The sequence below is a fragment of the Martinezella multihospitum genome (genome assembly GCF_900094585.1).
In the GTDB taxonomy this organism is placed as follows: Bacteria; Pseudomonadota; Alphaproteobacteria; order Rhizobiales; family Rhizobiaceae; genus Rhizobium; species Rhizobium multihospitium.
Window position 1 is genome coordinate 476233 of the sequence record NZ_FMAG01000002.1, and the last position, 55055, is coordinate 531287.

General features: G+C 61.3%; 52 protein-coding genes (1 of these 52 running past the window's edge). 29 read left to right on the plus strand and 23 right to left on the minus strand.

Annotated features, from left to right (window positions below):
* Nucleotides 1-4 precede the first annotated feature (4 nt).
* Nucleotides 5-352, minus strand: coding sequence for a hypothetical protein (locus GA0061103_RS09155; RefSeq protein WP_092711208.1), 348 nt, complete (start codon nt 350-352; stop codon nt 5-7).
* Between the two features lie 239 nt (nt 353-591).
* On the minus strand, nt 592-2154 hold the full coding sequence (locus tag GA0061103_RS09160) for an MFS transporter (protein ID WP_092709899.1): 1563 nt from the start codon (nt 2152-2154) through the stop codon (nt 592-594).
* A gap of 178 nt (nt 2155-2332) precedes the next feature.
* Between GA0061103_RS09160 and GA0061103_RS09165 the strand changes: the two genes are divergently transcribed.
* Nucleotides 2333-3256, plus strand: a complete 924-nt coding sequence (locus GA0061103_RS09165; protein ID WP_092709901.1) for a LysR family transcriptional regulator — start codon at nt 2333-2335, stop codon at nt 3254-3256.
* Nucleotides 3257-3303: 47 nt separating this feature from the next.
* Here the strand turns inward: GA0061103_RS09165 and GA0061103_RS09170 are convergent, their stop codons facing one another.
* A complete protein-coding gene (locus GA0061103_RS09170; RefSeq protein ID WP_245304713.1) occupies nt 3304-3699 on the minus strand; it encodes a nuclear transport factor 2 family protein in 396 nt (131 codons plus the stop codon).
* A 111-nt stretch (nt 3700-3810) separates the two neighbouring features.
* Between GA0061103_RS09170 and GA0061103_RS09175 the strand changes: the two genes are divergently transcribed.
* Nucleotides 3811-4791 carry a LysR family transcriptional regulator gene (locus GA0061103_RS09175; RefSeq protein WP_092709904.1) on the plus strand — a complete coding sequence of 327 codons (981 nt, stop codon included), beginning with the start codon at nt 3811-3813 and terminating at the stop codon, nt 4789-4791.
* A gap of 270 nt (nt 4792-5061) precedes the next feature.
* Nucleotides 5062-6120 (plus strand): histidinol-phosphate transaminase, encoded by a 1059-nt coding sequence (hisC, locus tag GA0061103_RS09180; protein ID WP_092709907.1) that lies wholly within the window; start codon nt 5062-5064, stop codon nt 6118-6120.
* 54 nt (nt 6121-6174) lie between these two features.
* On the opposite strand, the gene GA0061103_RS09185 is transcribed toward hisC, so the two are convergent.
* On the minus strand, nt 6175-7119 hold the full coding sequence (locus GA0061103_RS09185) for a threonine/serine dehydratase (RefSeq protein ID WP_208603502.1): 945 nt from the start codon (nt 7117-7119) through the stop codon (nt 6175-6177).
* A 55-nt stretch (nt 7120-7174) separates the two neighbouring features.
* Here GA0061103_RS09185 and GA0061103_RS09190 point away from each other — a divergent pair, with 55 nt between their 5' ends.
* On the plus strand, nt 7175-7474 hold the full coding sequence (locus tag GA0061103_RS09190) for an ArsR/SmtB family transcription factor (RefSeq protein ID WP_092709913.1): 300 nt from the start codon (nt 7175-7177) through the stop codon (nt 7472-7474).
* 216 nt (nt 7475-7690) lie between these two features.
* Here the strand turns inward: GA0061103_RS09190 and GA0061103_RS09195 are convergent, their stop codons facing one another.
* From GA0061103_RS09195 to GA0061103_RS09210, 4 genes are all read right to left on the minus strand, one after another.
* Complete coding sequence (locus tag GA0061103_RS09195) at nt 7691-8545, minus strand: alpha/beta fold hydrolase (protein ID WP_092709916.1); 855 nt, start codon at nt 8543-8545, stop codon at nt 7691-7693.
* An 83-nt stretch (nt 8546-8628) separates the two neighbouring features.
* Entirely contained in the window at nt 8629-10119 is a 1491-nt protein-coding gene (gene cysN / locus GA0061103_RS09200) for a sulfate adenylyltransferase subunit CysN (protein WP_092709919.1), read from the minus strand.
* Nucleotide 10120: 1 nt separating this feature from the next.
* Complete coding sequence (cysD, locus tag GA0061103_RS09205; RefSeq protein ID WP_092709922.1) at nt 10121-11074, minus strand: sulfate adenylyltransferase subunit CysD; 954 nt, start codon at nt 11072-11074, stop codon at nt 10121-10123.
* A gap of 126 nt (nt 11075-11200) precedes the next feature.
* Nucleotides 11201-11941, minus strand: a complete 741-nt coding sequence (locus tag GA0061103_RS09210) for a phosphoadenylyl-sulfate reductase (RefSeq protein ID WP_092709924.1) — start codon at nt 11939-11941, stop codon at nt 11201-11203.
* A 490-nt stretch (nt 11942-12431) separates the two neighbouring features.
* On the opposite strand from GA0061103_RS09210, the gene GA0061103_RS09215 reads away from it, so the two are divergent.
* Complete coding sequence (locus tag GA0061103_RS09215) at nt 12432-12878, plus strand: RrF2 family transcriptional regulator (protein ID WP_092709926.1); 447 nt, start codon at nt 12432-12434, stop codon at nt 12876-12878.
* A gap of 54 nt (nt 12879-12932) precedes the next feature.
* Here GA0061103_RS09215 and GA0061103_RS09220 read toward each other — a convergent pair whose 3' ends face one another.
* Nucleotides 12933-14294, minus strand: coding sequence for a chloride channel protein (locus tag GA0061103_RS09220; protein WP_092709929.1), 1362 nt, complete (start codon nt 14292-14294; stop codon nt 12933-12935).
* Nucleotides 14295-14484: 190 nt separating this feature from the next.
* Between GA0061103_RS09220 and GA0061103_RS09225 the strand changes: the two genes are divergently transcribed.
* Nucleotides 14485-14757: a YlcI/YnfO family protein gene (locus GA0061103_RS09225; protein WP_092709932.1), complete on the plus strand. Its 273-nt coding sequence runs from the start codon at nt 14485-14487 to the stop codon at nt 14755-14757.
* On the plus strand, nt 14754-15053 hold the full coding sequence (locus tag GA0061103_RS09230) for a type II toxin-antitoxin system RelE/ParE family toxin (protein WP_092709935.1): 300 nt from the start codon (nt 14754-14756) through the stop codon (nt 15051-15053). The genes GA0061103_RS09225 and GA0061103_RS09230 overlap by 4 nt, the downstream gene beginning before the upstream one ends.
* Before the next feature lie 16 nt (nt 15054-15069).
* On the opposite strand, the gene betA is transcribed toward GA0061103_RS09230, so the two are convergent.
* The 4 genes from betA to betI form a co-directional block, all read right to left on the minus strand.
* Nucleotides 15070-16719, minus strand: a complete 1650-nt coding sequence (betA, locus tag GA0061103_RS09235) for a choline dehydrogenase (protein WP_092711212.1) — start codon at nt 16717-16719, stop codon at nt 15070-15072.
* Nucleotides 16720-16891: 172 nt separating this feature from the next.
* Nucleotides 16892-18355: a betaine-aldehyde dehydrogenase gene (gene betB / locus GA0061103_RS09240; RefSeq protein ID WP_092709938.1), complete on the minus strand. Its 1464-nt coding sequence runs from the start codon at nt 18353-18355 to the stop codon at nt 16892-16894.
* Nucleotides 18355-18996: a glutathione S-transferase family protein gene (locus GA0061103_RS09245; RefSeq protein WP_092709941.1), complete on the minus strand. Its 642-nt coding sequence runs from the start codon at nt 18994-18996 to the stop codon at nt 18355-18357. Before GA0061103_RS09245 ends, betB begins: the two co-directional genes overlap by 1 nt.
* A 4-nt stretch (nt 18997-19000) precedes the next feature.
* Complete coding sequence (betI, locus tag GA0061103_RS09250; protein ID WP_092709944.1) at nt 19001-19588, minus strand: transcriptional regulator BetI; 588 nt, start codon at nt 19586-19588, stop codon at nt 19001-19003.
* 151 nt (nt 19589-19739) lie between these two features.
* Between betI and GA0061103_RS09255 the strand changes: the two genes are divergently transcribed.
* From GA0061103_RS09255 to GA0061103_RS09270, 4 genes are all read left to right on the plus strand, one after another.
* Nucleotides 19740-20288 carry an HdeD family acid-resistance protein gene (locus GA0061103_RS09255; RefSeq protein WP_092709946.1) on the plus strand — a complete coding sequence of 183 codons (549 nt, stop codon included), beginning with the start codon at nt 19740-19742 and terminating at the stop codon, nt 20286-20288.
* A 227-nt stretch (nt 20289-20515) separates the two neighbouring features.
* Nucleotides 20516-20767, plus strand: coding sequence for a ribbon-helix-helix domain-containing protein (locus GA0061103_RS09260; protein ID WP_075851962.1), 252 nt, complete (start codon nt 20516-20518; stop codon nt 20765-20767).
* Between the two features lie 209 nt (nt 20768-20976).
* Nucleotides 20977-22782 (plus strand): GGDEF domain-containing protein, encoded by a 1806-nt coding sequence (locus GA0061103_RS09265; RefSeq protein ID WP_092709948.1) that lies wholly within the window; start codon nt 20977-20979, stop codon nt 22780-22782.
* A 79-nt stretch (nt 22783-22861) separates the two neighbouring features.
* On the plus strand, nt 22862-23860 hold the full coding sequence (locus GA0061103_RS09270; RefSeq protein WP_092709950.1) for an NAD(P)H-quinone oxidoreductase: 999 nt from the start codon (nt 22862-22864) through the stop codon (nt 23858-23860).
* On the opposite strand, the gene GA0061103_RS09275 is transcribed toward GA0061103_RS09270, so the two are convergent.
* Nucleotides 23841-25265, minus strand: a complete 1425-nt coding sequence (locus GA0061103_RS09275) for an MFS transporter (RefSeq protein WP_092709952.1) — start codon at nt 25263-25265, stop codon at nt 23841-23843. The two genes, GA0061103_RS09270 and GA0061103_RS09275, sit on opposite strands and share 20 nt — an antisense overlap.
* Nucleotides 25266-25366: 101 nt before the next feature.
* Between GA0061103_RS09275 and GA0061103_RS09280 the strand changes: the two genes are divergently transcribed.
* Nucleotides 25367-25993 carry a helix-turn-helix transcriptional regulator gene (locus tag GA0061103_RS09280; protein WP_092709954.1) on the plus strand — a complete coding sequence of 209 codons (627 nt, stop codon included), beginning with the start codon at nt 25367-25369 and terminating at the stop codon, nt 25991-25993.
* Nucleotides 25994-26093: 100 nt separating this feature from the next.
* A complete protein-coding gene (locus tag GA0061103_RS09285; RefSeq protein ID WP_092709956.1) occupies nt 26094-27101 on the plus strand; it encodes an asparaginase in 1008 nt (335 codons plus the stop codon).
* Nucleotides 27102-27116: 15 nt separating this feature from the next.
* Here the strand turns inward: GA0061103_RS09285 and GA0061103_RS09290 are convergent, their stop codons facing one another.
* Both GA0061103_RS09290 and GA0061103_RS09295 read right to left on the minus strand, forming a co-directional pair.
* Nucleotides 27117-27605 carry a DUF2127 domain-containing protein gene (locus GA0061103_RS09290; protein WP_092709959.1) on the minus strand — a complete coding sequence of 163 codons (489 nt, stop codon included), beginning with the start codon at nt 27603-27605 and terminating at the stop codon, nt 27117-27119.
* A gap of 78 nt (nt 27606-27683) precedes the next feature.
* Nucleotides 27684-28436, minus strand: a complete 753-nt coding sequence (locus GA0061103_RS09295) for a DeoR/GlpR family DNA-binding transcription regulator (RefSeq protein ID WP_092711214.1) — start codon at nt 28434-28436, stop codon at nt 27684-27686.
* 127 nt (nt 28437-28563) lie between these two features.
* Here GA0061103_RS09295 and GA0061103_RS09300 point away from each other — a divergent pair, with 127 nt between their 5' ends.
* Nucleotides 28564-28920 (plus strand): DUF4406 domain-containing protein, encoded by a 357-nt coding sequence (locus GA0061103_RS09300; protein ID WP_092709962.1) that lies wholly within the window; start codon nt 28564-28566, stop codon nt 28918-28920.
* Between the two features lie 155 nt (nt 28921-29075).
* Nucleotides 29076-29696 carry a glutathione S-transferase family protein gene (locus GA0061103_RS09305; protein WP_092709965.1) on the plus strand — a complete coding sequence of 207 codons (621 nt, stop codon included), beginning with the start codon at nt 29076-29078 and terminating at the stop codon, nt 29694-29696.
* Between the two features lie 4 nt (nt 29697-29700).
* On the opposite strand, the gene GA0061103_RS09310 is transcribed toward GA0061103_RS09305, so the two are convergent.
* Nucleotides 29701-30057 (minus strand): MmcQ/YjbR family DNA-binding protein, encoded by a 357-nt coding sequence (locus tag GA0061103_RS09310; protein WP_092709968.1) that lies wholly within the window; start codon nt 30055-30057, stop codon nt 29701-29703.
* A gap of 27 nt (nt 30058-30084) precedes the next feature.
* Nucleotides 30085-30270: a hypothetical protein gene (locus tag GA0061103_RS09315; RefSeq protein ID WP_092709971.1), complete on the minus strand. Its 186-nt coding sequence runs from the start codon at nt 30268-30270 to the stop codon at nt 30085-30087.
* 150 nt (nt 30271-30420) lie between these two features.
* On the opposite strand from GA0061103_RS09315, the gene GA0061103_RS09320 reads away from it, so the two are divergent.
* Nucleotides 30421-31317 carry a LysR substrate-binding domain-containing protein gene (locus tag GA0061103_RS09320; protein WP_092709974.1) on the plus strand — a complete coding sequence of 299 codons (897 nt, stop codon included), beginning with the start codon at nt 30421-30423 and terminating at the stop codon, nt 31315-31317.
* 6 nt (nt 31318-31323) lie between these two features.
* Here the strand turns inward: GA0061103_RS09320 and GA0061103_RS09325 are convergent, their stop codons facing one another.
* Nucleotides 31324-31983, minus strand: coding sequence for a glutathione S-transferase family protein (locus GA0061103_RS09325; protein ID WP_092709976.1), 660 nt, complete (start codon nt 31981-31983; stop codon nt 31324-31326).
* A 487-nt stretch (nt 31984-32470) separates the two neighbouring features.
* Here GA0061103_RS09325 and GA0061103_RS09330 point away from each other — a divergent pair, with 487 nt between their 5' ends.
* From GA0061103_RS09330 to GA0061103_RS09360, 7 genes are all read left to right on the plus strand, one after another.
* Nucleotides 32471-35944, plus strand: coding sequence for an indolepyruvate ferredoxin oxidoreductase family protein (locus tag GA0061103_RS09330; RefSeq protein WP_092709979.1), 3474 nt, complete (start codon nt 32471-32473; stop codon nt 35942-35944).
* Between the two features lie 86 nt (nt 35945-36030).
* Nucleotides 36031-37194 (plus strand): isovaleryl-CoA dehydrogenase, encoded by a 1164-nt coding sequence (locus GA0061103_RS09335; RefSeq protein ID WP_092709982.1) that lies wholly within the window; start codon nt 36031-36033, stop codon nt 37192-37194.
* 36 nt (nt 37195-37230) lie between these two features.
* Complete coding sequence (locus GA0061103_RS09340; RefSeq protein ID WP_092709985.1) at nt 37231-38838, plus strand: carboxyl transferase domain-containing protein; 1608 nt, start codon at nt 37231-37233, stop codon at nt 38836-38838.
* 10 nt (nt 38839-38848) lie between these two features.
* Nucleotides 38849-39232, plus strand: coding sequence for a RidA family protein (locus tag GA0061103_RS09345; RefSeq protein ID WP_092709987.1), 384 nt, complete (start codon nt 38849-38851; stop codon nt 39230-39232).
* A 9-nt stretch (nt 39233-39241) separates the two neighbouring features.
* Nucleotides 39242-41230 carry an acetyl/propionyl/methylcrotonyl-CoA carboxylase subunit alpha gene (locus GA0061103_RS09350; RefSeq protein ID WP_092709989.1) on the plus strand — a complete coding sequence of 663 codons (1989 nt, stop codon included), beginning with the start codon at nt 39242-39244 and terminating at the stop codon, nt 41228-41230.
* A complete protein-coding gene (locus tag GA0061103_RS09355; protein WP_092709992.1) occupies nt 41227-42096 on the plus strand; it encodes a hydroxymethylglutaryl-CoA lyase in 870 nt (289 codons plus the stop codon). Before GA0061103_RS09350 ends, GA0061103_RS09355 begins: the two co-directional genes overlap by 4 nt.
* Nucleotides 42093-42881 carry a crotonase/enoyl-CoA hydratase family protein gene (locus GA0061103_RS09360; RefSeq protein WP_092709995.1) on the plus strand — a complete coding sequence of 263 codons (789 nt, stop codon included), beginning with the start codon at nt 42093-42095 and terminating at the stop codon, nt 42879-42881. The genes GA0061103_RS09355 and GA0061103_RS09360 overlap by 4 nt, the downstream gene beginning before the upstream one ends.
* On the opposite strand, the gene GA0061103_RS09365 is transcribed toward GA0061103_RS09360, so the two are convergent.
* Entirely contained in the window at nt 42878-44248 is a 1371-nt protein-coding gene (locus GA0061103_RS09365; RefSeq protein WP_092709998.1) for a TIGR03808 family TAT-translocated repetitive protein, read from the minus strand. The two genes, GA0061103_RS09360 and GA0061103_RS09365, sit on opposite strands and share 4 nt — an antisense overlap.
* Nucleotides 44249-44455: 207 nt before the next feature.
* Here GA0061103_RS09365 and GA0061103_RS09370 point away from each other — a divergent pair, with 207 nt between their 5' ends.
* The 4 genes from GA0061103_RS09370 to GA0061103_RS09385 all read left to right on the plus strand — a co-directional run bounded on the left by GA0061103_RS09370 (nt 44456) and on the right by GA0061103_RS09385 (nt 48979).
* Nucleotides 44456-45226 (plus strand): carbon-nitrogen hydrolase family protein, encoded by a 771-nt coding sequence (locus GA0061103_RS09370; RefSeq protein ID WP_092710002.1) that lies wholly within the window; start codon nt 44456-44458, stop codon nt 45224-45226.
* Between the two features lie 29 nt (nt 45227-45255).
* Complete coding sequence (locus GA0061103_RS09375; protein WP_092710005.1) at nt 45256-46266, plus strand: ligase-associated DNA damage response exonuclease; 1011 nt, start codon at nt 45256-45258, stop codon at nt 46264-46266.
* Nucleotides 46266-47903 (plus strand): cisplatin damage response ATP-dependent DNA ligase, encoded by a 1638-nt coding sequence (locus GA0061103_RS09380; RefSeq protein WP_092710008.1) that lies wholly within the window; start codon nt 46266-46268, stop codon nt 47901-47903. The genes GA0061103_RS09375 and GA0061103_RS09380 overlap by 1 nt, the downstream gene beginning before the upstream one ends.
* An 89-nt stretch (nt 47904-47992) precedes the next feature.
* Entirely contained in the window at nt 47993-48979 is a 987-nt protein-coding gene (locus GA0061103_RS09385; RefSeq protein ID WP_092710011.1) for an alpha/beta hydrolase family protein, read from the plus strand.
* Nucleotides 48980-48990: 11 nt separating this feature from the next.
* On the opposite strand, the gene scpA is transcribed toward GA0061103_RS09385, so the two are convergent.
* Complete coding sequence (gene scpA / locus GA0061103_RS09390) at nt 48991-51123, minus strand: methylmalonyl-CoA mutase (protein WP_092710014.1); 2133 nt, start codon at nt 51121-51123, stop codon at nt 48991-48993.
* A gap of 253 nt (nt 51124-51376) precedes the next feature.
* On the minus strand, nt 51377-52723 hold the full coding sequence (locus GA0061103_RS09395; protein ID WP_092710017.1) for a methylmalonyl-CoA mutase family protein: 1347 nt from the start codon (nt 52721-52723) through the stop codon (nt 51377-51379).
* A gap of 171 nt (nt 52724-52894) precedes the next feature.
* Here GA0061103_RS09395 and GA0061103_RS09400 point away from each other — a divergent pair, with 171 nt between their 5' ends.
* Both GA0061103_RS09400 and GA0061103_RS09405 read left to right on the plus strand, forming a co-directional pair.
* Complete coding sequence (locus GA0061103_RS09400; protein WP_425349488.1) at nt 52895-53698, plus strand: L,D-transpeptidase; 804 nt, start codon at nt 52895-52897, stop codon at nt 53696-53698.
* Nucleotides 53699-53859: 161 nt separating this feature from the next.
* Nucleotides 53860-54591, plus strand: coding sequence for a L,D-transpeptidase family protein (locus tag GA0061103_RS09405; RefSeq protein ID WP_092710027.1), 732 nt, complete (start codon nt 53860-53862; stop codon nt 54589-54591).
* A gap of 82 nt (nt 54592-54673) precedes the next feature.
* Here GA0061103_RS09405 and GA0061103_RS09410 read toward each other — a convergent pair whose 3' ends face one another.
* Nucleotides 54674-55055 carry the 3' portion of a MarR family winged helix-turn-helix transcriptional regulator gene (locus GA0061103_RS09410; RefSeq protein ID WP_092710032.1) on the minus strand. The gene runs 68 nt beyond the window's last position, so 382 of the gene's 450 nt are visible here — the last part of the coding sequence; the start codon falls outside the window, past its right edge; its stop codon occupies nt 54674-54676.

The following is a 55055-nucleotide window of genomic DNA, read 5'->3' on the forward strand; positions in this document are numbered from 1 at the left end:
GAGGTTAGTATGAGGCCGGTCGCTTCGAGGCTGAAACGATGAGTTTGCTCAATATAGAGCCGATCATGATGCCCCAGAGCCCGCTGGCCATGCCGACGATGATGTCGAGCGGTGAACCATAATTGCCACTTGCCAGCAGGTGCGAAACGGAAAGCGCCAACACGCTGCCAATCATCAGGAGGCAAGTGAAGGACGGAGACTGCGGGTAGGCGAGGCGGGCAAGCATGCCTGCTACGCAGAGCGCAACGGCGCGAAAGATATCGAACGGATTGCCGAATGTGGCCTGCCAATTGAGATGCGCAAGCGTTACGCCGATAAGCGCCGCAATATAGGTCCAGGCAATAATCTTCAAAAACCGGTCTGATATCATGGAGATATGATATAGCAGCGGCGAATACAAACGCCAGCCTGACGCCGCTGCGAAGATCGTTGGCGCACGGATCTAGCGCGCACATTTTATGTGGTTTCGAAATATTCTGTTGCGGCGCGGTAAGATTTTCGGCGGTGTTCGGCCTTCGATTCGCCTTCTTGCTATGCCGCGGGCAGCGGGCGGACTGGCCGCGTTACTTTCCGGCCAGTCATCAATGCTGCTTAAGCTTTCGATACGCGAAGCGCATCCTCATCATCGTCCAGTTGCTCCGCATCTTCTGCGGCGGCGGGCGATGATGAGCGGCCGAGGAAGGAAAAGACGACGACGGCCGTCAGGACCGTGATGGCGGTCAGAAGCCAGAGGAGCGCGCTGAAGGCGTTACCATAACCCTGAATGAGGGCGTCATGTCCGATCGCCGGCGCATTCGATACCGCGGCCGCCAGATTGCCTGTCACGAGCTGCTGCGCGGCCATCGCGGCGTGCTCGCCGGCGGATGCGCCGAGGTTCGACTGGATGAAGGCGGAGAGGATGGCACTGACGATGGCAAGCGCGACACCTTCGCCGGCGACGCGAGTGGTGCTGAAGATGCCGGTCGCCATGCCGGCCCGCTCCTTGGGGACGACACTGACGGCAAGCCCGTCCATCAGGCCCCAGGGCAAGCTGATGCCGACGCCAATCGTCAGCAGCGGACCGATGAGAGCGGATGGGGCCGAGCCGGTGGTAAAATGACTAAGCCAGAAAAGGCCCGTCGCCGAGATGATGAGGCCGGTGCCGCAGATCGTTGCGGGGCTGAACCAGCGGGTGAGGAGCCCCGCGACGATCGGCAGGATGAGCAGCGGCGCCGAAAGCGCGACCATCATCCGCCCGGCAGCGATCTCGCTCATGCCTTCGATGCCGACGAAACGCACGGGCAGCAGGATCAGCAAAACGACGAAGGCATAGGCGGGTGCTGCCGCCAGAAGCTGCACGCCGACGAAACGCGGATAGCGAAACAGGCCGAGATCCAGCATAGGTCGCTTCACGACACGCTCGATGATGCCGAAGGCGAAAAAGAACAGTGCGGCACCGACCAGCAGGGCGATGACGAGCGGGTCGCTCCAGCCGGTTTCCGGCGCGCGCAGCACGCCATAGGTGAAGAGCGTCAGGGCAAGCGTGAAGCTCAGTGCGCCCGGCCAATCCAACCCCGTCGCATCGGGATCTTTGGATTCACGCAGAAAACAGGCGCCGAGGCCAAGTGCGAGCAATGCCAGCGCAACCACGAGGATGAAGATGGACGGCCAGCCGAAGGCATCGATCATCAGCCCGGATGCGATCGGCCCGAGGGCGAGACCGACGCCGAAGCTGGAACCGACGATGCTAAAGGCACGCATCCGCGCCGAGCCGTCGAATTCCTGGGCAAGCGATGCCATGCCGCCGGAAAAAGCGGCGGCTGCGCCAAGGCCCTGCAGCGCGCGCAATATATCGAACCAGACGATGTTGTTGGCAACCGCCAATCCGGCCGAGAATAGCGCGAAGCAGCCGACGCCGGTCAGAAAGATGCGCCGCCGGCCAAAGCTGTCCGCCAGGGCGCCGGATGCCATCAGGCAACTGCCGAAGGTCAGCATGAAGGCGTTGGTGACCCAGTTGAGCGCGATCGGGCTGCCGCCGAGCGTGCGGCTGATGGCCGGCAAGGCAACGGCCGGGCCGGTGAATGTCAGCGGCATCGCCGCTGCAGCGCAGCAGACGGCGACGAGGACGAAGAATTTCTCGGTCGGACTTGCGACCTTTGTCTGGGGTGAGGTCATCGGATTACCGTTGAGTTCGAGCAAGGGGAAAGCGGCGGGCAACTTTGGGAGTGATGCAGACCAGGATGGCCACCCCGCGCTTCAAATGACCTAAGCAAGATATATTTGCTGTAATCCGGTGATAATTGCCCTATTATTCCATATATACCGGAATAAAACTCTCGAATGGAATGCACCCATGGATCGTTTGAGCGGCTTGACGGCCTTTGTTCGCACGGCGGATCTCGGCAGCTTTGCTGCTGCCGGACGCGTGCTTGGCCTTTCGGCCTCCGCTGTCGGCAAGGCGGTCAGCAATCTGGAACATCAGCTTGGCGTCCGGCTGCTGCAGCGCTCCACGCGCAGCATTCGGCTGACCGAGGAGGGGCGCCTCTTTCACGAGCGTTGCCGGCGCGTGCTCGACGATCTCGACGATGCGCAAGCCTCGCTTGCGCAGGCGGTCGCCGTACCGCGCGGACGGTTGCGTGTCAGTGTGCCCATCGTCAGCTACCACTTCCTCTTGCCCGTCGTGCCGGAATTCGTGTCCCGCTATCCCGAGGTCGAGCTCGACATCGATTTCAACGACCGTATCGTCGATATGATCGAGGAGGGGGTCGATGTCGCGATCCGCAGCGGCGATCTGCCGGATTCGCGGCTGATATCGCGCACCTTGCGCCCGTTTCAGATGCTGCTCTGCGCCGCGCCCAGCTATCTCGAACGCTTTGGTCTTCCCGATTGCCCGCGTGATCTCAACCAGCATCTCGCCATCAGATTTCGCTTCCCTAATAGTGGCAAGCTGCAGGACTGGCCGCTGACGATGCCCGAAGATGAGTCGGAGCTGCGCATGCGAACGGCCTTTTCCTGCAACAATATGGAGGCTGTGCGCGGCGCGACGGTTGCCGGCCTCGGCATCGGCTGCATGCCCGATTTCCTCGTGCGCAGCACGCTTGCGGAAGGAAAGCTGCGAACGGTTCTCGACGATTTCATCGACGAACCCGGCCATTTCCATCTGATCTGGCCGTCCAATCGCCATATGTCGCCCAAGGTTCGGGTTTTCGTCGATTTTCTGAGCGAGAGACTTTTCGCGAAAAGCTGTGATGTTTTGCCTGGTATTTCCAGAACTTGAATCAAGCTCTGCGTTGGCTGACGGAACAAGGGTCGATGGCAGCTCTTTCAGGTTAGGATCTCGGCGGCGAACACCTTCTGAACGATCTGCCAGCGCCCGTCGAGGTGAAAGCACGACAGCAGATCGGTCACCTCGCGGGGCGGGATCCGCAGGCGAAGCTTGAGCAGCGCCATGTCGCGGGTAATGGCGATGGAGAGGATCTGGTCGGTGCGTAGGCTGCCGGCATCCTGTGGCGAGGTCAGCTTCCGGACCGCATCGAGCCAGGCGGCAATGGGGGTAACCACGACGCTATTGCCATCGCCACGCCTGGTGACCAGGGCCGCAGGGTCGAAGATGGTCGCGAATTTGTCGGCGTCCATCGTATAGGCGGCATCGAAGTAGGTTTTTGCCAAGGCGACCAAATTATCTATGTTTCCCATCGGGAGCGTGTCCTGCTGTGTCATGGTGGTTCCCTTCAACTCTAGTGTCCGGCAAAGTATATGGGCGGAGCGGCACTGATTAGTCAGTGCGCACTAACCGGCCTTGTAAGCTGAGCTAAGTAATTGAGGGCGATTATGAAACCTTCCCTTCTGTCTGCCGGAGACTTCAACCAGCTCCGTGCCTTCGTGGCCGTCGCCGGCTCATTGAATTTCAGCCGGGCGGCCGAGAATCTCGGCGTGTCATCCTCAGCGCTCAGCCAGATGGTCCGAGGACTCGAGGAGCGGGTTGGGGTCAGCTTGTTCAACCGCACCACCCGCAGCGTCTCCCTGACGGAAGCGGGGGCCAAGCTGTTCGAACGAGTACAGCCAGCCGTCGAGGAACTGGCGGAGGCGATGGGCGAGACCCGCGAGCGCCGCGCCCATCCCGCCGGGACCGTGCGGGTACACTGCTTCCGGGCGGCCGCGGACCTCCACCTGACGCCGATCCTTCGGGGGTTCAGCGACGCCTATCCGCAGGTGGTGCTCGACGTCACGCTCGACGATGCTGTCGTAGACATCGTGTCCGAGGGCTATGATGTCGCCATCCGCCTGGGGGAGGTGATCGACAAGGACCTCATTGCAGTGAAACTTGGCCCGGATCTGCGTCAGACTGCGGTCGCCTCACCCGATTATCTCGCCCGACACGGGACGCCGGCTCATCCGCGCGACCTTCCTGCCCATCGCTGCATCGGCTGGCGCTGGCCAGGGCAGAAAACGCCATATAAATGGGAGTTCATGGAAAACGGTAAGTGGTTCGAGGTCACGATCGACGGCCCGCTGATCTCCAACACGAAGGACTTCGGGGTGCAGGCGGCGGTCGACGGAGTCGGTATTGCCTTCGCCAGCCAGCAGCTGATCGCACCCCACATCGCCGAGGGCCGCCTTGTCGCGCTGCTCGAGACCTGGTCCGCCCCCTTTCCAGGTTATTATCTCTGCTATCCGGCCCAACGGCAGATGGCACCGGCACTTCGGGCCGTGATCGACACAATCCGCGGCGGCCCGGTTAAGAGTAACGGCGTCGAAACGGCCACGGCGATCCGCGCGGCTGTTCCTCAAGGTTTACGCCTACACCGATAGTGCGCGGCGCACCGTCGCCAAGTGCATCCGTAAGAATTTTCCGAAACGGCGCCATTACCAATTGCTTTTCTCGAGCATGATCACCAGCAGGTTTTCAACCGCTGACGGTTGGCGCCTCGTGTGTCCGACAAAGCCTGTAGTGACGAATGAATCGCTATGCCCCCATTGGGTCGAAAGCTGCCGTCCGATGCTGGCTTTTGCCATGTTGACTGCAAATCGAGCCAGGGGCCATAAAAGCCTGCCTGCAACTCCCAAGATTTGGAAATCCCGATGAGCCGCTTCTGGAGCCCGATTGTTCATTCCCTGATCCCCTATGTCGCCGGCGAGCAGCCGACCACGGGCGGGATAACCAAGCTCAATACCAATGAGAGCCCCTACGGTCCTTCGCCATCGGCGCTGGAGGCGATCTCGAAGGCCACGTCAGACACGCTCCGGCTCTATCCCGATCCGACGGCGCGGGAACTGCGCGTCGCAATTGCCGAAAGCTTCGGGCTCGACAGCGGCGAAGTCTTCGTCGGCAACGGATCGGACGAGGTTCTGGCCCATACGTTCCAGGCGCTGCTCAATCATGAAGAGCCTCTGCTTTTCCCCGACATCAGCTACAGCTTCTATCCGACCTATTGCCGCCTCTATGGTGTCACGTTTCGGCAGGTTCCGGTCGATGCCGAGATGCGGGTCCGGCTTGACGATTATCGTCAGCCCTGCGGTGCAATCATCCTGCCCAATCCCAACGCGCCGACAGGCATCGGCCTGCCTTTGGCTGATATCGAAACCCTTCTCCGCGAACATCCCGATCAGGTTGTCGTCATCGATGAAGCCTATGTCGATTTCGGCGGCGAGAGCGCCGTTCCGCTTGTCCGGACATATCCGAACCTCTTGGTGATCCAGACCCTGTCGAAGTCGCGCGGGCTTGCCGGTCTGCGCGTTGGCTTCGCCGTAGGGCAACGGCCGCTGATCGAGGCTCTGGAAAGGGTCAAGGACAGCTTCAATTCCTATCCTCTCGACCGGCTTGCGCAGGCGGGTGCCGTGGCGGCCTGGAAGGACCGGGACTGGTTCGAGCGTCATCGCGCCATGATCATCGCCAGCCGGGAACGTCTGGCCGCCGCGCTCGAGGGGCTGGGCTTTGACGTCCTCCCGTCATCCACCAATTTTGTGTTCGCGCGGTATCCGGGCCGACCAGGTGCGGAGCTGGCGGCGGAGCTGCGCAGCAGGAACATTCTGGTAAGGCGGTTTTCTGCCGAGCGCATCAGTGATTTCCTGCGCATCACGATTGGAACGGATGAGGAGTGTGACCGCCTGGTGGCGGCGCTCGGCGAGATATTGCAGTGAGCTGACGGCCTCCGACGGTCGCTGCAAGATAGAATGCCAGAAGGCCCGATTGACTCAGTCAAACCGAACCGCAGTGGTGTTGGCGCCGCAAAGCAGCACGGCCACCCGCTCGTCCGGTGCGGGGACATATTTGCCGGCAAGGAGTGCGGCAAAGGCCGCTGCGCCGCCGGGTTCGGCGACAATCCGCAGCCGATCCCACAAGGCCTGCTGTGCGAGGCGGATTTCATCGTCGGATACCAGCACAGGGCGCTGCACATAGGCCTGGGCAATCGGGAACATGATGTCTCCGACACGCTTCGGCGCAAGTGAATCCGCGGCAATGCTGCCTGCCGGCGCATCGACGGGTTTACCGGCCTCGAAGGCCTTCCAGAGTGTCGGCGCTCCGTCCGGCTCGACAGCGACGACACGGACGCGACCCCGGAACCAGGCGGCAATGCCGCCGATCAGTCCGCCGCCGCCGACCGCAACCAGCAGCGTGTCGATATCGGGAATATCCGCCTCGATCTCGAGCCCGACGGTTCCTTGTCCCAGCAGGGTCTCGGTCTGGTCAAAGGCATGGATCGCCATGGCACCCTTTTCCGCGACCCATTTCTGGCTGGCCGCCAGCGCATCGGCATAGCGCTCGCCGCCGATCACGAGGTCGGCTCCGTAGCCACGGATGCGCTCGGCCTTGGCTGGCGATGTCACGCTCGGCACGAAGATCGTCGCCGGAATTCCGAGCCGCATCGCCGTATAGGCGACCGCCGCACCGTGATTGCCGCCGGATGCCGCAACGACGCCCGCCTTCGGCACATCTCTGCCGAGCAGGCTGGAAAAGGCACCTCGCACCTTGAAGGTGCCGGAATGCTGCAGGAACTCGAGCTTGAAATCCACAGAACCGGGAGCGAGGCCGAAGTCCGCCAAATCCGCTCGCAGAACCGGCGTATGACGGACATGCGGACGAATCCGCTTTTCGGTTTCTGTAATGCGTTCCGGGGTGATCATCGTATCGGCAAGCATCGGCATCTCGCGGGCAGAGGTTGACAGGAACTTTGTTACTTAGCAAACTGACGAAATGCAAGAGGTCGATTTCATCAAAGCTTTGGCCAACGAACGCCGCATCAGGATTCTCAGGTGGTTGAGGGATCCCCGCGCTCATTTCCCGCCCCAGATCGATGGCGATCTGGTCGAGGATGGCGTCTGCGCGCTCCTCATCGCCGAGAAGCTGGAGATCTCCCAGGCGACGCTCAGCGAGCACATGCGCATCTTGGTGCAAGCCGGCCTCGTCAGGCCCAAGCGCATCAAGCAATGGATATTCTACAAGCGCGATGAAACCCGCATGGCGACGCTGGCTGCGCTGGTTGCGGACCTCTAGGTGCATCACCGTACTGCTGGCCTAGCAGGCATCTCTAAATGAAGAAGGCGACGGAACTGTGCAGCAGGGTTGTTCTGGTCAGGCGCCCTTTCGCCGAGCGCATCAGCGACTTCCTGTACATCAGTGTTAGAATGGATGAGGAGTGCGATAGGCTGGTGGCAGTGCGCGAAGAAATAGTGAGCTAGAACCGGCTCGTGGACAAGAAATCGGGGGGACCTATTGCAGGGTCAAACCTCGTTTTATCGCTGCCGCTAGGGTCTGAGGGTTTTCCCAGGCCATGGAATGTCCCGCTTGATCGACCATCTCCACATTGATTCCGTGCTTTGGCAGGGTTTCCCAATCCGGATCGGGCAAGGAGTTTTCGCCGAAGATCACCGTTGTTGGCATGGGCAATTGATATAATTGTTCGCGCCAGGTTGGGAAATCGCCCAGAACCAGGGAAGATGCGGAACGATGAACCGCGTAAGGCGATGATATCGATAGAGATGCACCCCAGATGTCGTTTCCGTCCGTCAGGCAGGTCCGAATGAGGTCGGCATGGCCATGTGCGAGATAATCGGCTTCGCTCATCTCGGCGATCTTGCGGCTGAAAAAGCCGCCTCCCGAATCGAGATTTGGTTCGCTCAACACAAGGTGTCGCACGCGATCGGCCAGAAGATGAGCAACCTTGATGGCGACGGCGCCGCCCATGCTGTGGCCGAAAAGATCGACGGACTCCAGCTTCGAGCCGCGGATGAATTCGACGATCGTTTGAGCGTGGTCGGTGATGCCGTATCCGAAATCGGCAGGATGGTCGCTGAAACCTGATCCCGGCAAATCGATCAGTAACAATCTCCGTCCTGACAGGGCCGGGTTTGCCGCGACGGTAGGATAGTCGCACGAAGATGCACATCCGAGACCGTGGACGAAGAGCAACGGCGGCTCATCCTCCGGTCCCGGTATGTCATGAAATCTTATGGCACCTTGCGCCGTTTTTGATTGGAAGGTTTTCACGCTACGACCCGATATTAGTTGTCTTGCACAATCGAGTTGCGGCTCATCCGGACATGGGCACAGCCTTGCCGCCGGCATGTGCGCTCGGAGTCGCAGGCAAGTTCTGACCGGCGGCAAATCTTTTGACAGAGCCGCCGATCAGTGAGCCGGACGTCGAGCGATCAGATATCGCTTGCCGCATTCGCCCAGATTTCCGCGGCCTGAGCGGCGGTGACGCGGCGCACATCCGTTTCATCGCGGCGGCTGGCGAAGAGCTCGCTTGCCATGATCTGCTCGGCGAGATCGGCCGGCAGCGACAGGAGAACACGCTGGCCATCCTTGTGGATGCCGCCGACGTCGGAGCGCTTGCCCGTGATCATGCCGCCGGCGACCGTGTTGTTGCTTTCAGGGTCGATCAGGATGAAGGAGCCGGTCGAGCGGTTCTGTTCGTAGGGGTCGAAGATGGCGCTCTCGTCGAAGGTCAGGCGAACCTTGCCGATGGCGTTCATCCAGAGCGCCTGCGCCGGTGCCCATGCGCCGGTCTTCAGTTCAAGCTGGGCGATCGGCTGCACCTGCACGCGCTGGCGGCGGCTGCCGCTCTTCAGCCAGTAGCGCTTGCCCGGCTCGATACCTTCCGGCTGCAGCGCAACAATCTGGGCATCGAAGGACAGGCCCGTCTGCGGCTGGCTGTCGATCGCGACGATCATGTCGCCGCGCGACACGTCGACCTGGCGATCGAGAACGAGGGTGATGGCATCGCCCGCAACGGCCGCGTTGCGCACGAGATCGAAGGTGACGATCTTCGAGACATTGGCGACCATGCCCGACGGCAGGATCATGACGCTGTCGCCCGGCTTCACCGAGCCGCCGGCAACCGTGCCCTGATAGCCACGGAAGCTTTCGCCGGGGCGGGAAACGCGCTGCACGGAAAGGCGGAAGCCGACCGTCTGGGCCGAGCGTACGGTCGCCAGTTCCAGCGTTTCGACCAGCGTTGGGCCGCTGTACCAGGGCATGGCGGCCTGGCCGGAATAAACGACATTTTCGCCCTTCAGCGCCGACATCGGGATGGCCGTGATCTGCTTGACGCCGAGCGACAGCGCGAATTCGCGAAAATCGCTGGAAATCTTCTCGAAGCCGGCGCGGTCGTAGTTCGTCAAGTCGATCTTGTTGACGGCGAGCACGAACTGCTTGATGCCGAGCAGCGAGGCGATCGTCGCATGGCGGCGGGTCTGTTCCAAGATGCCCATGCGCGCATCGACCAGCAGCACGGCGAGGTCGGCAGTGGAGGCACCGGTTGCCATGTTGCGGGTATACTGCTCGTGGCCGGGCGTATCGGCGACGATGAAGGAGCGCTTGTCGGTCGAGAAATAGCGATAGGCGACATCGATGGTGATGCCCTGTTCGCGCTCGGCCTGCAGGCCGTCGAGCAGCAGTGCGAAGTCGGGCAGGCCGAGATCGTTCTGCTTGCCGGTGGAATCGCGCTGCAGCGTGGCGGCCTGGTCTTCCTTGACTGCCTTGGTATCCCAAAGGAGACGGCCGATCAGCGTTGATTTGCCGTCATCGACGCTGCCGCAGGTAATCAGGCGAAGCGGGCGCGAGTCGCGAAGAGCTTTGGCCGGTTCGGCGGCAGGCCCAACAACAGGCATCGTGACGACGTTTGCGTTTGCGGTCATCTCAGAAATATCCTTCGCGCTTCTTCTTTTCCATGGAGCCGGATTGATCGCGGTCGATGGCGCGTCCCTGCCGTTCGGAAACCGTGGCGATTTCCAGCTCTGCAATGATGTCTTCAAGGGTCGTGGCGGTAGAGCGGATGGCCCCGGTCAACGGGAAGCAGCCGAGCGTGCGGAAGCGGATCACTTCCTCGCGCTTGGCCTCGCCGGGCAGCAGTTCAAGCCGCGGGTCGGCGGCCATGATCATCATGCCATCGCGCTCGACGATCGGGCGCTTAGCAGCGAAATAAAGCGGCACGATCGGGATTTCTTCGGCCTGGATGTAGCGCCAGATATCGACTTCGGTCCAGTTGGACAGCGGGAAGACGCGAACGCTTTCTCCCTTGCGGATCTGGCCGTTGTAAATATTCCAGAGTTCCGGGCGCTGGTTGCGCGGATCCCAGCGATGGTCCGGTGTGCGGAAGGAATAGATACGCTCCTTGGCGCGCGAAGCCTCTTCGTCTCGGCGCGCACCGCCGAAAGCGGCGTCGAACTGGCCGGCATCGAGTGCGTGGCGCAGCGCTTCCGTCTTCATGATGTCGGTGTAGCGGGCCGAGCCATAGGTGAAGGGCGTGATGTTCTCCGCCTTGCCGCGCGGATTGATATGCTCGATCAAGTCGAGATCGTATTTCTTAACGATCTCGTCGCGGAAGGTGATCATCTCGGCGAATTTCCAGCCGGTGTTCACATGCAGGAGCGGGAAGGGGATGCGGCCGGGATAGAAGGCCTTTCGCGCCAGATGCAGCAGCACCGACGAATCCTTGCCGATCGAATAGAGCATGACCGGACGCTCGAATTCCGCCGCAACCTCGCGGAAGATATGGATCGCTTCGTTTTCGAGCGCCTTCAGATGTGGATCGAGGGGCGGCTTGACGCTTTGCGGATTGGAGATTTCCGTATCCGGACGGCTATCGGGCATTGATGACTCCAGAACTTTCAAATGTCCCGACCGAAACTTGGCCGGAAAGAATGGATGCGTTGGTTCCCTGGATATCGGTGGCGCAGGAAGCGCGCTTCGGATCGATGCCGGGAACCGGCGGGTGTATTATTGTGCTGTTGCGGCAGCGCCTTCTTCGTGGACATGCAGGCCGCATTCGCGCTTTTCGTCGTTTTCCCACCACCAGCGGCCGGCCCGCTCGGGCTCGCCCGGCTTGATGGCGCGAGTGCAGGGCTCGCAGCCGATCGAGGGATAGCCGCGCGCATGCAGCGGGTTCACCGGAACGCTGTTATCGGCGACATAGGCGCGGATGACATCGATGTCCCAATCGGCAAGCGGGTTGATCTTGATCAGGTTGCGCTCGGGGTCGAATTCGGCAAAGGGCGTATCGGCACGGTTGGCGGACTGGCCGCGGCGCAGTCCGGTGATCCAGATGGTGGCGCCCGAAAGTGCACGCGCAAGCGGCTTCAGCTTGCGCACGCCACAACAGGCATGCCTGGCTTCGATGCTCTCATAGAAACCGTTCAGACCGTATTTTTCCGCATAGGCGTCGATATCGGCCTGTTCCGGCTCGTAGCGGACGATGTGGATATCGTACTGACTTTCCGTCTCGTCGATCAGAGCGAGCGTTTCGGGAAAGAGGCGGCCGGTCTGGAGGGTTGCCACTTCGATCGGCAGGCGGTGATTGCCGATCTCTGCCGTAATCACCTGATCTTCGATCCCGAGCGAGGTCGTGAACACGGCGCGGCCACCGAGGCCGGCCACGAGCGACAGACGGCCGGCAAGATCGAGCGATGCAAGCTGGCTGTTGAGCGTCGCGGCATCTTCAATAAGGGTAATGGCAGTCATGGGGGATCCTGTCCTGATGTTGCCGGGAGTATCGCAGTTCGCAACGGCAGCGGACAGAAAAATAGATTTCGAAAGGGAGCGGCTGGAGAGTAAATATCTCCATGAAGCGGCAGTCATAAGGAAAAGCGACCGCCTCGGCTGTTAACCAAGGCGTTTTGCCGCCGGAAGCGGCCCTTCGGAAGCACCAGATATGGCTCGCCATGTTTAAGTGCTTGCTTTAATGTCTATAGAAATAGTAGAGTTACACATAGCTTGTCAAACGGAAATCGGAAGTGATGCCCAAAATGATGCGCTGCGGTGGATTTTGCGCTAAACTATGGGCATAGCGACGAAGAATGATAACAAGTCTGGGTTGCTAGCGTTTCCTGGCCGTGCGCCAAGGGTGTGAGTGCTTCGAAATTGCCCCGGGGACGAGGGCTGAGGAGTTCTATAGCGGACCGGCCGAATCGCTCGACCGGGCGTGTCGCATGTGTGTGTGAAGCGGTTCGAAATGATTACTCAGAAAGCAAAATATGCGCTGCGGGCGCTGTCTGCCTTGGCCCAATCCGAGGCGGGCGAGCCGGTGATGATTTCCGACATTGCCGCCCAGCAGAAGATTCCGAAGAAATTCCTGGAACAGATCCTTCTCGACCTGAAGCATCAGGGTATCGTCATCAGCCGTCGCGGCAAGCAGGGCGGCTATCTCCTGCGCAAGCCGGCGGATGAGATCACCTTCGGCGAGATCCTGCGTGTCATCGACGGACCGCTGGCGCCGCTGCCCTGTCTCTCGCTCACCGCCTATCGTCGCTGCGACGATTGCGACGGTGAGCAGACCTGCGAAATCCGTCACGTCTTTGCCCGTGTGGCGGATGCGACCCGCAAGGTGCTGTTCTCGACGACCATCGCCGACGCAATCGCTCAGCCTGATGGCGCGGAAGTCGCCAGGCTGATGGCTTAGGCGAGTCGGGAGGCCATACGGCGCCTTCCTTCGGGAACCGCAGAGCTTCGGTATTCAGTGGGCGGCGTGTTCCTCGCCGCCTTCCTTTTCCATGGCACGCCGGGCGCGGATCGCTGCGGCGATGAAGACGCGGGACAGGCCATGATAGAGCGGCTCGCGCGATAGTAGCCGCGAGGTGACGTAACCGATCATCGATACCGCCATGATCGGGATGACGGCCTGATGATCGCCGGTCATTTCCAGGATGATGACGAAGGCGGTCATCGGTGCTTGGACGACACCAGCAAAGTAGCCGGCCATGCCGAGGATTGCCGCAAGCGCCACGCCGCCGCCGACCAGCGTGCCGACCGTGCTGCCGAAACCGGCGCCGACGGCAAGTGAGGGGGCGAAGATCCCGCCCGGAATGCCTGAGATCATCGACAGGAAGCTTGCCAGCAGTTTTTCGACGAAGAAGAGCAGGGGCAGGGCATGTCCTTCCACCGCGCCGCGGGCTTGCTCGTAACCGGTGCCGAAGGTTTGGCCGCCGGAGAGCACGCCGACGGCGGCAACGATAAAACCACAGAGGACGGCGAGAATCAGCATGCGTTTCAACGGCTGCGGTTGTGCCCAGCGGCGGATGCGGATGCCGGCATAGAGCGCCAGCCCGCTGAAGGTGGCGCCGAGCGCGCCACCGCCGACACCGCAGATCAGCATGACTATCCAGTCGCGAAGCATCGTCGGCGCAGCGTCGGCCGTGCCGAAATAATTGTAGCTGCCGGAAAGGCCGAGTGCGGCAAGACCGGAAAGAATGACGGCCGTCAGGACCAGGCCGTTGGCCCGGGATTCATAGGTCCGGCTCATCTCCTCGATGGCAAAGACGATACCCGCAAGCGGCGTATTGAAGGCGGCGGCGATGCCCGCGGCGGAACCGGCAAGGATCAGCCCCTTGGCCTGCGCCATGCCGCCGAAGCGGGCAACCGCCAGCATGAAGGACGCGCCCACCTGCACCGTCGGCCCCTCGCGGCCGATCGAAGCGCCGCTCAAAAGGCCTAATATGGTCAGCACGATTTTGCCGAAGGCGAGCCGTAGCGACAACAGCTTCGTGCGATCCTCGTCATGATGCAGGTGCCGGGCAGCAATCGCCTGCGGAATGCCGCTTCCTTGCGAGTTGGGAAACAATGTGGTGGCGAGATAGGCTGACAGCACGAAGCCGAGCGGCGTCAGCACGAGCGGCAGCAGCCACATCCACTCGCCCGACTGGGTGACGCCAGTAAAAGCCCGCTGAGCCAGATCGGCCAGCTTGGCGAAGCCGACGCTGATGACCCCGATCGCCAGAGCTCCCGTCCAAAACACCAAACGCGGCCGCCAGAGATTGAAAGAACCCCAGAAAACACGGGAACGACGGAGCAGCTTGGACTTGCGGTAGATTGGGGGCATGGGACGTGTGACCGATAGGCTGGCCCGTATGCCTCTGGCGGCATTTTGGGGCGGCGCACCTCAAGTGGCGAATGACAGTATGAATCTTTCTTACAGAATTTCCCTTTGCGGCCAAGGCTTAATCCGTGTGTTGACGATTTTGAACGATCGAATAGAATGCATCGCAATTGCAATGCAAAAGAGCCGATAAATGAAATCTGCTTCCATACCGCCTTTACGGGTCGATCCTGCCTTGCGCGCAGCTGCTGAAAGCGTGCTGCAAGAGGGCGAGACCCTGTCCGCATTTGTGGAAAGCTCGCTGCGCGCGCAGATCGAACATCGCCGAACGAAGGCGGAATTCATCACTCGCGGCCTTGCTGCGCGAGACGATGCAAAAAAAACCGGCGTGTATCACAGCGCTGACGATGTGCTTGATATGTTGAAAAGCAAACTTCAAGCGGCAAAAACATCCAAGCGAGCATGACGTTTGGCGTCCGCTATTCCCAAGGCGCGCTAGAAGACCTTGAACGGCTCTATGACTATCTCCTAGTGAGGGACATCGAGCTTGCGGAAAGGGCCTACCAAGCAATCGCCAAGGCAACGGAATTTCTGGAAAATTTTCCGTTCAGTTGCCGCAAGGCGTCAGCGGACAACGCATTCCTCCGCGAACTCGTCATTCCTTTCGGCTCGTCGGGTTATGTCGCTTTATTCGAGATCGAGGATAGCGAGACGGTGACGATACTGGCGATCAGGCATCAGCGCGAAGAAGACTATCACTGACGCCTACCCATCTATCTTACCGATCGCTCGTTTCCCACCGAGGATTGATCCAAGGCTCCTGGTTCGAGCGCGCCAGCCTCGGCTTGCCGAGGATATGATCGGCCGCCTTTTCGCCGGTCATGATCGAAGGGCCGTTCAGGTTGCCGTAGGTGACGTGCGGGAAGATCGAGCTGTCGGCGACGCGCAGGCCGTCGACGCCGATGACGCGGGTATCGGGATCGACTACCGCCATCGGATCGTCCTTCGCGCCCATCTTGCAGGTGCCGCAGGGGTGATAGGCGCTTTCCAGATGTTCGCGCAGGAAGGCATCGATCTGGTCGTCGGTCTGCACGTTTGCCCCTGGCTGGATTTCCGCGCCCCGGTAGTCGTCGAAGGCCTTCTGCCCGAAGATTTCGCGGGTGAGGCGCACGCAGTGACGGAACTTCTCCCAGTCCTCCGGATGGCTCATATAGTTGAAGCGAATGACCGGATCGGCCTTAGGGTCGGAAGAGCGCAGCGTGACGTGCCCACGAGATTTCGACAGATTATAGCCGACATGCACCTGGAAGCCGTGGCTCTTCGCTGCCGCCTTGCCGTCATAGCTGATGGCAACGGGTAGGAAGTGATACTGGATATCCGGCTGCTTGACACCAGGTGCGGAGCGCAGGAAGGCGCAGGCCTCGAACTGGTTGGATGTGCCGAGCCCCTTCTTGAAGAATAGCCACTGCGCGCCGGCAATCCCCTGCATGTACCAGGGCAGCCAGGAATAGAGCGACACCGGTTTCAGGCTCGTCTGCTGGAAATAGAATTCCATATGGTCCTGCAAATTGGCGCCGACGCCCGGCCGGTCAGCCTTCACCTCGATCCCCATGTCGCGCAGATGCTGCCCAGGTCCGATGCCCGACAGCATCAGCAGCTTCGGCGAATTGAACGAGGAAGCGGAGATAATCACCTCACGGTTTGCTTTGATGATCTCGATCTTGCCATTGCGCTCGACTTCGACGCCGGTCGCGCTGCCGTTTTCGATGACGACTTTGCGGGCAAAGCAGCGGATCAGTTCGACATTCGGCCGCTTGAGCGCTGGCTTGAGATAGGCCGTTGCCGCGGACCAGCGCCGGCCCATCCAGGTCGTCTGCTCCATCAGGCCGAAGCCTTCCTGCTTGCTGCCGTTATAATCCTCCGTCGCCTCGAAGCCCGCCTGCTTTCCGGCCTCGATAAAGGCGTGAAAGAGCGGGTTGCGGGCGTCGCCGCGACGCACATGCAGCGGGCCATCCCTGCCGCGCCAGCCTTCTTCGCCGCCATGCGAATTCTCCATCCGCTTGAAGTAGGGCAGCACGTCCGCATAGGCCCAGCCTTGAGCGCCGAGCTCCTCCCAGCGATTGAAATCTTCCGCATGGCCGCGCACATAGACCATGCCGTTGATCGAGGAGGAGCCGCCGATCACCTTGCCACGCGGGGCGGTGATGCGGCGGTTGTTGAGCTGCGGCTCGGGCTCGGAGAGATAGCCCCAATTGTAGCGGTCCATGCTCATCGGCCAGGCAAGGGCGGCCGGCATCTGGATGAAGGGGCCGAAGTCGCTGCCGCCGAACTCCAGAACGATCACCGAATGCTTGCCGTCCTCCGACAGGCGAGAAGCCATGGCGGAGCCGGCCGAACCCGAGCCAACGATGACGAAATCTGCTTGCATGATCATGTGCTCCGGGTGGACAGGGGCGTAAATCGAGGTGGCTCTACACCCTCCCCTTGAGGGGGAGGGTCGGCCAAAGGCCGGGGTGGGGTGATTGTTGGTACGCGCGCCGCGGCTGGTCACCCCCCACCCGCCGCTGTGCGGCGACCTCCCCCCTCAAGGGGGAGGTGAATCAATAAGGCGCCTGCACCGGCCCCATGCCGACATAGACGGTCTTCAGTTCCGAATAGTGCTCCAGCGCCGCCAGCGAATTCTCGCGGCCGAAGCCGGATTGCTTGGAGCCGCCGAAGGGGATTTCGACCGGGCAGAGATTGTAGGTGTTGATCCAGAGTGTTCCGGCCTCGAGCTGGTCGACGACGCGGTGGGCGCGGGTGAGATCGGCGGTGAAGACGCCGCCGGAAAGGCCGAATTCGGTGGCATTGGCGCGGGCGATCACCTCGGCCTCGTCATCGAAATCGAGAACGCACATGACCGGCCCGAAAATCTCCTCGCGGGCGATCGTCATGTCATCGGTAACGTCGGCAAACACGGTCGGCTGGATGTAATAGCCTTCGCCGGAGACATTATTCGGGATGCCGCCGCCGGTCAGCAGCGTCGCGCCCTCGGCCTTGCCCTTTTCGATGTAGGAAAGCACTTTTTCGCGCTGTGCCCAGGAGACCATCGGGCCGATCTGTGTTGCCTCGTCCATCGGGTCGCCGATGAGCATGGCGTCTGTGCGGGCCTTCAGGCGCTTCAGGAATTCAGACTTGATCTTGCTGTTGACGAAGACACGCGTGCCGTTCGAGCAGACCTGGCCGGTCGAATAGAAATTGCCGAGCATCGCGCCGCCGATGGCGCTGTCGATATCGGCATCGTCGAACACGATCAGCGGCGACTTGCCGCCGAGTTCCATGGTGACATGCTTGAGGTTGCCGGCAGCCGAAGCCGCCACCTTACGGCCAGTCGGCACCGAGCCGGTGAGCGACACCTTCGCAACATCCGGATGGTTGATGAGCAGCGGCCCGGTTTCGCGGTCGCCTTGGATGACATTGTAGAGGCCCTTTGGCAGGCCGGCCTCGATCAGGATCTCGGCGATCTTCAGTGCGCCGAGCGGCGTGTTTTCCGAGGGCTTGAACACCATGGCGTTGCCGGCGACGAGGGCAGGGGCGCCCTTCCAGCAGGCGATCTGCTGTGGGTAGTTCCATGCGCCGATGCCGACGCAGACGCCGAGCGGCACGCGCTTGGTATAGGCGAAGTCGCCGCCGAGCGGGATGTAGGAGCCGTTGAGGCCGGCTGCCGCAACGCCGCCGAAGAATTCGAAGCTGTCGGCGCCCGAGGTCGGGTCGGCAACGATGGTTTCCTGGATCGGCTTGCCCGTATCCAGCGTCTCCAGCTCGGAAAGCTCGCGGTTACGCTCGCGCATGATGTCGGCCGCCCGTTTCAGGATGCGGCCGCGCGCCGTCGGGCTCATCGCTGCCCATTCCGGCTGCGCCCGCTTGGCGGCCGCGATCGCCTTTTCGACGATGGCGGGCGTTGCCGCATGCAGGCGGGCGATCACTTCGCCGGTCGCCGGATAGATGCTTTCGATAAGAGTGCCGTCGGTGTCCTCGACATATTCCCCGTCGATGAAATGCGAGGCTTTCGGTTGTGCGCGCATTATAGAACCCTCAGTTCTTCATAGGACACCATGACATGCTCTTGAAAAGCAGGCCGCTCGGTCAGGTTTTCGTAGTAGCGCTGCAGCTGCGGATGGGCCGGGCGCTGGATGTCGATGTCGAAATAGCGATAGAGAACATGCCCGAATTGAATGTCGGCAAGCGTCAGATTATCGCTGGCGAGGAAGCGATGCCGTCCGAACTGCGACTCGGCGATGTCTAGCTTCGCAGCGAGCGCGGCAATGGCCGCGACGATCGCCTTCTCATCCTTGAGGGCAGGGGCCGTGCGCACTACGCGCCAGAACACTGGACCAGTGAAGCCCTGGGCAATGTTGATCTTGGCCCACTCCGCCCATTTGTCGATCTGAGCGCGATGACGGGCATCCCTGGGCCAGAAGGTATCGTCGCCATATTGCGTGGCGAGATAGCGCAGGATAGCGCCCGTCTCCCAGAGTGGCTCGCCATCGCCGTCGCGTAGCACCGGAACCGTTCCGTTCGGGTTCATCGCCAGGAATTCAGGCGTGTCGTTGACGCCATAGGTAAAGCCCGCATCGATGCGCTCATAGGCGAGACCCAGCTCACCGATGCACCACATCAGCGCCTGTACGTTGGATGACGATTTGCGGCCCCAGACGGTCAGCATGGTTTCAGCCTTTCACCGCGTTGAGATTGGTCGTCAGATAATCCTCCGTCAGCGCGATCGACGCCTCCGTGCTGATCGGTGCGGACCGCAAGCTTTGCCGGATGTAGAGACCGTCGATCATGGCGGCCGCACCCTCGGCGATGCGCGCGGCATCGGGGGCAGAACACAAAGCCTTGAGATTGGCGACGAGGTTCGAGTGCAGGCGGCGCGCATAGATGACGAGAAAGCGGCGCGTCTCCTCGGAACGCTGCGCCTCGGCATAGAAGGCGAGCCAGGCAGCGATCGTCTCTGGCGCGAACTGGTCGGCCTGGAAGCTGACACGGATGACGGCGGAGAGCTTTTCGCGTGGCGTTTTTGCTTCGCGGAGCGCCGTCACCACGCTGTCGCGCAGCCGCTGTAGATTCACACGGACAGTCTCGATCAGCAGCTGCTCCTTGCTGCCGAAGTAGTGATGCGCCAGAGCCGGGGAAACGCCGGCCTGCTTGGCGATTTCGGACATGGTGACGGTCAGCGAGCCGTGATCGCCGATCACGCGCATCGCAGCATCCACCAGCGCCTTGCGGCGCACCGGCTCCATTCCGACTTTCGGCATAGGTCAATCTCCAAGGCTGAAGACGAGTGTATTTTTGATTGACTGATCAATCAATAAAAAAATGGCGGGGTCGGCCATACGACGAAAAATCCGCGACCTCTTTCCGCAAAGCATTTCTGTGCCATACTCTTTTGCAGGAGGAGGTGCAGTCATGGTTGATATTCTTGATGAAGTTCCCCCATCCGCGATGCGCGACAAATGGGGTTGGTTCGTCGGGCTTGGCATATTGCTGCTGATCTGCGGCGGCATCGCCCTTGGCAATCTGTTCATCGCCACGGTCGCTTCCGTCTATTATGTCGGCATGCTGATGCTGATCGGCGGTATCGTGCATCTGGCGCATGCCTTTCAGGTGAGGGGCTGGGAGCATATCCTGTTCTGGGTGTTGAGCGGCCTGCTCTATACGGTTGCCGGTATCCTTGCCTTCACCAATCCGCTGTTGGCCTCCGAGGCATTGACCCTGTTCCTTGCCATCGCGCTCCTCATCGCCGGCACGTTCCGCGTCTGGGTCGGCCGCAAGCTGAAGCCCGAGCGCGGATGGGTCTGGATCGTCATCAGCGGTCTTGCAACGGCCGTTGCAGGCATCGCCATCGCTCTCGGCTGGCCGGTCAACAGCCTTTGGATTCTCGGTCTTTTCCTGGCCTTCGATCTGATCTTTCAAGGTTGGACGCTGGTGGTCTTCGGTCTCGTGCTCAGGCGGTAGCGCATCTCCCAAAAGGGGTAACGGACTGCTACTTTTTGACAAGGAGCGTGAGCGGCGTTACTCTTTGCGCCTCTGCCATATCAGGCAGAACGGCGTTGCGTTGATGTAACGGCAGTATCTTCATCTGGAAGTCCGCATGTCGAGGGACATGCCCGAAGAAACTGGTCGAAGCCGCGGAACATGGTTCCAGACAAATTTCCGCGCGATAACGTCAAGGGAGGAATATCATGCCGATGGTAACGGTTTCCATCTCTCCGCTTCAAGCTGCCGGCATCCGGGCGGCAGTAGACACCGGCACTTATGCCTCGAGCAGTGAAGTCGTGCGGGAAGCTCTTCGCATGTGGGATGCGGCGCGCAAGCGCGGTGACATCTGCGAGGTGCCACGTGCCGCCAACGATGGCGGCGAGACGGCAAAGAGCGGCCGCTGCGTCGCCGATATGTTTGCCGACTATGAGGCAGAGCGGCACTCCAGCAATTAGCACTGACCCCACTCGTCACGGCAGCCACTCGGCCGCCGTGTGCCGGGTCTGCGTCCCGGCGAATGGTTAATATTGCTTTACCATTCATGAAACTTTCACATAGGGGAAAGGTTTCGTTGACGCTTTATGGCGCATCCTGGGTTGAAAACGCGGTAAATCCAAAGTTTTACTTAAATAAATTAGATTAGAATCCGCAAGTGGAGATGGGCATGTCCCTGACTGCCGCAGTCGAACCGGGCGTATTGCGCCGATATGCCAGCGACCAGATCGTCACTCTCGCCAAACTCGTCATCGAAAACGCATTTCAGCCGATCGTGGAGGCCGGCACCGGCGCCGTTTTCGGCTATGAATCCCTGATGCGCGGCCAGGAGCGCATCGGTTTCGGGAGCCCTGTGGAGATACTCGACGAAGCCGAGCGCACCGGCCAGCTTCTCGGGCTGGAGCAGATGGTCACCAGCCGGGCGCTGGCGAAGTTTGCCACTCTGCCCAACATCGCCGCCACGACGCTTTTCCTCAACCTGGATGTCCGCTTGATTGCGCAAGGCGCCGCGTTGGTCGACGGCCTGCTGCAGCACATGAGAAAGGCCGGCATCGCCGCTTCCTCCGTCTGCTTTGAGTTCTCCGAACGCTTCGACAACACCATCGTGCCCGAGTTTGCGGCGCTGGTTGCCAAGATGCGCAATGCCGGCTTCAAGCTCGCTATCGACGATTTCGGCGTCGGCCGTGGCGAGATGAAGTTGCTGTCCGACTATCCGGTCGACTATCTCAAGATCGACCGGCATTTCATCGTCGATATCGACCGCAGCGCCCGCAAGCGCCATATCCTGAGGAATCTCGTCAATATCGCCCATGTCCTCGGCACGCGCGTCATCGCGGAAGGCATTGAGACTGAGGCGGAGTTCCTGACCTGCCGCGAATTCGGCGTCGATCTTGTCCAGGGCTGGTTCATTGCCCGTCCGACGGTGCTGGTCAACGAGCTCAAGCCAGGCTTTCCGCACCTGCAGGATCTCGGCAAGACGGTGCGCAACAGCCAGTCGCTTGATGAAATCCTCATCCGCAAGCAGATCGAAGTGCTTCCGACCATCCGCGAAAGCGACAGTATCGACAGCGTTTTCGAACTCTTCCGCCGCAATCCGCGCCGCGCCTATTTCCCGGTCGTGAACGCCAATGACGAGCCGCGCGGTATCATCCATGAATACCAGCTCAAGGAATATATCTATCAGCCTTTTGGCCGCGATCTGCTGAAGAACAAGGTCTACGAGCGTTCGATCTCGCATTTCGTCGAGATGGCGCCGATCGTCGGGCTCGATTCCGACGCGGACACGCTGATGACGATCTTCGCCAACATGGAAAGCAGCGATTGCCTGATCGTCACCGAAGGCACGCATTATGCCGGCATCGTCTCGGCTGCCTCGCTCATCAAGGTGATCAACGAGAAGCAGCTCAAGATCGCGCAGGACCAGAACCCGCTGACCGGCCTTCCTGGCAACAGGGCGATCCACGATTTCATGCAGAGCGCCGGCCGCGATGGCGACGAGATCAGGCATTTCTGCTATTGCGACTTCGATAATTTCAAGCCGTTCAACGATGCCTACGGCTTCCATCTCGGCGACCATGCCATCTCGCTGTTTGCGGCTCTGATGCGCCGCTATTTCTTCGCGGAGCGCCATTTCCTCGGTCATGTCGGCGGCGACGATTTCTTCATCGGTGTCACCGGCTGGAGCATGCAGGAGCTTCGTGAGGTTCTGGACCGGTTGCTTGCCGATTTCCATGCCGACGTGCTCGAGCTTTATTCCGCCGAAGATCGAGCCGCTGGCCGTATCCGCGGCCATGACCGCAGCGGCGCGATAGCGGAGTTTCCGCTGATGCGCTGCTCGATCGGCATCCTGCAACTGCCAGAGGGATTGGTGATCGACAATATCAACCGTGTCAGCACTTCCATCGCGGGTATCAAGGCGAAGGCAAAGGAAAGCGCCATTGGCGTGGCATTCCTCGGCTTGACCGAGACGAATTGACGCCATCTAGCACTCGATCCTTTTCAAGCGCGCTGCGCTAAACTATCTCCACTGCTTTGCTGGGAGAGGAGATTGTGCCATGCCCTTGCCGTCTGAAATGCGTTTCGTGGATCTGCCGTCCTTTGGCAGACCTGAGGTCATGACCATTGCCCGAAAGCCTCTTCCGGTGTTGAAACCGGGCGAGATCCTGGTCCGCGTCGAGGCTGCCGGTGTCAACCGGCCGGACGTGGCGCAACGGCAGGGCACCTATCCGCCGCCGAAGGATGCAAGCCCGATCCTGGGCCTCGAAATATCAGGCGAAGTCGTTGACGTCGCGCCCGGCGTGACGGAATTTGCGATCGGCAACAAAGTCTGCGGCCTAGCCAATGGCGGCGGCTATGCCGAATATTGCGTGCTGCCAGCCGGCCAGGCGCTGCGCTTCCCGAACGGTTATGACGCCGTGCGTGCTGCGGCCGTTCCCGAGACCTTCTTCACCGTATGGGCCAATCTCTTCCAGATGGCGGGCCTGACCGAAGGCGAAAGCGTGCTGATCCATGGTGGCTCTAGCGGCATCGGCACGACGGCGATCCAGCTTGCCCACGCTTTCGGCGTGACGGTTTATGCCACGGCCGGGTCGAAGGAAAAATGCGAGGCCTGCGAGAAGCTCGGCGCCAAGCGGGCGATCAATTACAAGGAAGAGGATTTCGCCGAGGTTATCAAGGCCGAGACGGAACATGGCGTCGATATTATCCTCGACATGATCGGCGCTGCCTATCTGGAAAAAAACCTCGCTTCGCTTGCCCGCGACGGCTGCCTTTCGATCATCGCCTTCCTTGGCGGCGCGGTGGCGGAAAAGGCCAACCTGGCGCCGATCATGGTCAAGCGGCTGACCGTGACCGGATCGACCATGCGTCCTCGCACGGCCGAAGAAAAGCGGGCCATCCGCGACGACCTTCTCTCCCAGGTCTGGCCGCTGCTGGACGAGGGCACGGTTGCCCCCGTCATCTATCGGACATTCTCTTTCGACGATGTGGTCGAGGCGCATCGATTGATGGAAACCAGCGATCATATCGGCAAGATCATGCTGAAGCTGGCTTGATCGTCAGCGACAGGGCGACGGCGATGAGGCCGGGTATGGCCATCAGCGCATAGAGCCAGGTGGCGGCAGAGAGGCCGCCGGCAATGCCACCCGGATGGGTCAGGCCCGCTCCATTGACGATGACGCCCGCGAGCGCGGCGCCGAATGCGCCGCCCAGCGACTGCGTCATCGAGATCGCTGCCGAGGCCTTGTCCTGTTCGGTCCTGCGGGCGATACCAATGATCCTGGTCACCAGATGCGCCCAGCCGAGCCCGACGCCGAACCCCATCAGGAACATGGCGATGACGGGAGGTGCGAACCTGGCGACGGTGTCAAAGGGTGTATTCGTTGCCAGGAACGGGATCAGCGATGCGGTCGCGGCGGTCTCCAAAATGCAGCCGCTGATGATGGCCACAACGGCCTGCCTGCCGGAAAACGAGGCGCTGAAGAAGGCCGCTATGGTCCAACCCAGTGCGACGAGCGCAACGAGATAGCCGGAGACCAGGGGCGTGACGCCATGCAGGGTTTGCAGGAAGTAGGGGATATAGATGTCGCTGGTCAGCACCATCATCGCCGTGAACATCGTCAGATAAAGCCGCGAAATCGGATTGCCAAGCATGACGGCACCATAGGGCAGTAGCCGCACGTCGTTCTTGCGCTCGATCACGATCATCGTTGTGACTAAAATGATGGAAATCGCAATCAGCACCGCCTTGGAGGCTCCGTGGTCGACCGTACTGGCGACGCTGACGAACAGCACGGCAGTCAGCAGAAGACCGATCTGGGCGAGGGGCGTTCGTGTGTCAATCCGGTCATCCGCGACATTAGGCAACAGGCGGCGCGCGGAAAGCGCCATGATGACCGTCAGAGGCACGAGGATGACGAAGGCCTCGCGCCATGCACCTCCGGCGGCAAAGAGGCCGCCGAGTGTCGGCCCGAGCACGGTCGCCACACCCCAGATGGCGGCATAGAGAGTGGAAGCCTTGCGCCACAATATCTCCGGATAGACGAAACGGATGAAAGCATAGGCGAGGCCGGAGAGCATGCCGGCCCCATAGCCCTGAATGGCGCGGCCCGCGAGCAATACCGGCATCATCGGCGCCATAGCGCAAGCCAGGCTGCCGATACCGAAGGTGAGCGCCGCCCCGACATACACCGCGCGCAAGCCCATGCCTTTCGGCCGCGTGGCAACGGTAATCGAGCCAAGCACGCCGGCAGCGACGAAAAGCGTCGTCATCCATGAGAACAGCTCGAGGCCGCCGATATCCCGCACGATCGAGGGGGCGATCGTGGCGGTGATGTAAGATTCGACAGCATAAAGCGTCACGCCGCCGCCGAGCATCATCGTCGCGGGCAGAAGTTTTGGTGAGAACAACGTGAAGACGGAGGAGGATGGAGTGGGGGCTGTGTTTTCGATGCTGGACATCGGATGGTCCTCGGTATTTTCCCTAGCGGTTGATTATTTTCCAAGTTATGATTTGGAAAATTACATCCTTGCTGGATTAAAACAAGAGAAAACTTGGAAAAATGCGCCAATCGCCTGCCAACCGAATTCTGATCCTGTTGAAAACCGATGGGCCGCAGCTCGCGGCCGCTATTGGCGATGCGCTCGGCATATCGTCGGAGGCGGCCCGCCAGCAACTGACGAAGATGGCTGAAGAAGGGTTGGTCGAGCCCGTGGCGGAAGCTGCCGCCGGCAGGGGCAGGCCGCGACAGTTCTGGCATCTGACGGCGGCCGGCAATCGCCAGTTTCCCGATGGCCACGCAGATCTGACCGCCACTTTGCTCGCGACCATGGCCAGCCAACTGGGGCAGGGGGCCGTCGATGCGGTCATCTCGGCGCGTGAGACGGAGACGCTTCGACGCTACCGCAGCGAAATCGACCTTACGGCCGATCTGCCGTCGCGCGTCGCGAGCCTTGCTTTAGTCCGCACGCAGGAAGGCTACATGGCCGATCATTGGCAGGATGATGATGGTTCGCTGGTGCTGGTGGAGAACCATTGCCCCATCTGTGCTGCCGCGTCTGTCTGTGCCGGCTTCTGCCGATCGGAGCTGGAAACCTTCCGCATCGTGCTTGGCGCTGACGTCGAACGGGAGGAGCATATCCTGCTCGGCGCCAGGCGCTGCGCCTACAGGATTCGCGACGCAGCCTGAGGGATCGCTTTTTGATGCTGCCTGCCGGTATCGGCGATTGGCAATGCGGGATGCAGCGGCTATCAGTGACCGTCTAGCAAATCAAAGGCTGCGTCTTCTCATGTCCAATCCCGTCTGCGTCGAAGTCACCCGTGGCAATCTGGTCGAGAGCCGCCATCGCGGCTCCGTCGTCGTGGTCGATGGTGATGGCAAGCTGGTCTTTTCGGTCGGCGATATGGAAAGCGGCGTCTTTCCGCGCTCCGCCTGCAAGGCGATGCAGGCGCTGCCATTGGTCGAAAGCGGAGCGGCAGACGCTTATGGTTTCGGCAATAAGGAATTGGCGCTGGCCTGTTCCTCCCACAACGGCGAAGACGAGCATGTTGCGCTCGCCGCCTCGATGCTGGCCCGCGCCGGCCGCGATGTCGGCACGCTCGAATGCGGCGCTCACTGGTCCTCCGATCAGAAGACGCTGATCCATCAGGCCCGCGCCATAGGCAAGCCGACGGCTCTGCACAACAATTGCTCCGGCAAGCATGCCGGCTTTATCTGCGCCTGCTGCCATCAGGACATCGATCCAACCGGTTATGTCGGTTATGACCATCCGCTGCAGCAGCAGATCCGCGACACCATGCAGAGCCTGACCGGCGCTGTTTTGGCGCATGATAATTGCGGCACCGACGGCTGCTCGATCCCGACCTATGCGGTGCCGCTCAAGGGGTTGGCGCATGGCTTTGCAAGAATGGCGACGGGTGTCGGCCTGGAACCGCTGCGCGCCAAAGCGTCGCGCCGGCTGTTCGAGGCCTGCATGGCAGAACCCTTCTATGTTGCCGGCACCGATCGCGCCTGCACCAGGCTGATGCAGATCGCTCCCGGCCGCATCTTTGCCAAGACCGGCGCGGAGGGCGTGTTTTGCGCCGCCATCCCCGAGCAGGGCATTGCCATCGCAATCAAATGTGACGATGGCAACAGCCGCGCGGCGGAAGTCATGGTAGCGACGACCTTGGCCCGCTTCTTCGAGAAGGACAGCACAGTTCATGCCGGCCTGATGGCAATGGCAGACCGGTCCTTCAAGAACTGGAACGGCATCCGCGTCGGCGATATCAGGCCGGCGGCGGCGCTGACGGCATAGGCCAGACCCTTCGGCTCAGCCGCTTGTTTTCCGGGCCGGCACATGCTGCCGGACGACTTTGTATTCCTGCCAAATGAGAACCATGACCACGATGTCGAAGATGGTGAGGATGATCAGCCCGATGCCATGCGTGTCGGTGAAGCGGTAAAGCTGGTAGGCGATGAAAAGGCCCAAGGCCACCAGCGAGGCTGGATAGGCCCACATCTTGCCTCTCAGTAGGCCGATGACCAGCAGCACCTTCACCAGCCCATGGCTCAAGAGGTAATAGGCATAGAAATTCTTCGTGCCGACCGAGAAATCCTGTGCCCAGGTGAGCAGGTGCGTCGCGATGAAATCATGCGGGTCGTTGAGCAGCTCGGGCTGGGTGATCCGGTTTGCCAGGCGAAGAATGGACTCGGTGCTGACAAGCGCCAGCACAAGGCCGCCGAGGCATTCGATCAGGGCATGCGCGCCCTTCAACAGGACGCTGATTTCGAAGAGCTGATGAATGCGGCGTTCGTTCATGGGCGATCACAACCTCTGGGCCATTCAGGTAGGCTTGATCGGCGGCGACGACAAGGCATACCGATCTCCGGCCGTCGGTCAGGCCAGGAAGATTGGCACGTCCATATCTCGATAGGGTGTCAGGCTCTCCTCCGGAATATCGGACGGCACAATCAGGCCGGAAACGCTCGCCATGGGCAGGATCTGGCATGGGGAGGCGGCATCGAGCTTCTCGGCTGTCGCCAGCACATAGGTTTCGGCCGAACACTGCGCGATATGCCGCTTGATGGCCGCCTCCTCGAAATCGCCGGTCGAAAAGCCGCGGGCGGGATGGATGGCGGTGACGCCTAGAAAGAAGATATCGGTCCTTATGGAGGCGATCGCCGCCATGGCGGCAGCACCCGTCACCACCATCGAATGCTTGTAGAGCTTGCCGCCGATCAGGATCACCTCGGCGGCATGATGCTCCAATTCGCCTGCGATCGTCGGGCTATGGGTGACGATGGTGACGGCAAGATTTTTCGGCAGCTGCCGGGCGATCTCGGCATTGGTCGTGCCGCCATCGAGAAACACGGTCTGCCCCGTCTGGATCATGTTGGCTGCATAGGCGCCGAGCCGTCGCTTCGCATCGGATGAGACCGCCTGCCGCGCTGAGAAATCGGGCAGTTCAGGCGAAAGCGGCAACGCGCCGCCATGCACCCGTTTCAGCAGTTTCTCCGTCGCCATTTCCCGCAGATCCCTGCGGATCGTGTCTTCGGACAGGCCTAGTTCGTCGGCCAGAACCTTGGCGATCACCTGGCCGTCTTGGCGCAGTCTGTCGAGGATGAGGGCTTTGCGTTGGCTGGTCAGCATGTCGATCTCTGCACGATATCTCATGAATAATCATGAATTTATCAGAATCGATTCGACATTCAAGAAAATATGCGCATATTCGTGCAAATTCCTGCAGGAAGCAGGTATAAAAAAATGGAGACATGACATGTTGATCCTGATTGCCGGCCCCTATCGCTCCGGCACCGGCGACGATCCGAAGAAGATGGCCGAGAACCTCAAGCGCCTGGAGGAGCCCTCCTACGCGCTCTTCAAGGCCGGACATCTGCCAATGATCGGCGAATGGGTCGCCTTGCCGGTCTGGCACGCCGCCGGCGGCACGAGCGTCGGCGACGATCTCTATGAGGAGATCTTCCATCCGACGGCCGGCCGCCTGCTGCAGCTTTGCGAGGGCGTTTTGAGATTGCCTGGCGATTCCAAGGGTGCCGACAACGATGTCCGCATCGCCCGCGAGCGCGGCATCCCCGTCTGGTACAGGCTGGAAGACGTGCCCGGCTGCGCCTAAGACCACCGCAGCCCATCCTCTTCACGCCAGCCGATGGGGATGGGTATGCCCGCCCGATCGATCAAAACCTTTTGTAGCGCCCATCAGCATCAGCCACTTCCGTATCGGCCGGCTTGCCTTTAGCTTCCTCAAGGAATTCAATCGAGGAACGGAACATGCTGACATTCTATTTTGCGCCTGGAAGCTGCGCGCTCGCTAGTCTCATCGCTCTGGAAGAATCGGGCCTTGTCTATGAGCCCCGGCGTCTCAACCTCGCCAATGGCGATCAGCGCCAGCCGGATTATCTGGCCATCAATCCCAAGGGCCGGGTTCCGGCCCTGGTAACCGACAGGGGTGTCATCACCGAGAATATCGCGATCATGGCCTACATCGCCCAGATCGCGCCCACCGCAAAGCTGGCGCCGCTCGACGATCCCTACGAGTTCGCGCAGATGCAGTCCTTCAACAGCTATATCGCTTCGACCGTTCATGTGAACCATTCGCACAAGGGGCGCGGCTATCGCTGGACCGACGATGCGGCAGCGATCGAGACGATGAAGGCCAAGGTTCCACAGACCATGACCGAAAGCTTCGCCTTGATCGAGGATAAGATGCTGAAGGGGCCTTGGGTAATGGGCGAGCAATATACCGTTGCCGACGGTTATCTCTTCACCATGGAGAAGTGGCTGCCGGGAGACAATGTCGATATCAACCAGTTCCCCAAAGTCAGCGCGCATTATCAGCGCATGCTCGAGCGCCCGGCTGTCCAGAAGGCGCTTGCCATAGAACAGGGCTGATCAATCAGCCGAATCTTGCCAGAAGTTTCTTCGGGGCGCGGTGTCGCCACGCCTCGATCAGACGCAGCTCCAGCTCCTCATCACCGATTGCGGTGACGCGCAAGGGTAGGGAGGGCCAACCGACATAGTGATCCGTCTGGAAATAGATCTCCGGCGCCATTTCCATCAGCTGCTCCTTGCGGTCGATCGGCAGTGACAGCACGATGGTCTCGTTGTTCTTGACGGTTACGAATGCCTTGCCGCCGACCTTGAAGGCCGGCAGGCCATAATGCAGGCCAGGTTCGACCTCAGGCAGCCGGGCTTGCGCCACCAGCCGCTGCAATCGTTCCGCTATGGCGTCCATGCCTAGGTTCGATGTCATGCGCGTTTGAGTGCGATTATATCTCTCTTACGCACATTCTTCCGGTTGAACGGTCCGCTTGTCCATAGGCCGCCCCAGATTTTCCGGCATCAGCGGCAGGTCGGCCAGTTCTTCCAGCGACATGGCCGCAAGCATGGGATGCTGCAACGGGTCACTATCCGGTTCGCGATCCTCTTCCAGCATGTGACTAAAGAAAAGCTTCAAGATCGACATGGCATGCCTCCTTGGATCCTCGCATCGATGCAACCATGAGGGCATCAGCCGGGCGAGCGGCGGCGGTCTTCAATTTCATGGTGTAATAATCGCGCGAATATGCGTTCAATGCAATTGAGAATGCGGGGACGCTGATATAGATATTCTATAATGAGAAACCTCAACAATGTTCATCTGAATGGTTTGCGCGCGCTGGAGGCCGTGGGGCGGCTCGGTTCGCTGCAAGCTGCGGCCGACGAGCTTGGGGTGACGGTCGGCGCCGTCAGCCAGCAGGTCATCAAGGCTGAGGCGCAGCTCGGCCGTCCGTTGTTCGAGCGGACGCCTAAGGGGATGACGGTAACGGCATCGGGGCTGGCGGTGCTGGCAAGGCTGGGCGAGGGATTTCAGGCGCTTTCGGCGGCGATCGCGCTTGCGCAGCACAAGGATGAAAACATCCTCACCATTTCGGTGGCGCCCGTCTTCGCGGCGCGCTGGCTGGTCTATCGGCTCGACCGCTTCGCCGGCCGCCATCCGGATATCCGCCTGCGCATCGATGCCACGACGCGGCTGATCAACCCGGCGACGTCTGATGTCGATATCGGCATTCGGGTCGGCAGCGGGCAATGGCCCGGCGTCAGGTCCGAGCTGTTGCTGGCGCAGGAGGTATTCCCGGTCGTCACACCACAGATTGCCGCCACGCTGCGTGAGCCCGCCGATCTCTTGAGGGTTCCGGCTGTCATCGATGGACACGCAATGTTCAGCTGGGAGGTGTGGCTGCGCAAGGCCGGGCTTTCGGGCCATTGCATGGAAGAGCGGCACATCTTCAACGACGCGTCGCTCTGTCTGGATGCGGCCATAGCGGGGCAAGGGGCGATGCTCGCCTGGCAGACGCTGGCGGCCTATGCCCTCCAGCAGAAATGCCTCGTCGATCCCTTCGGCATTCGCGCCAAAACGGGCTTCGGCCACTACTTCGTCACGGCGGAAGGCGTGCGCGAACCGAAGAAAGTCACCGCCTTCAAGGCCTGGATCCGCGAGGAAATGGAAGAGAGCATGCGCCTCTTCCATTGATCCATATCAGACTGGCTCCTTGCCGCGGGTCGCCTGCATCGCCTTGTAGGCATCGCGCGACTGGCAACGCTCGATCCAGGCCTTCATCCTCGGGCGAGCGTCGAACAATTCCTGTTCGGTCTGGGCGTAGCGCAGCACCTCGGCCAGGTTGAGGTCGGCAGCGGTAAAACGATTGCCGACGAGGTAGTCCTGATTTTGCAGGTGCTTTTCCAGCACGTCGAGCGGCTTCTTCAGCGAGCGGCAGGCAACCGCGATCCCGGCTTTGCCGGCCTCGCTGTTTTCCTGCGCATTGTCATAGATGCGGACGAGCGCGACGCTGTAGGGCTCGACCTCCGTCGCCGCCCACATCGTCCACATCCCGAGCAACCCTTCTTCCTCCACCGTCTTGCCGGCAAGCGGGCCGCCATATTTGCGGGCGAGATAGAGGTTGATGGCAAGTGACTCATGTATGGCAAGATCGCCATCCTTGATGCAGGGGATCATGCCCATCGGATTGACGGCCAGAAACTCCGGCGACATCGTGTTGATCGGCGCATCGGCGGCGAGCGGATTGGCAAGCCGACCGGCCTGGATCACGGGAACCGATTTGAACTCGATGCCGAGCTCCTCGGCCATCCAGTAATTGCGCGAGGCGCGCGAGCGATAGACACCGTAGATCGTCAGCATGTGGGTCTCCCAGATTCGAGTCGGCGCGACCTTATTGGGCAGGTTGGACGAGTAAAAGACCTTGCGGCTGATATCTGCGATGAAAGCTTGTGATGGATGCAGGTGCGGGGGCCACCTCGTCCTTCGAGGCATTTCTCCGCCAGGCTTCGAAATGCACCTCAGGATGAGGTGGAGCTGGCCCCGCGCCTTGCTGTAAAAAGCGGATGTTGCGGCGGCTGGCCGTGCAACATCAGCCCTCACCCTGAGGTGCGGAGGCTAAAAGCCGGAGCCTCGAAGGGCGAGGGCGGGTGGCCGGGCCGAGCAAGCACGAAAATATCCGTCACCCGCCCGAAATTTTGCAAATCATGCGGCCGATGCCCAGCCTTCGTTCGGAAATTAGCGTGGGCGCATGTTAGGGTTCAAACATGGTTTTCATCGGATGCGGTAGGAGGCACCCGGCGAAGACGCTCATGCGTAATCGGTGACTGCGATCTCGGGAGGAGAGCAGATGCTTGCGACCGGCGTTTCGCTAGACGACAAATATACGGCAGAGGACGGCCGCGTTTTCATGACCGGGCTGCAGGCGTTGGTACGTCTGCCCATGACCCAGATGCGGCGCGACCGCGCCGCCGGCCTCAACACGGCAGCCTTCATTTCCGGTTATCGCGGTTCGCCGCTCGGCGGCTACGACCAGCAGCTTTTGAAAGCGCAAACTTACCTCGACGCGCACGACGTCACCTTCCAGCCTGGCATCAACGAGGATCTTGCCGCAACGGCCGTTTGGGGCTCGCAGCAGGTCGGCCTCTCGCCCGGTGCCCGCAAGGACGGCGTGCTCGGCATCTGGTATGGCAAAGGCCCTGGCGTCGATCGGTCCGGCGATGTGCTGAAGCACGGCAATGCCGCCGGCACCTCCAGACATGGTGGCGTCCTCTGTTTTGCAGGCGACGATCACTCCGCCAAATCCTCGACTATTCCGCACCAGACCGATCATGAATTCATGTCGGCGGTCATGCCTGTCATCTACCCCTCGTCCATCCACGAGTTCCTCGAATACGGTCTGCTCGGCATCGCCATGTCGCGCTATTCCGGTTGCTGGGTCGGCATGAAGTTCATCGCTGATACGGTTGAGACGACGGCAGCCGTCGATCTCTCCGGCGAGAAGCGGCAGTTCGTACTGCCGACCGATTTCGAATTGCCGCCCGGCGGCCTCAATCTGCGTTGGCCCGATCCGCCCTTGATGCAGGATGACCGGCTGCAGAATTACAAGGCCTATGCGGCCATCGCCTTTGCTCGTGCGAACCGCGTCGACGAAATTACGCACGATGTCCCCAATGCCCGCTTCGGCATCATCTCGTCCGGCAAGGCCTATGAGGATGTGCTGCAGGCGCTGCGTGAGCTCGAGATCGGTCCGAGGGAAATGGCGGCGATCGGCCTGCGTATTCTGAAGGTGCGTATGCCCTGGCCGCTTGAGCCGGAGGCGGTGCGGCACTTCTCCGAAGGGCTGGACGAGGTACTTGTCGTCGAGGAGCGGCGCGAGATCATCGAAAACCAGATCAAGCAGCAACTGTTCAACTGGCGCTCCGATGTGCGCCCGCGCATCGTCGGCAAGTTCGACGAGCATGACAAACCCTATCTCAGCCTGTCTTCGGCTTTGACCGTCGGTGCCGTTGCCAGGGCAATCGCCGGGCGCATCGTCAAACTCGATCTCGACCAGGGTCTGCATGATCGCATCGCCGCCAAGCTTGCCTATCTTGCCGAGCGTGGCCAGATCAGCAGAAGCCATGTCGCGCCGCTGAACCGCACACCATTCTTCTGCTCCGGCTGTCCGCACAATACGTCCACCCGCGTTCCCGAAGGCAGCCGCGCCGCAGCCGGCATTGGCTGCCACTACATGGTCACCTGGATGGATCGCAACACCGAGACCTTTACCCAGATGGGTGGCGAAGGTGTGCCCTGGACGGCGATCGCCCGCTACACCGACGAAAAGCACATGTTCGTCAATCTCGGCGACGGCACCTATTTTCACTCCGGCATTCTCGCCGTCCGCCAGTCCGTCGCGGCCAAGGTCAATGTCACCTATAAGTTGCTCTACAACGATGCCGTCGCCATGACCGGCGGCCAGCAGATCGACGGCCACTTGACGCCGCAACTGGTGACGAAGCAGTTGCATGATGAGGGCGTCAGGCCGATCTATCTTCTGTCCGACAATCCCGATGCCTATCGTTCCTCTGAGCTGGCGCCCGGCGTCAAGATACTCCATCGCGACCATATTGATCAGGTGATGCTGACGCTGCGCGACACCGCAGGCTGTTCGGCGATCGTCTATGTCCAGACCTGCGCGGCCGAGAAGCGCCGTCGCCGCAGCCGCGGGCTGATGGAAGACCCGGCCAAGCGCGTCTTCATCAACAAGGCAGTCTGTGAAGGCTGCGGCGATTGCTCGGTGCAATCGAATTGCATCTCAGTGGAGCCGCTTGAGACGGAATTCGGCCGTAAGCGCCAGATCAACCAGTCGAGCTGCAACAAGGATTTCTCCTGTGTCAAAGGCTTCTGCCCGTCCTTCGTAACCGTTCATGGCGGCAAGCGCCGGAAGCGGAAGGCTGTGGACCATGCCGGCATCGACGTGCCGATGCCGGAAATCCCCGTCGTATCAGATCGTCCCTGGAACATCGCGATTGCCGGCGTCGGCGGCACCGGCATCCTGACTGTCGGCGCCATTCTCGGCATGGCTGCGCATCTGGACGGTAAGGTGCCGATGATCCTCGATATGGCCGGCCTCGCCCAGAAGGGCGGCGCGGTTATGAGCCATCTGCGCATTGGTCTCAACCAGGCCGACGTCACCTCGTCGCGCATCGTCAATGGCGGCGCGGACCTGCTGTTATCGGCAGACGAGGTGGTCGGCGCCTCCAAGGATGCGATCACGCTCTGCTCGTCGACCCGCACGACGGCCATCGTCAACACAGGCCTGATGCCGGTTGCCGACTTCGTCCGCAACCGCGATTTCGATTTCAAGACCGGCTCGATCCAGCATGCCATCGCCAAGACCGTCAGCGACAAGTCCGTCTTCCTCGATTTCAATCATGTCGCGACCGAGGTCACCGGCGATGCGATCTCGACCAATATCCTGCTGACCGGCTTTGCCTGGCAGCGCGGCCTGCTGCCGCTGTCACTGGAGGCGATCGAAAAGGCGATCGCGCTCAATGGCGTCGCCGTCAAGGCGAGCCTCTCTGCCTTCCATTGGGGCAGGCTTCTCGCGCATGATCCGCAGGCCGTGCATGCCCTGATGGCGGCACCCGATGCCGGCAGCACGCTGGCCGATATGAGCCTCGACGAGCTTGTGAAACATCGCAAGACGCATCTGACCGCCTATCAGGATGCGGCCCTTGCCGATCGCTATGGTGCTTTCGTCGCCCATGCCAATGCCCTGGCAACAAGAGAGCGACTTTCGGACAAGGTGCCTTTTGCCGTCGCCGTCACCTATGCGCGGGTTCTGGCCTACAAGGACGAATACGAGGTCGCCCGGCTTCTTACCGATCCCACTTTTGAAGCGCAGCTGCGTGAGGAGATGGAAGGTGATTTCAAGCTGGCCCTCAACCTTGCCCCGCCCATTCTCGGTGGCAAGGACCCGAACGGCCGGCCGAAGAAGCGTGAGTTCGGCGCCTGGATTTTGCCGCTGCTGCGCGCCCTTGCGCCTATGAAACGGCTGCGGGGCACCGCCCTCGATCCCTTCGGCTATATGGCGGAGCGGCGGATGGAACGCCACCTGATTGCCGAATACGAAGAGATTGCCGGGCGCGTGCTTGCCGGTCTGCGCCACGACAACGAGGGAGAAGCCCTTGCCATTCTCTCGCTGTTTGATGAGATAAGAGGCTTCGGCCCTGTCAAGGAGGAGGCTTGCCGGAAGATCATGACGAGGATCGCGGACAAGCTGAAAGCCTATGAGATGTCGCAGGAGGCGCAGCATGTACCCGCAGACGCGGCATGACGCCTGCGGTAGAAACTTGAAGCAGGCATAACAAGACATACGTTCAAAGAGATTGGACGTTCGGGAAGATCGGGAGGAGAAGCCGGATGTTTTCTGGGGGATTGAATTTCGCGCTGGGCGAGGACATCGATGCACTGCGCGAGCAGGTGCGCCGCTTTGCCAGCAACCGCATTGCACCCTTTGCAGACGAGATTGATCGCAACAACAGTTTCCCGATGCATCTGTGGCGGGAGATGGGCGATCTCGGCGTACTCGGGATCACGGTTGACGAAGCCTATGGCGGGGCAGGGCTCGGCTATCTCGCCCATACGGTTGCCATGGAGGAGATCAGCCGTGCTTCGGCTTCCGTTGGCCTCAGCTATGGCGCCCATTCCAACCTTTGCGTCAACCAGATCCATCGTAACGGCACGGTGGCGCAGAAGGAGCGCTATCTGCCGAAGCTGATTTCGGGCGAGCATGTCGGTGCGCTGGCCATGTCGGAGCCCAGTGCTGGTTCCGATGTCGTCTCCATGAAGCTGCATGCCGAGAAGCGCGGCCATCATTATGTGCTGAACGGCAGCAAGATGTGGATCACCAACGGTCCCGATGCCGATGTCCTCGTCGTCTACGCCAAGACCTCGCCGGATGCCGGCCCGCGCGGGATCACCGCCTTTCTTGTCGAGAAAGGATTTCCCGGCTTTTCGGTCGGTCAGAAGCTCGACAAGCTCGGCATGCGCGGGTCCAATACTTCGGAGCTGATCTTCCTCGATTGCGAAGTGCCGGCGGAAAATGTTCTCGGTTACGTCGATGGCGGTGTGCGCGTGCTGATGTCCGGCCTCGACTACGAGCGTGTGGTGCTCTCGGGCGGCCCCGTCGGCATCATGGCCGCGTGCATGGATGTGGTTCTGCCCTACATGCATGAGCGCAAGCAATTCGGCCAGTCGATCGGCGAATTCCAGCTCATGCAGGGCAAGCTTGCCGACATGTATGTGACGATGAATGCCGCGCGCGCCTATGTCTATGCGGTCGCCGCCGCCTGCGATCGCGGCGAGACGACGCGCAAGGATGCGGCCGGCTGCATTCTCTATTCCGCCGAAAAGGCGACGGCGCTGGCGCTCGAATGCATCCAGGCGCTCGGCGGTAACGGCTACACCAATGATTACCCCGCCGGCCGGTTGCTGCGCGACGCCAAGCTCTATGAGATCGGCGCCGGCACCTCCGAAATCCGGCGTATGCTGATCGGTCGCGAGCTGTTTGGCGAAACTGCCTGACTTGAGAAATTCCATTTCCATCAACCGGTGAAGCGCATGGCCGTCCTGAAATCAGAGATATCGACGCATACGGATCGCTTCCGCGACAACCGCGCCGCCATGCTGGAGGCGATCGGTGTCGCCGAGGCCGCGGCGTCGCAGGCGGCGGAAGGCGGCGGCGCCCAGGCGCGCGAGCGCCATGTCAGCCGCGGCAAGATGCTGCCGCGCGATCGCGTGGCCGGGCTCACCGATCCCGCTACGCCGTTTCTGGAAGTCGGTACAACGGCGGCACACGGTCTCTATAGCGGCGATGCACCAGGCGCCGGCCTGATTGCCGGTATCGGCCGTGTCTCCGGCCGCTATTGCATGATCGTCTGCAACGACGCCACGGTCAAAGGCGGCACCTATTATCCGATCACGGTGAAGAAGCATCTGCGCGCCCAGGAGATCGCGGCGGAAAACAATCTCCCTTGCATCTACCTCGTCGATTCCGGCGGCGCAAACCTGCCGAACCAGGATGAGGTCTTTCCGGACCGCGATCACTTCGGCCGCATCTTTTACAATCAGGCCAATATGTCGGCGGCCGGTATCCCACAGATCGCCGTCGTCATGGGCTCCTGTACGGCGGGCGGCGCCTACGTGCCCGCCATGTCGGACGAAACCATCATCGTCGAGAAGCAGGGGACGATCTTTCTTGCCGGTCCGCCGCTGGTCAAGGCGGCGACGGGCGAGGTGGTTTCGGCCGAGGATCTTGGCGGCGGTGATGTGCATACGCGCCTTTCCGGTGTTGCCGATCACCTGGCGCGCGACGACGCCCATGCGCTTGCGCTCGCCCGGCAGGCGGTCGCTAATCTCAACCGCCGCAAACCCGAAGGTGTCGAGCTCCGCACGCCGGAGGCGCCACTTTACGATCCGGAAGAAATCCTCGGCATCGTTCCCTCCGATCTGCGCACGCCTTATGATGTGCGCGAGGTCATCGCCCGTATGGTGGACGGCTCCCGTCTCGATGAGTTCAAGGCGCGCTACGGCACGACGTTGGTCTGTGGCTTTGCCCATATCCACGGCATTCCCGTGGGGATCATCGCCAACAACGGCGTGCTTTTCTCGGAATCGGCGCTGAAGGGCGCGCATTTCGTCGAGCTTTGCTCGCAGCGCAAGATCCCGCTGGTCTTCCTGCAGAATATCACCGGTTTCATGGTCGGCCGCAAATACGAGACGGAAGGCATCGCCAAGAATGGCGCCAAGCTGGTGACGGCGGTTGCCACGACCAAGGTTCCGAAGATCACCATGCTGATCGGCGGCTCCTTCGGCGCCGGCAACTACGGCATGGCTGGTCGAGCCTATTCGCCGCGTTTCCTGTGGACCTGGCCCAACAGCCGCATTTCGGTCATGGGCGGGGAACAGGCGGCGGGCGTGCTCGCAACCGTGCGCGGAGAGGCACTGGCCCGCGCCGGCAAACCCTGGACGACTGAGGAAGAGGCCGCCTTCAAGGCGCCGACCCTCAAGATGTTCGAAACCCAGAGCCACCCGCTCTATGCCTCGGCCCGTCTGTGGGACGACGGTATCATCGACCCGCGCAAGAGCCGCGATGTGCTGGCTCTTTCGCTTTCAGCAGCACTCAACGCGCCGATCGAAGACACACGCTTCGGTCTGTTCAGGATGTGAGGAGATGGAGATGAAACGCGATGCCATCAATGCCAAGAATGCGCCGCAGCCGCGCGGCGGTTATGCACAGGCCGTAAAGCTCGAAAATTTCGAGCGGCTGCTGTTTGTCAGCGGCCAGATCCCGATGACGTCGGATGATACGCTTCCCGAAGGGTTCAAGGCACAGGCCCGCCAGGCCTGGCTCAATGTCGATGCTCAGTTGAAGGCTGCTGGCATGAGCAAGGACGATATCGTCAAGGTCACCACCTTTCTCGCGGATCGGCACCACACAATGGAGAACCGCGAGATCCGCGCCGAATATCTAGGCTCGCTCACGCCGGCCATGACCGTCGTAATCGCCGGCATTTTCGATACCGCCTGGCTGCTCGAAGTCGAAGTCATTGCCGCGCAATAGGGTCTGCCGATGTTTTCGAAGATACTGATCGCCAATCGCGGCGAAATCGCCTGCCGGGTCATCCACACCGCAAGACGGCTCGGCATCCGCACGGTTGCCGTCTATTCCGATGCGGATCGGGATGCCCTGCATGTGGCCCTAGCTGACGAAGCCGTGCATATCGGCCCGGCGGCTGCGAGCGAGAGCTATCTGTCGAAGGAAAAGATCATCGCAGCCGCAAAGCGAACTGGCGCGGAGGCCATCCATCCCGGCTACGGCTTTCTCTCGGAAAATGCCGGTTTCGCCGAGGCCGTCGAAGCTGCCGGCCTCGTCTTCATCGGCCCGTCGCCGGCCTCGATCCGGGCCATGGGGCTGAAGGATGCGGCCAAGGCGCTGATGGAGCGGGCGGGCGTACCTGTCGTTCCCGGCTATCATGGAGACCGGCAGGAGCCCGGCTTCCTTGCCGAACAGGCTGATGGTATCGGCTTTCCCGTGCTCATCAAGGCGCGGGCCGGCGGTGGCGGCAAGGGCATGCGCCGCGTCGACCGGCCGGAGGATTTCGAGGCTTCGCTGGAGGCGGCGAAGCGCGAGGCGAAATCGGCTTTCGGCGACGACGCCGTGCTCATCGAGAAATATCTGATCAAGCCGCGCCACATCGAGATCCAGGTCTTCGGCGACAGCCTAGGCAACGCTGTGCATCTCTTCGAGCGCGATTGCTCGCTGCAGCGCCGGCATCAGAAGGTGATCGAGGAGGCGCCGGCGCCCGGCATGACGGAGGAGATGCGCAGTGCGATGGGCGAAGCGGCCGTTCGCGCCGCCCGCGCCATCGACTATCGCGGCGCCGGCACGGTCGAATTCATCGCCGATGTTTCCGACGGCCTGTCGCCGGATCGTTTCTTCTTCATGGAGATGAACACCCGGCTGCAGGTCGAGCACCCCGTCACCGAGGCAATCGCCGGCGTCGATCTGGTCGAATGGCAATTGCGCGTCGCCAGCGGCGAACCTTTGCCGAAGAGGCAGGATGAGCTCACCATAAACGGCTGGGCCTTCGAAGCCCGTATCTACGCCGAAGACCCGTCGCGCGGCTTCCTACCGGCCACCGGCACACTTTCCCACCTTCGCTTTCCCGATGGCGATGTGCGCATCGATGCCGGCGTGCACGAGGGCGACAGCATCACCCCACATTACGATCCGCTGATCGCCAAGCTGACCGTGCATGCGCCGGATCGGGCCGCGGCTCTTGCCAAGCTCACGCGCGGCCTGCAGCAGACGCAGGTCGCGGGAACCACCACCAACCTCGATTTCCTCATTCGCCTCAGCCGCCAGCCGGATTTTGCCGCCGGCCATCCGGATACGGGATTGATCGACCGCGACGTAGAGGCGCTGATCTCGGCGCAACAACCCGACGATGCCGCCCTCGCCATTGCCGCCCTCGTCGAGGCGGGTGGGTTTGCACAGGCTGCCGGCAATGATCCCTGGCTGTCGCTCGGCCCCTGGCAGCTCTGGGGCGAGGCAAGCCGTCCCGTCACGCTGCATTTTGCCGGCGGTCATCAGAATTGCCGCGTGACCACGAAGGGTCGGTCGCTGTTCGGCATCGCCTTTGATGATCGCACCATTCTCGTTCGCTTGCTCGCGGGTGAGAGCTATTCCCGCCATGTCGAGATCGACGGCCGGCAGTCCCATGTCGATATCTTCGAGACACCGTCGGATGTGACTTTGTTCCTCGATGGACAGACGCATCATTTCCATCGTCCTGATCCGCTCGACGGCGGAGAGGAGACGGCCAGCGGCGGCGATCGCGTCATTGCGCCGATGCCGGGCCTCGTCAAGATCGTCCGCGTGCGTGAGGGCGACACGGTGGTCAAGGGGCAGGCGCTGATCATCATGGAAGCCATGAAGATGGAGCTGACGCTGACAGCCGCCCGCGACGGCATCGTCGAAAGCCTGCATGTCGGCGAGGGCGACCAGACCAGCGAAAGCGCCGTGCTTCTGTCGCTTCGTCCGGAGGAGGCGGCATGACCGACCAGCCCCCCAACCACGTCACCATCGTCGAGATGTCGCCCCGCGACGGGCTGCAGAACGAGAAGCAGCAGGTCGATACCGAACGCAAGATCGAGCTGGTCAATCTGCTCTCGGATTGCGGCTTCGAGCGCATCGAGGTCACGAGTTTCGTCAGTCCGAAATGGGTGCCGCAGCTCGGCGACGCCGCTGCGGTCATGGCCGGCATAGAGCGGCGTCCAGGCGTCAGCTATGCGGCGCTGGCGCCCAATATACAGGGCTTCGAGGCGGCACTTGTGGCCGGCGCCGATGAAGTGGCGATCTTCGCGTCCGCCTCCGAAACCTTTTCCATGCGCAATATCAATTGCTCGATCGCCGAGAGCATCGGGCGTTTCCGGCCAGTGGCAGCCGCCAGCCGGGATCGCGGCGTTCCGTTGCGCGGCTATGTCAGCTGCGTCGTCGAATGCCCGTATGAAGGCGCCGTGCCGCCGCAAGATGTGGTGAGCGTTGCCTGGCAGCTGCGCGCTCTCGGTTGCTACGAGATCAGCCTTGGCGACACGATCGGCAAGGGCATGCCCGAAGCCGTCGACCGGATGCTCGCCGCGGTATTGGGCGAGCTCCCCGCAACCGTCCTTGCCGGCCATTTTCACGACACGTCCGGCCGCGCGCTCGACAATATCGGCGTCGCCCTGGAGCGCGGCCTGCGTGTCTTCGATGCGTCGGCCGGTGGCCTTGGCGGTTGTCCCTTCGCTCCCGGCGCCAAGGGCAATGTCGATACTGCTTCTGTTCAAGATTATCTATCAGCGCGGGGATTCGAGACCGGCCTCGACGAGAAAAAACTTGCCCGTGCCGCCGCCTTTGCCCGCAGCCTCAGGAGTGTCTCATGATATCGCAAACGATCCGCATCATCACCGACGAACGCGGCGTTGCCCATCTGACGCTGGCACGCCCGGAAAAGCATAATGCCCTTTCGGCAGAGATGATCGACGATCTGACGGCGGCAACGCACGACCTTGCGCACGACAGGGCAGTCCGGGTCGTCGTGCTGACCGGCGAGGGTGCCAGCTTCTGTGCCGGCGGCGATCTCGGCTGGATGCGCGCCCAGTTCGATGCCACGCGCGATGGGCGCATCGCCGAGGCGCGGCGGCTTGCGATGCTGTTCAAGGCGCTGAACGAGTTGCCGAAGCCGCTGGTCGCCCGCGTCCAGGGCAACGCCTTCGGCGGCGGTATCGGCATTCTGAGCGTCTGCGACATGGTGATATCGGCATCGACGGCCCGCTTCGGCCTGACGGAAGTGCGCCTCGGCATCATCCCCGCCACGATCAGCCCCTATGTCGTCGCCCGCATCGGCGAGACGAATGCCCGGCCGCTCTTCCTTTCCGGCAAGATCATCGATGCCTGGCTGGCACACGCAACCGGCCTTCTGTCGCGGGTCGTCGCCGAAGAGGCGCTGGATGAAGCCGTGGAAGCGGAAGTCCGCCATTTCCTCGCCGCCTCGCCGCAGGCTGCCGCTCGTGCCAAGGCCCTGGCGCGCTCCGTCGGCAGGCCGATCACCGATGGCATGATTGACCATGTCGTCGAACAATTGGCTGATGCCTGGGAGACCGACGAGGCGAGGGAGGGCATTACAGCCTTCTTCGAAAAGCGGCAGCCGAAATGGCGGTCGGCCTAAGCCAGCCTGTTGTTTTCGATGGTCAGCTGCGGGAACTGAGCGCTTCCCTTGACCAACTCGCCCGATGCCGGCTTGTCCCAGAGAAAGCCCATGATCGCGGCCTGCTCCATCTCCTGAAAGAGATTGCCCGCAATCACGGCGGAGCCTGCGCCATCCGCGACCGAGATGACGCAGCCGATGCCGGCGTGCCTGACGATATTGCCTGTCGCGACGACATTGCGGAGATATGGACCCCAGCCGAGCCTCAATCCCCAGAGCGGCGCGTTCTCGATGACATTATCTGAAACCAGCGTATCGGCTTCGGCCAGGATGCCGATGCCAAAACCGCCATCCTGGGCGTAAGGGGCGGTGAGCGACAGGTTGCGGATGACGTTGCCCGTCACCGAGGCGAGCCTTCCGTCCTTGTCGAAATTGGTGACCGAAATGCCGTTGGCGGCACCATCGACCAGATTGTTGCTGATCGTGGCGCCGACGAATTCGAATTCGCAGTAGATCGCCGTTTCGCCCGACCGCAGGCACTGATTGTTCGATATCTGTACGTTCGAGGCGGAGTTGGCACGGATGGCGGTGAAGGCGCAATCGGCGATCTGATTGCCGGATACAGTCACGCCATCGGCACGGAAGACATTGATGCCGTTACCGTTCTGGCCGGTGCCGCCATCGTTGGCGCGGATGCGGGCAATCCGGTTGTCGATGACGCTGCTGCCATCCCCGGCCTTTTCCCAGCGATGGATCAGAATGCCGCCATTGCCGCAATCCTCGACGCGATTGCCGGTCACCGACAATCCGGTGGATTGCACGGAATAGATGCCCGCCTCGGCAGCGCCGGAGATGCGGCTGCGCTCGATCCGGCCGCCGCAGCGCTCCAGTTGCAGCGCATTCTTGCGGCTGCCGGTTATCTCGCAATTGTCGATCAGCACCTCGCCGACGCCGGTAAACTGCAGCAGGCCGCCGGCATAGTCGGCAAGCCAGCGATTACCGCCGTCGAGCACGAGGCCGGAGAGCTCGATGCGCCTGGCCTTGTCCGCATTCATCAGATGACCGTCGCCGCTGTAGACGAGCCGCGAGGCGCCGGGAACGCCGGTGATACGGGTATTATCCGGCAGCGTCAGGTTGGAAATGTTGTATGTGCCCGGCGGCAGGAAGAGCGGCATGTTGGTGCGCGCTGCATTGTCGATCATCGCCTGCAGCTTGCCGCTCTTGAAGTCGCTCGCGCCTGGCGTTATCTTCAGCGCGATAGCGTCGATCGGCCCGCGCAGCTCCGCCCCGGTCATCTTGGCGAGCGGCGCGGCGAAAACGCGAGGCGCAAGCAGGCCAGCCGCTGCCGAGGCGGCGAGGGAAGCGATGAAGGCGCGGCGTTGGATCATTATGAACTCCTAGAACGTCACCCATGAAGCAGAAATCGTGCCAAGCCCATCTGTGCCGTTTTGATACAGGAACCACTCTTCAAACACGTTCGGTCGGCCAAGAGTCCCGACATTTTTCTATTTCATTTACCAGTTCGGCACAGGCGACGGCCCGCGTCCGACCCATTTGCTCTAGGGGCGACTCGCAGCGCATGTTACCGCTGCGGCATGCGGATCGCGGCCTTTCAACGTCTGGCACTTTTCGATGCCGTCGAACAGGCGGCCGAGGTTTTGGCGCGCGATCTCGCGTGGGCCGAAAGGCAGGGCATCCATCTCGCTCTCTTTCCAGAATGCTATCTGCAAGGGCACAGCTACAGCGAGGCGATCGCCAGGCGCCGCGCACTTTCGCTCGATGATCCCGGTTTGACCGCGCTTGTGGCGCGATTTGCCTCGGCTAGGACGACCGCGATCGTAGGGCTTTTTGAGCGGAGGGGCGATGCGCTCTACAACAGTGCAATCGTTGCGAGGTCCGGCCGCATAGACGGCGTTTATGCCAAGGCGCATCCGCTCGAAAGCGGCTGCACGCCGGGAAAGGATTTTCCCGTCTGGCAAGAAGGCGATTGGCACTTCGGCATCAATATTTGCGCCGATCTCCGATATCCCTATACCGCGGCGCGCCTGGCTAGAAAGGGAGCGGGCCTGATCTGCAACCCCATCAATCTGATGCTCCGGCCCCACAAGGCGGAGAAGTGGCACAGGCCGGGTATATCGAGTCTGCAGATATGCGCCAGGCATACGGGATGCTGGGTCATGGCATCGGATGTCGTCGGCGGCAACGAGGACGGCTGGGTGAGCTATGGCACCAGCGCCATCGTCGATCCCAGCGGCGTGGTCGTGGCAAAGGCCAAACCGCATAGCGAGGATGTGCTCGTCTTCGACCTGCCGGATCGGCAACCCGACCGCGGATTCGCGCGAAAAGCGGCTGATATCGCTACCTAATTGTGTAAATCGCGCTATCCTCATCTGTCATGAGACCCGACCAACTGCTTTATCCGGCGCCCGAGGGCTTGTTCTGCCCGATCGGCGGCTTTTATATCGATCCCGTGCAGCCGGTCGAGCGAGCGCTCGTCACGCATGGTCATTCCGACCATGCCCGCTCCGGCCATGCCCATGTGCTCGCCACGCGCCAGACTCTCGATATCATGCGCATCCGCTACGGCGACGGTTTTGCCGGCTCGGAGCAGGCGGTTGCCTTTGGCGAGGAGGTGACGATCAACGGCGTCAAGGTCGAGTTCCATCCTGCCGGCCATGTGCTCGGCTCGGCGCAGATCGCGGTGGAGAAGGATGGGCTGCGGATCGTGGTCTCAGGCGACTACAAGCGCCGGCCGGATCCGACCTGCGAACCCTATGTGCCGGTTCCCTGCGATGTCTTCATCACCGAGGCGACCTTCGGGCTGCCGGTGTTCCATCATCCCGATCCCCTGGCGGAGACGCGCAAGCTCCTGGCCTCGCTTCGCCAGTTTCCGGAGCGAACGCATCTGGTCGGCGCCTATGCGCTCGGCAAGGCGCAGCGGGTTATCCGCCTGCTGCGCCTTGCCGGCTATGACAAGCCGATCTATATTCACGGTGCGCTCGAAACCCTGTGCGATTACTATATCAGCCAGGGCATCGCGCTCGGCGAACTCAAGCCGGCCACGATCGAAAGCCGCGATCAGTCGATCTTCCATGGCGCCGTCGTCGTCGGCCCGCCCTCCGCTTTCCAGGATCGCTGGGCAAGGCGGTTCCATGACCCGCTGCCGGCATTCGCCTCTGGCTGGATGATGGTACGCCAGCGTGCCAAGCAGTTGGGTGTCGAGCTGCCGCTGGTCATATCTGACCATTGCGACTGGCCCGAGCTGACCGAGACGATCTCCGATCTGAAACCGAGCGAGGTCTGGGTCACCCACGGCCGCGAAGAGGCGCTGGTGCGCTGGTGCGAACTGCAAGGCATCGCCGCCAAGCCGCTGCACCTCATCGGTTATGAAGACGAGGGCGATTGATGAAAGCCTTTGCCGACCTTCTCGACCGCCTGGTGCTGACGCCGAGCCGCAACGGCAAGCTGAAGCTCTTGACCGACTATTTCCGCGATACTCCTGACCCGGACCGTGGTTATGGTCTGGCCGCCATCGCCGGCACGCTGGAGGTGCGCAACGTCAAGCCCGCCATGCTGCGCGAGCTTGTTCTCGAACGCATGGACGAGGTGCTGTTTCGCTATTCCTACGATTATGTCGGCGATCTCGCCGAGACGATCTCGCTGGTCTGGGACAAGGAGAGCGACATCGAGCGTCCTGCCGGTGAACAGCCGAGGCTCGGCGACGTCGTGCGCCGCATGAATGCGCTCGGGCGGACCGAAGTGCGCAGCTTCGTCCGAGATCTGCTCGATAGGCTAGATACGTCGGGCCGTTTCGCCTTTCTGAAGCTTGCGACCGGCGCCATGCGCATCGGCGTCTCGGCGCGACTCGCCAAGCAGGCGCTGGCGGAATTGAGCAGCAAGGACGTCACCGAAATCGAAACGCTGTGGCATGGCCTGCAGCCGCCTTATGAAAGCCTGTTCCGCTGGCTTGAAGGCAACGCGGAGAAGCCGGTATTGGCGACACCGGCGATCTTCCACTCCGTCATGCTCGCCAATCCCGTCGAACCAGGCGATCTGGATGGGCTTGATCCACGAGACTTTGCCGCCGAATGGAAATGGGATGGCATTCGCGTCCAGCTTTCGCGCTCCGGGGAAACGAGCAAGCTCTATTCGCGCTCCGGCGATGACATATCGGGTGCCTTCCCGGATATCGTCGAGGCAATGAGCTTCGACGGCGTCATGGATGGCGAGCTGCTGGTTGGCGGCACCGTGCGGTCCAACAACCCGACGCGCAGTTTTTCCGATCTCCAGCAGCGCCTCAACCGCAAGAGCGTGACTTCGAAGATGCTGGACGAGTTTCCGGCCTTCATCCGCGCGTATGACCTCCTGTTCGACGGCGCGGAGGATGTCCGCGCACGCGGCTTCCTCGATCGGCGCGAACGGCTGACGGAGATCATCGATGCCGCCCCACATGACCGCTTCGATCTCTCGCCACTTGTCGATTTCTCCTCATGGGATGAGCTTGACCGGCTGCGCTCTTCGCCGCCCGATCCGGTGATCGAAGGTGTGATGATCAAGCGCCGCGACAGCGCCTATCTCGCCGGCCGAGCCAAAGGACCTTGGTTCAAATGGAAGCGCGATCCTTATAATGTCGATGCCGTACTGATGTATGCGCAGCGCGGCCATGGCAAGCGATCCAGCTACTATTCCGATTTCACCTTCGGCGTCTGGGCAACCACCCCGGAAGGCGAGCAGCTGGTGCCCGTCGGCAAGGCATATTTCGGCTTCACCGATGCTGAGCTGGAGGTGCTCGACAAGTTCGTGCGCAACAACACTGTCGACCGCTTCGGCCCCGTGCGAGCGGTGCGCGCCGATCGCGATTTCGGCTTCGTGCTGGAAGTGGCGTTTGAAGGCATCAACCGCTCCACCCGCCATAAATCGGGCGTTGCCATGCGCTTTCCCCGCATCGCCCGGCTGCGGCCGGACAAGCCGCCATACGAAGCCGACCGGCTGGAAACTTTGATCGCGATGATTGACGCGAAGGCTCCCACTGTCGATGAATAGGGCAGGGCGATTCCTCACCACAAAGTGAGTTGGCCTTGCCCCTCAACCCGTGCAGATTTGAGCTGCGCCGGGATAATTCGACAGAGCCCATGACCATGTCCGACGACCACGCATTTCGCCCCAATCGCCGCAGCCTGCTTGCCGGTATCGCCTTCACGCTTTTTGCACCCAACATCGTCAGAGCTGCCGATGACAGCACGACTGCGAGCAAGCCGGTCGAGAACAAGGCTGCCACTGCTCGGAATGAGGAGAAGGCCGAGGATGCGCCGCCGCTGCTTGCGGGTGACTATGCCAAGGAGCGCCATCTGTTTCGCACCGACCTCTTAAGCAAGGGGCCGGCTCCGGATATCTACGAGCCGCTGGTGACGCCATCGACGGCCGAGCGGCTTTTCTATCGCAGCGGCGTTGGCGAAGAGTTGGAGCTCGTCGCCTGGGTGTCCCGCTACACGCGCTCGGAAAAGCTGAAGCCGGCCGTACTTTTCCTGCACGGTGGCAACGCCATCGGTCAGGGACATTGGCAGCTGATGAAGCCCTATGTCGAAGCGGGATATGTCGTCATGATCCCTTCCATGCGCGGTGAAAACGGCCAGAAGGGCAATTTCTCCGGCTTTTACGACGAAGTTGCCGATGTGCTGGCAGCGTCCAACCGGCTGCGACATCTGCCGGGCGTCGATCCGCATCGCATGTTCCTGGCAGGCCATAGCATCGGCGGTACGCTCGCCATGCTCGCCGCGATGTCGGCGAAGCGGTTCCGTGCGGTTGCGCCGATCTCGGGCAATCCCGATGCCTATGCCTTCTTCAGTCGCTATCCGCAGGATATCCGCTTCAACACCAGGAACCCGCGCGAATATCAGATGCGCTCGCCGCTCTGCTATGCGCACTGCTTCAAGAGCCCGATAAAGCTGTTCCACGGCACCGAGGAGGCGCATTTCGACTCGCGCCTGGCACTGCTCTCCAAGCGGGCGACGGCCGCCGGCGTGAGGATGGAAATGGTGACGGTGACGGGGAGCCACAATTCGGCACTGCCGGGCGAAATTGCTCAGAGCATCGAGTTCTTCAAGAGCGTGGCCGTTTAGAGCGGCCGGCCTTAAACCATCAGCCGCTCTATCAAGGCGGATGCCGCTTCCGCGATCACGGTGCCGGGCGGGAAGATCGCATCTGCGCCGGCTGCCTCCAGTGCCGCGAAATCCTGTGGCGGAATGACGCCGCCGACGGCGATCAGCACATTGCTGGCATGACGGCGCGCAAGCGCTTCCTTCAATTCCGGCACTAGCGTCAGATGGCCGGCGGCCAGCGACGATGCACCGAGAATGTCGACCCGCTCGCGTACGGCGACATCGGCCACCTCTTCCGGGGTCTGGAACATGGCGCCGACGACGACATCGAAGCCGAGATCGGCAAAAGCCGTGGCGATGACCTTCTGGCCACGATCGTGGCCGTCCTGGCCCATCTTGGCGATGAGGATGCGGGGCTTCTCGCCGCGCGCCTTGCGGAAGGCTTCGACCTTGGCGACTGCTCTGTTGAAGATGGGGTCGGAATCGCCGACTTCCTGGCGATAGACGCCGGAAATTGTCCTGATCTCGGCGACGTGCCGGCCATAGGCCTTTTCCAGGGCCAGAGAGATTTCGCCAACCGTGGCTCTCGCCCTTGCTGCTTTCACGGCAAAGTCGAGCAGATTGCCGGTGCGGTTGCGGGCAGCATCCATCAGCGCGTCCAAGGCGCCTTCCACTGCGGCCGTCTCGCGGGTGCCCTTCAACTGCTGCAGTTTGGATAGCTGGCGTGCCCGTACTTCTGAATTGTCGACCTTCAGCACGTCGACCTCGATATCTTTCTCCGGCTTGGAGAAGTTGATGCCGACGAGGGTCTGGTGGCCGCTATCGATCCGTGCTTGCGTGCGTGCCGCCGCCTCCTCGATGCGAAGCTTCGGAATGCCCCTCTCGATCGCCTTTGCCATGCCGCCGAGTGCTTCGACCTCTTCGATATGGGTAAGGGCGCGGGCTGCAAGATCATGAGTCAGCCGCTCGACATAGGCCGAGCCGCCCCAGGGGTCGATGATGCCTGTCGTACCCGATTCCTTTTGCAGCAGGATCTGCGTGTTGCGGGCGATGCGGGCCGAATGATCCGTTGGCAGCGCCAGCGCTTCGTCGAAGGAATTGGTGTGCAGCGACTGGGTATGCCCTTGTGTCGCCGCCATCGCCTCGACCATGGTGCGGATGATGTTGTTCATCGGGTCTTGCGCCGTCAACGACCAGCCGGAGGTCTGGCTGTGGGTCCTGAGCGCGAGGGATTTCTGGTCCTTCGGCGCGAAGTTCTTCTGCATCAGCGCCGCCCAGATCAACCGTCCCGCGCGCATCTTGGCGACTTCCATGAAGAAGTTCATGCCGACGGCCCAGAAGAAGGAAAGGCGAGGTGCGAAGCTGTCGATATCGAGCCCGGCCGCAACGCCCGCCCGCGCATATTCGATGCCGTCGGCGATGGTGTAGGCAAGCTCCAGGTCTGCTGTCGCACCGGCTTCCTGCATGTGATAGCCGGAGATGGAGATCGAGTTGAACTTCGGCATCCGCTGACTGGTATAGCTGAAAATGTCCGAAACGATGCGCATCGAGGGCTGTGGCGGGTAGATATAGGTGTTTCGAACCATGAACTCCTTGAGGATGTCGTTCTGGATCGTGCCGGACAGCTTGTCCTCGGAGACGCCCTGTTCCTCCGCCGCGACGATATAGAGCGCCATGACCGGCAGCACCGCGCCGTTCATCGTCATCGACACGCTCATCTCGTCAAGCGGGATGCCGTCGAAGAGCTGGCGCATGTCGAGGATGGAATCGATCGCTACACCCGCCATGCCGACATCGCCCGCCACTCGCGGATGATCGCTGTCATAGCCGCGATGGGTGGCAAGATCGAAGGCGACGGAAAGACCTTTCTGGCCGGCGGCAAGATTGCGGCGATAGAAGGCGTTGGACTCCTCGGCGGTAGAGAAGCCGGCATATTGGCGGATGGTCCAGGGCTGCTGGACATACATCGTCGGGTAGGGGCCGCGGACGAACGGTGCGGCGCCGGGATAGGTGTCGAGGAAGTTCAGGCCGGCGAGGTCGCTTTCATTATAAGCGCGCTTGACGGCGATGCCTTCGGGAGTTTCCCAGGCTAGGGCATCGGTTGTCGGCGCGGTTGCTTGTGGTTTGGCCCAGGGGATGGTGGTGAAGTCGGGAATCTTGGTCATGGGGCTGATGCCTCCGTGAATGCGGAGCGTGCACACCCCCCTCTGTCACTTCGTGACATCTCCCCCACAAGGGGGGAGATCGTTTTGAGCCAGTGTTTAGCCCAGTCTGCAGTGACAGATTTTGCCACTGCAGGTGAGGTTACTGTTTGGAGCAGAAAGGTTCTGCGGGTTTCCAATCTCCCCCCTTGTGGGGGAGATGTCGCGAAAGCGACAGAGGGGGGTATCAGACTTCCCGCGAATGCGATGCTCATCCTCATGCCTCCGCCCTCTCATCCAGCCGCATCGGCATCAGCCCCATGCCACCTGCAATCGGACCCAAAGGCCCCAAAACCGTCACCGGCCGCTCCACCTTCATCGCAAACAGCGTCGTCCCCACGATCGGCTTGGCGACACAGTTCGCGCGCGCCTCGGCGATCATCGCTGCCAGCTCGCCGCTAGCGATCACCTTTGCCAATCCGCCCTTGGCTTCGATCCCGGTGAAAATCTCCCATGTCCGTTCGCAAAGCGTATCGGTCAGCGCCTCGATACCCCCGGCTCCGGCGGCGGGATCGACGACATGGTCGAGGTGGCTTTCGGCGATCAGAATCGTCTGCGTGTTGCGCGCCAGGCGTCGCGCCAGCGGATCAGGAATGCCATGCGTCAGGCTGTGTGGCAGAACGGAGATTTCGTCGGCGCCGCCGACGCCGGCTGAAAAGACCGCGATCGTGTTGCGCAGGATGTTCGTCTCTGGATCGAGACGGGTCAGCATGCGATAGCTCGTCTCGGCAAAGAGATGCGCCGGCTGCGGATTGGTGACGCCGCAAGCCTCGGCGATCCGGGCAAAGATCAGCCGCGCGGCACGCATCTTTGCGATTGTCGTAAACTGGTTTTGATCGGCCGAAAGGCAGAGGCTGGTTGCCGCAAGCGCTGCTTCCGGCGAAATACCTGCCTCTTCGAGCAATCTCAGATGGCCGACGAGGCTTGCGGCCATGACCGCCAGCTCCTGCGCCTCGGTTCCCCCGGCATTATGCACCACGCGACCGTCTGCATTGACGATCGTTTCAACCGGCTTCAATTCTTTGAAGTATTTGATGTCGCTAGAAAAATTGGAAAAATTTCCGGCTGACAAGAAAGCGTCGAGTCCAAGGTGCAATCTTTGGACACCATCATCCACAATCGACGCTGCCACCATTTTGGCGACGCTGGAAGAAAAGCCATCGAGGCGCAGAGCTGTAGTCTTGGCGGATGCTGCCAGCACCTCGGAAAAGATTGGCGACTGAGCATTCATGCCGATGCCGAAGGCCGAAGCGGAACTGCTGGAAACGAGGCTGATACCGCTTGCGCCGTTGGCGAGATCGTCGCCGAGCTGCACCATTGCCCGTTCGGTGTCGGGATCGTCCATGCGCTGCGTCAACGTCCAGGGCAGATCGGCTTGCTGGCGCGAAAGCGGTGCGCAATCGTGGCGTCGCCCGTAAAGCGGTTCGATGGCGATGCCATCATCGGTTCGCGATACCAGCTCTTCCTGGAAATCCTTGCCTTTCAGCGCCCGTTCCATCAGCTTCAGCCAGCCCTTGTGGTCGGTCTGACTAAAAATGCCCGGGTCGAGACTGTCGATATTCATGTGCTCCTCCGTACTGCATTGGTCTAGCCCATGATGCCGCAAGGGAAAACAGGAGTTTGGCCGATCGGTGCAATATCTTCGTTGAAATTATCTAGCGATCGACGCCAGCCTCGCTCCAGCCGCGGCAGTCATTATGCGGCCGATCCGATGTGTCCCAACTGGTTTCCGATGATGGCCGATCTGCTGCCCGTTTCCCGTCACCTGCTTGCTGCTACCGCGCTGGCGACATTGTCCGCCTGCAGCATCATTCCTGATACGGGTGCGACCGATCCGGATCGCTTCGTGCAGGAGACGACGCCGGTCTTCTATCGTCCGGAGGGTATCGAGCCGAACAGGGTAAGGCGGCTGCCGGTGCAGCCCGTGCCGCAATCGCGCGATCTCTTCCGCACCCAGTTCCACCAGACCTATGGCCTGCCGACCTTCAATCCGGTGCATCAGGCCATGTATGCGCAGCGCAGTGAAGACGACTTCACGTTGCCGGCCATCCCCTACAAGCGCATCGATCCGCGCTTCCTGCGACAGGAGGTGGATTACCAGACCAGGGAGCGCCCCGGCACCATCGTCGTCGATACGCGCGACCACTTCCTCTATTTCATCGAACCGGGCGGCAAGGCGATGCGCTACGGTGTCGGCCTCGGCGCGGCAGGATATGCCTGGCACGGCAGGGGCCTGATCCAATGGAAGCAGAAATGGCCGCGCTGGACCCCGCCCGCCGAAATGGTCGCGCGCGATCCGCAGATGAGGCCGCTATCGGCCGAGCGCGGCGGCATGAATCCGGGGCCGACCAACCCGCTCGGCGCGCGTGCGCTCTATATCTATCAGAACGGCCGGGATACGCTTTATCGTGTTCACGGCACGCCGGATTGGCAGTCGATCGGTAAGGCGGCATCCTCCGGATGCGTGCGTATGCTCAACCAGGACGTGATAGATCTCTACAACCGGGTGCCGGATAAGACGGAAATCGTCGTTCTGTAGCGGTATTTTACCACAAATTTTCGTGATGTTGCATAAGTGCGATAGTCGGGGTGGTTTGCGCTCTTTAGTTTTGCGTCTGTCTCTGCGAACCTCTCGGGGAGCCGAATCAGCCTGTTGTTGCGGGTTTTCGCTTCCTCCACAAAAGGAACTATGCTGTCGACATGAGCCTTCCGTCATCCCTATCCCGACGTAACTTCCTCGCTCTAGCTGGTCTCGGCGCCGTTTCGACGCTTGCCAGCTGTGCCTCCACCATCGACAACGGCCCCGTCGTCAGCCCGGTTCAATATACCGGTTCCCCGCGGCCGTTCCGAACCTGGTTCTCCAGCTATGATGGCGAGCAACCCGACCCGGCTGAAATCTATGCCTCCGTCGAGGATGGCGGTTTCGTTATTCCGGCTGTTCCCTACAAGCAGATCGACCCGCGCTTCTATCGTCAGCGGGTAATAGACCCCACAGGCGAAGCGCCCGGCTCCGTGATCGTCAACACCACCCAGCGCATGCTTTACGTCACCGAGCAGGGCGGCACGGCGATGCGTTATGGCATCGGCGTCGGTCGTGAAGGTTTTGCCTGGCAGGGCCGCGGCGTCATCCAGTGGCGCAAGAAGTGGCCGCGCTGGAACCCGCCGGATGAAATGGTCGCCCGCCAGCCGGAACTCGTCAAGTTCTCCATCGCCAATGGCGGCATGGATCCGGGCCTGAAGAACCCGCTCGGCGCCCGCGCGCTTTACATTTTCGAGGACAAGCAGGACTCGCTCTATCGCCTGCACGGCAATCCCGACTGGCGCTCGATCGGCAAGGCCGTGTCCTCCGGCTGTGTCCGCCTGCTGAACCAGGACGTCATCGATCTCTATGATCGCGTGCCGGAGCGTGCGCCGATCCTGGTTACGGCCTGATATCGCACCATCGCAAAAAGAGGGCGCCGTCGGCGCCCTTTTTTGCAGTCCTGACCGGAATATCCGGTGTCCTGAATCAGTTTCAAATCGTCGTCAAATTGACCTTCAGTTGCTGCAGCTGGTCGCGGAGCTTGGCTATTTCCGTCATATCGCAGCCTGTTGCCTGGCCGATGGCATTCATGATCTCGCCAACCTGCCACTTCATGCCCATGCCTTTCTCCGTCAGCGAAATGATGACCTGACGCTCGTCCTTCGGGTCGCGGGCGCGGCTGATCAGGCCAGCCTGTTCGAGCCGCTTCAGAAGCGGCGACAGTGTGCCGGAATCCAGATCGAGCTTTTCGCCGATGGTCTTGACCGGTAGGTCGCCCATTTCCCACAGAACCAGCATGACGAGGTATTGTGGATAGGTAAGGCCGAAACGATCGAGGATCGGCTTGTAGGCCCGGTTAAAAGCGTGTGCTACG

Bases quoted from the DNA above. Each gene is read 5' to 3' on its own strand.
- GA0061103_RS09160 (WP_092709899.1), bottom strand. From the start codon at position 2,154: ATGACCTCACCCCAGACAAAGGTCGCAAGTCCGACCGAGAAATTCTTC.
- GA0061103_RS09165 (WP_092709901.1), top strand. From the start codon at position 2,333: ATGGATCGTTTGAGCGGCTTGACGGCCTTTGTTCGCACGGCGGATCTC.
- GA0061103_RS09170 (WP_245304713.1), bottom strand. From the start codon at position 3,699: ATGACACAGCAGGACACGCTCCCGATGGGAAACATAGATAATTTGGTC.
- GA0061103_RS09175 (WP_092709904.1), top strand. From the start codon at position 3,811: ATGAAACCTTCCCTTCTGTCTGCCGGAGACTTCAACCAGCTCCGTGCC.
- hisC (WP_092709907.1), top strand. From the start codon at position 5,062: ATGAGCCGCTTCTGGAGCCCGATTGTTCATTCCCTGATCCCCTATGTC.
- GA0061103_RS09185 (WP_208603502.1), bottom strand. From the start codon at position 7,119: ATGCTTGCCGATACGATGATCACCCCGGAACGCATTACAGAAACCGAA.
- GA0061103_RS09190 (WP_092709913.1), top strand. From the start codon at position 7,175: ATGCAAGAGGTCGATTTCATCAAAGCTTTGGCCAACGAACGCCGCATC.
- GA0061103_RS09195 (WP_092709916.1), bottom strand. From the start codon at position 8,545: ATGCCGGCGGCAAGGCTGTGCCCATGTCCGGATGAGCCGCAACTCGAT.
- cysN (WP_092709919.1), bottom strand. From the start codon at position 10,119: ATGACCGCAAACGCAAACGTCGTCACGATGCCTGTTGTTGGGCCTGCC.
- cysD (WP_092709922.1), bottom strand. From the start codon at position 11,074: ATGCCCGATAGCCGTCCGGATACGGAAATCTCCAATCCGCAAAGCGTC.
- GA0061103_RS09210 (WP_092709924.1), bottom strand. From the start codon at position 11,941: ATGACTGCCATTACCCTTATTGAAGATGCCGCGACGCTCAACAGCCAG.
- GA0061103_RS09215 (WP_092709926.1), top strand. From the start codon at position 12,432: ATGATTACTCAGAAAGCAAAATATGCGCTGCGGGCGCTGTCTGCCTTG.
- GA0061103_RS09220 (WP_092709929.1), bottom strand. From the start codon at position 14,294: ATGCCCCCAATCTACCGCAAGTCCAAGCTGCTCCGTCGTTCCCGTGTT.
- GA0061103_RS09225 (WP_092709932.1), top strand. From the start codon at position 14,485: ATGAAATCTGCTTCCATACCGCCTTTACGGGTCGATCCTGCCTTGCGC.
- GA0061103_RS09230 (WP_092709935.1), top strand. From the start codon at position 14,754: ATGACGTTTGGCGTCCGCTATTCCCAAGGCGCGCTAGAAGACCTTGAA.
- betA (WP_092711212.1), bottom strand. From the start codon at position 16,719: ATGCAAGCAGATTTCGTCATCGTTGGCTCGGGTTCGGCCGGCTCCGCC.
- betB (WP_092709938.1), bottom strand. From the start codon at position 18,355: ATGCGCGCACAACCGAAAGCCTCGCATTTCATCGACGGGGAATATGTC.
- GA0061103_RS09245 (WP_092709941.1), bottom strand. From the start codon at position 18,996: ATGCTGACCGTCTGGGGCCGCAAATCGTCATCCAACGTACAGGCGCTG.
- betI (WP_092709944.1), bottom strand. From the start codon at position 19,588: ATGCCGAAAGTCGGAATGGAGCCGGTGCGCCGCAAGGCGCTGGTGGAT.
- GA0061103_RS09255 (WP_092709946.1), top strand. From the start codon at position 19,740: ATGGTTGATATTCTTGATGAAGTTCCCCCATCCGCGATGCGCGACAAA.
- GA0061103_RS09260 (WP_075851962.1), top strand. From the start codon at position 20,516: ATGCCGATGGTAACGGTTTCCATCTCTCCGCTTCAAGCTGCCGGCATC.
- GA0061103_RS09265 (WP_092709948.1), top strand. From the start codon at position 20,977: ATGTCCCTGACTGCCGCAGTCGAACCGGGCGTATTGCGCCGATATGCC.
- GA0061103_RS09270 (WP_092709950.1), top strand. From the start codon at position 22,862: ATGCCCTTGCCGTCTGAAATGCGTTTCGTGGATCTGCCGTCCTTTGGC.
- GA0061103_RS09275 (WP_092709952.1), bottom strand. From the start codon at position 25,265: ATGTCCAGCATCGAAAACACAGCCCCCACTCCATCCTCCTCCGTCTTC.
- GA0061103_RS09280 (WP_092709954.1), top strand. From the start codon at position 25,367: ATGCGCCAATCGCCTGCCAACCGAATTCTGATCCTGTTGAAAACCGAT.
- GA0061103_RS09285 (WP_092709956.1), top strand. From the start codon at position 26,094: ATGTCCAATCCCGTCTGCGTCGAAGTCACCCGTGGCAATCTGGTCGAG.
- GA0061103_RS09290 (WP_092709959.1), bottom strand. From the start codon at position 27,605: ATGAACGAACGCCGCATTCATCAGCTCTTCGAAATCAGCGTCCTGTTG.
- GA0061103_RS09295 (WP_092711214.1), bottom strand. From the start codon at position 28,436: ATGCTGACCAGCCAACGCAAAGCCCTCATCCTCGACAGACTGCGCCAA.
- GA0061103_RS09300 (WP_092709962.1), top strand. From the start codon at position 28,564: ATGTTGATCCTGATTGCCGGCCCCTATCGCTCCGGCACCGGCGACGAT.
- GA0061103_RS09305 (WP_092709965.1), top strand. From the start codon at position 29,076: ATGCTGACATTCTATTTTGCGCCTGGAAGCTGCGCGCTCGCTAGTCTC.
- GA0061103_RS09310 (WP_092709968.1), bottom strand. From the start codon at position 30,057: ATGACATCGAACCTAGGCATGGACGCCATAGCGGAACGATTGCAGCGG.
- GA0061103_RS09315 (WP_092709971.1), bottom strand. From the start codon at position 30,270: ATGTCGATCTTGAAGCTTTTCTTTAGTCACATGCTGGAAGAGGATCGC.
- GA0061103_RS09320 (WP_092709974.1), top strand. From the start codon at position 30,421: ATGAGAAACCTCAACAATGTTCATCTGAATGGTTTGCGCGCGCTGGAG.
- GA0061103_RS09325 (WP_092709976.1), bottom strand. From the start codon at position 31,983: ATGCTGACGATCTACGGTGTCTATCGCTCGCGCGCCTCGCGCAATTAC.
- GA0061103_RS09330 (WP_092709979.1), top strand. From the start codon at position 32,471: ATGCTTGCGACCGGCGTTTCGCTAGACGACAAATATACGGCAGAGGAC.
- GA0061103_RS09335 (WP_092709982.1), top strand. From the start codon at position 36,031: ATGTTTTCTGGGGGATTGAATTTCGCGCTGGGCGAGGACATCGATGCA.
- GA0061103_RS09340 (WP_092709985.1), top strand. From the start codon at position 37,231: ATGGCCGTCCTGAAATCAGAGATATCGACGCATACGGATCGCTTCCGC.
- GA0061103_RS09345 (WP_092709987.1), top strand. From the start codon at position 38,849: ATGAAACGCGATGCCATCAATGCCAAGAATGCGCCGCAGCCGCGCGGC.
- GA0061103_RS09350 (WP_092709989.1), top strand. From the start codon at position 39,242: ATGTTTTCGAAGATACTGATCGCCAATCGCGGCGAAATCGCCTGCCGG.
- GA0061103_RS09355 (WP_092709992.1), top strand. From the start codon at position 41,227: ATGACCGACCAGCCCCCCAACCACGTCACCATCGTCGAGATGTCGCCC.
- GA0061103_RS09360 (WP_092709995.1), top strand. From the start codon at position 42,093: ATGATATCGCAAACGATCCGCATCATCACCGACGAACGCGGCGTTGCC.
- GA0061103_RS09365 (WP_092709998.1), bottom strand. From the start codon at position 44,248: ATGATCCAACGCCGCGCCTTCATCGCTTCCCTCGCCGCCTCGGCAGCG.
- GA0061103_RS09370 (WP_092710002.1), top strand. From the start codon at position 44,456: ATGCGGATCGCGGCCTTTCAACGTCTGGCACTTTTCGATGCCGTCGAA.
- GA0061103_RS09375 (WP_092710005.1), top strand. From the start codon at position 45,256: ATGAGACCCGACCAACTGCTTTATCCGGCGCCCGAGGGCTTGTTCTGC.
- GA0061103_RS09380 (WP_092710008.1), top strand. From the start codon at position 46,266: ATGAAAGCCTTTGCCGACCTTCTCGACCGCCTGGTGCTGACGCCGAGC.
- GA0061103_RS09385 (WP_092710011.1), top strand. From the start codon at position 47,993: ATGACCATGTCCGACGACCACGCATTTCGCCCCAATCGCCGCAGCCTG.
- scpA (WP_092710014.1), bottom strand. From the start codon at position 51,123: ATGACCAAGATTCCCGACTTCACCACCATCCCCTGGGCCAAACCACAA.
- GA0061103_RS09395 (WP_092710017.1), bottom strand. From the start codon at position 52,723: ATGAATATCGACAGTCTCGACCCGGGCATTTTTAGTCAGACCGACCAC.
- GA0061103_RS09400 (WP_425349488.1), top strand. From the start codon at position 52,895: ATGGCCGATCTGCTGCCCGTTTCCCGTCACCTGCTTGCTGCTACCGCG.
- GA0061103_RS09405 (WP_092710027.1), top strand. From the start codon at position 53,860: ATGAGCCTTCCGTCATCCCTATCCCGACGTAACTTCCTCGCTCTAGCT.